The organism is Pseudoalteromonas pernae (assembly GCF_039831865.1).
In the GTDB taxonomy this organism is placed as follows: domain Bacteria; phylum Pseudomonadota; class Gammaproteobacteria; order Enterobacterales; family Alteromonadaceae; genus Pseudoalteromonas; species Pseudoalteromonas pernae.
This window is the reverse complement of record NZ_JBDODM010000004.1, coordinates 461,371-508,892: the sequence shown is the minus strand read 5'-3', so window position 1 is coordinate 508,892 and position 47,522 is coordinate 461,371. Positions and strand designations below refer to the sequence as shown.

Below are 47,522 nucleotides of genomic sequence, written 5' to 3'. Positions count from 1 at the left end.
ATTACTCACCCGTCCGCCGCTCGTCATCTTCTAGCAAGCTAGAAATGTTACCGCTCGACTTGCATGTGTTAGGCCTGCCGCCAGCGTTCAATCTGAGCCATGATCAAACTCTTCAATTAAAAGTTTTGTGAATCCGAAGATTCGGCGCTCATTGAATTCTGATTTTGATATCTTTCGATATCGAATTGACTGTGCTGAAACAAGTAAACTTGTTTCCGTTGGTCACTCAGTTCAATTGAGACTCTAAATTTGTTTGCGTCATCTAGCGAACTAGAATCTGCTGTTAGAACTCAACCTGTACGAGTGCCCACACAGATGATTGCTTCATATTTTTAAAGAACAGTCCGGTTTCCCGGTTTCGAGTTGCTTTCGCGTCTCGAGGGCTGTGCATTCTACTCAACCCCAGTTTGTTGTCAACACTTAATTTTGAGAAAGTTTTCATTTTTTTCAAAACTGAGTTTTACTTGACTCCCTGAGTTGCTAGCGCCTCGCTATGCGTTGCTGCCTGCCGTCTCAGTGGGGTCGCATTATAGGGAGATTCGATTTTGACGCAACCCCTTTTTTAAAGAAAATTGCTAAAAATGGATCGTTTGCGCAAATTACACACAAAAGGCATTAAAAAAGGCCATTTATTCGTCATAATATGGCCTTTATATGTGATTTAACTATTCGGTGGGTTATAAAATCACCACTGCATATTGGTAAATACTCACGCCCCAAACAATCGTAGCTATTAATAATGACAAAGTTACTGCTGCCGATGCCATGTCTTTTGCACGACCTGATAAAACGTGTAGTTCTGTTGATACCCTGTCTGTGAGTGCTTCTATCGCTGAATTCACTAACTCAACAATAAGGACCAATAGTAAGACACTCATTAATGCAGCCCAATGCAACATATCTTTGGCAATAATAAAGGATAAGGGAAATAAAATGATGGCCAATAGCAATTCTTGACGAAACGCGGCTTCTTCTTTAATCGCAGCTCTTAAGCCTTGAAATGTACAACGCAGCGCTTTGAACAAACGCCCCAATCCTTGGCCATTTGGTTTATTGGAAGTAGTTTGCATTGAAGACCTATTCATTTGACACAAAAAAGCCCCTATCGAAGGGGCTATTTATAAGATTACGCTACACCGTATTGGTCGCGATAAGCTTTAACCGCGTTTAAGTGTTCATCCATGTTGCCTTGCTGCTCTAGGTATGTGATTAGGTCAGCCAGCTTAACGATAGAAACAACCTGCGTATTGAAATCGCGCTCAACTTCTTGGATAGCAGAAAGCTCAGCCTTACCTTTCTCTTGGCGGTCCAGTGCTATTAGTACACCTGAAAGGTCTGCACCGTTAGCAGCGATGATTTCCATTGATTCACGAATCGCAGTACCAGCCGTGATTACGTCATCAACAAGCATCACTTTGCCTTTAAGTTCAGAGCCAACTAGGTTGCCACCTTCACCGTGTTCTTTCTTCTCTTTACGGTTGAAACAATAAGGCACATCTTTATCGTGATGATCCGCTAGCGCTACCGCTGTAGTCGTCGCAATTGGAATACCTTTATACGCTGGACCAAACAACAAATCATATTCAATGCCTGCATCTTCTAGTGCTGCTGCATAAAAACGGCCTAGCTTCGCTAAGTCTTTACCTGTATTGAACAGGCCGGCATTGAAGAAGTATGGACTTGTACGCCCAGACTTAAGAGTAAACTCTCCAAACTTTAAAACCTGTTTTGAGAGTGCGAATTCAATAAACTGCTTTTGATATTCTTTCATTACTTTGCTCGTCAACGTTAAAGATTAAGCCAGAGTCTGCTTTTGGATATCGATAATTTCGCGAATCGAGTGTTTTGCCAATGTTAGCATTTGCTCTAACTCGTCAAATGAGAACGGCTCGCCTTCAGCGGTACCCTGCACTTCAATGATTTTACCCGTTTCAGTTAAAATCACGTTCATATCCGTTTCTGCATCAGAATCTTCTAAGTACTCTAAATCTGTGATTGGCTCACCTTTATAGATACCTACAGAAATTGCCGCAATCATGTGCTTAAGAGGGTTGGTATTGATCATACCTTTGGCACGCATGTAAGTAAGTGCATCTACCAGCGCAACGCAGGCACCACTAATTGAAGCAGTACGCGTACCGCCATCAGCTTGGATAACGTCGCAATCAACTGTGATAGTGTTTTCACCCAACGCTTTTAGATCAACCGCAGCACGCAGAGCACGAGCGATCAGGCGTTGAATTTCCATGGTGCGTCCACCTTGCTTACCACGCGCAGCCTCACGGTCATTACGAGTGTGGGTCGAACGTGGCAACATGCCATATTCTGCGGTTACCCACCCCTTGCCTTGGCCCTTCATAAAGCGCGGCACACCTGAAACAACACTCGCCGTACATAAAACTTTGGTGTTTCCAAACTCAACTAACACCGAGCCTTCTGCATGCATGGTGTATTGGCGAGTAAAGGTCACTGGGCGAATCTGATTAGGTGTTCTTTCACTTGGACGCATTCACTATCCCCTTAAATAAAAAATTTTGTTCATTATATGTGTTCGCCCGCTGCTATGCCACGGCACTTTTGTTAAATTGCCCATTTTTGCTGGAAAATTCTGCTAGAGCTCACATTTTGTTAAGGTATAATCAAAGCGATACATCTATTAGACATTTAGGAAATCATTCATGATTCACAGCATGACCGCGTACGCTCGCCAAGAAATCAAAGGCGACTGGGGCACAGGAACTTGGGAGATCCGCTCTGTAAACCAACGTTATCTGGAAACTTTTATTCGCGCCCCTGAACAATTTCGTGGTTTGGAGCCTGTTATTCGTGATCGCCTGCGTAAGAACTTACAACGCGGTAAGGTTGAGGTATTTCTTAAGTTCGTTGCCAACCCAGCCCATGTTGGTGAGCTAAATATCAACGAGTCGTTAGCTTCACAGCTTGTAAAAAGCGCGCAATGGGTGCAAGCCCAGAGCCAAGGCGAGATCAACCCTGTTGATATCCTTCGCTGGCCAGGCGTAATGGAAGCCCAAGAAATGGATATGGATGCCGTTCAAGGTGAATTACTTTCTGGGTTGGATATGGCCATTGAAGAGTTCAAAGCAGCGCGAGCAAGTGAAGGTGAAAACCTAGAGCAAATGATTAGCTCTCGCTTGGATGCAATTATAGAACAAGTGTCTATTGTTGAGTCCCACATGCCTGAAGTAATTAAATGGCAACGTGAAAAGCTGCAACAGAAACTAGAAGAGCTGCAAGCTGAAATCGATGAGAATCGCCTTGAGCAAGAGCTGATTTATCTGGCGCAAAAACAAGACGTAGCGGAAGAGTTAGACCGCCTAAAATCGCATGTAAAAGAAACTCACAAAATTCTTAAAAAAGGTGGCGCATGCGGTCGACGCCTTGATTTCATGATGCAAGAGTTTAACCGCGAAGCGAATACGTTAGCATCAAAATCAATCAACACCGAAGTGACGAACGCTGCGGTTGAGTTAAAGGTGTTAATTGAGCAAATGCGTGAGCAAATTCAGAATATTGAATAAGCTTTCATTGATAATCAAGCCTTTTCAAATTGGGCTATCCAATTGATTTAAGTACAATAGTAATATTCATCTTTGTTCATGATATTTCAATTAACGTCATTTAAGTGGTGACAAAACTGGTGACAAGGTCTACGTTTAATAGACTAGGTCACTTACTTTGTCACCATTAATGAATGCACAACAGATAAAATCGTTAATACAAAAAGGCGAGCAAGGCCGGTTCCGCGTCGACAACAACCTTTATTTACGAATTTCCTCAACCAAAAAACCTAGCTGGGTATTCCGCTACACATGCGGTGACTCACGCAAAGAACTCACTCTTGGGGGCTATGGCACCTCAGCTGACAAACTAACCCTACGCCAAGCCAGTGACTTAGCAGCAGAAAAAAGACTGATGCTGCGAGAAGGAATAGATCCAAAACTAGGGAAAGAACGCGTCGCTTATTCTGAAAGCTACCGTACAGTGGAGCAAGTAGCGAGGGATTGGCTTGATGAATGCGAGCATCGACTCAAGCACCCTGGCATACCAAGACGTGTTTACACAAAAGAGATAGCTCCGGCTATTGGTGACCTACCAATAGACAAAGTTGCACCACTACAAATACGCGACATAATTAGGTCTATCCGCGACTCGGAAAGACCTACAATCGCGAACGATGCGCTAGGTTACTGTAAGCAACTCTTTAACCATGCCATGAAGCTTGGTCTAGTAACCCATAACCCCGCTTTAGCTTTTACTGTAAAAGATGCGGGCGGTTTAGAAAAGTCGCGAGAGCGAGTACTAAGCAAAAATGAATTACAGCTCGCATTCAGTGGCATGTGTCAATACCAAACACAGTTCGTTAGGGAAAACTATCTAGCCTGCATCCTGCTAGTTTGTTTGGGAGTAAGGAAGTTTGAGTTACTATCTGCACCTTGGAGTGAATTTGACCTTACTCTAGGTATATGGCGCTTACCTAAAGAACGCTCTAAGAATGGTATTCCTATCACCTACCCGCTGCATCCTAAACTGGTAGAAGTATTGTTCGAATTGAAGGTATTGGCATGTGGTGCCGATTATGTATTTCCAAACCGCCGCAACTCTCAGCGATTCCCGCATATATCACCAGATACGCTCAACGCGGCTCTCTCTAAGATGTTTAAGCAGGATAAAATATCGGTTGAACATTTTACACTACACGACCTGCGTCGAACCTTCAGAACTCATCTAGCCTCCTTAAAAATCGCACCCCACATAGCCGAACGGTGCTTAAACCATAAATTACCTGGCGTCATGGGCACGTACGATAAATTTGACTACTTTGAGGAAAGAAAGGCCGCTCATTCTAAACTTGTAGAGCACTTATGGTCAGCATTCTGTTTTAAAACCCCATTAGAAGAAAAACGATAGTAAGGAAATACAATGATCCAAGACGAAGAGCAAATCGCGATCGAGTATTTTAATGCCCTACATGAATATGAGGAAGCATGGGCTAAGTATGATACCGCGACCCAGCGTAATGATGTCAAAAGAGAAAAAAACCGACGTTATGATGAGTTTCTCTCAGCTAAGGAAGCGCTAACTAGGCTGGATGAAAAAATCAAAAGGAAAGAAGCGCCCCCCTCACCTCCCCGCCCTAGGAAGACAAGTTTGCCGGGTGCCTTAGCCTGTGTCGTCAGAGCTTTTTTACAACATAAGCCAAGGGCATTAAGAGCTACAATTACTCCAACTAGTGAATACCCTGATGATCACTTTTTCGCTTGGGTCAGGAGTAATGAGAGCGAAACCTTCGGCCGCGCCACCATTGAAGGGTATAGATGGCTGGAGTCAGTTACAATCTTCGACGAAAATGCAGGGGAAGTGAGAGTCTCGGGCCTACCCGCAATTCGGAAGGCTTTTACTCGTGAAAGGAAAAAGCTGCAAGCTATTTCCCAATAGGAAAAAGCCTAACAACTTGTAAGGCCTCGCCACAATGACCCCGATCGCGCAATATCTTAAGTGAATAAGTGTCATTTTGATCTGTCAGATTCAACTAATAAAACTCAATTGAACCTGACAGTCGCAGTTGCGCCAGAAGTGAACAGTGAACGCCGCATTAAGGTGTGCTCAACGCTGCCACAAAACTAAACCGTACCACCATAAACACAAAACCCAACGCGAAGCTAAAAATGCCAAGCGTTGGGAATCACTCTTAAATGCTTTGTTATATGCGTGCTTACGGATAGAGCTCATGCCCAGGGTCTAACCAGATAGCATAGAATACGTTTTCAATAAAGAAACCGTGGATACGACCATACTCATTAGCACTAAATTGAAACTGGTAAGGAGTTACCGACTGGAGCTGCTCGTTTAAATGAGAAAAGCCGTCTTTCTCGCTAGTTGAAGACCAGTCTATAGTATGAGCACGAAGAGATTTTCCACCAGATTGGCGCAATTCACTAGCTTTCTGTTGTGATACGTCTTTAAGCCTAGAGAGCACTTTAAAAATATAGTCGCCATCTTTCGCTTTGATGCAAAATTTGCCTTTAGGATGCTCTAGCTGAAGGTGCTTAAATGAAAAAATCATTGCACCTTCCTCATTTTTTAGTGGCGTAGCCTTTACGTTACCAGCTTTCGATTTGCTAGGCTGGCGAGCTTTAGGTTTATGCTTTTTATTCGCCAATATACTTAAGCCTCTTCAGCTACTTCCGTGTAAAACCGGTGCATAGTGTCTTTATTGATCACATTTTCACAAGCTTCGTCTGGCTCACAAGCACCTCGAGCTTCAACCCACGGCAGCTCATCATGCGTCATCTGTTCAAGTTCATAACCACTATACTTACCGAAAACGTCATAAATTTCAGTAAGATGCTCAGTATGCACATCTTCTAGATCGGGAAATTCAACGTCCTCGAGTATTGGATTCCAACGATAATCTTTAAAACGATGATATAAAGTTCGAACTACAGGACCATGAACCCACGCTTCAAAATCTTCAGAGATCAACGGGGAACCATTATTAACTAAGAACCACGCATCTGCGTAATAAACCATTTTTTGTAATTTTAATTGGCTGATGTAGTCGCCATGCTCTTTAGCAAAAGCAAGGAAAAAATCAGCCACTTGGTTCGCACTAATCATACAACCTCCAACTTTTAACCGAGCATTCTGCCTCAGTATAGATAAATTTTCACTATCTTTTTGTTACGCTAACGACGTTTACGCTCAAAGCATATGACGCCGCGAATATGGGCCGTATAAATGCTTGGCTAATCTTAGCGACGAAGGAGCGCAAGCCAAGCATTTTGCATCCATGCCAAAATGGCTTTGTTAGCCACTACTAGAGTGTAGCAGCAGCTCTATCCCACAGCTCGTTGGCATTGTGAACTCGAAAATGAACGTCTTCGATTCCACCACCCGAGCCATGAGCAATTTGCCATTGTGTTACGAGTGGCCCGATGCCAAATAGAGCACCGCCATCAGCTAAATATTTACCGTCTTTATTTGCTACACCATAAGAATGTGACAGACTTGGATGATCTTTTTGTGAGCTTAAATCTCGAGTAGGAAGTACTGATACTAATAAGGTATGACTACCCCCACACTCAGAGTGGCCACAAGGAAAAGTTACCTTGAAATCGGGCTTCCAATTTTCTACTTGGACAGGGTTGTACCACCACTGCCAACCAGCTAAATCAAAAAACGCTGCCCAAATAGCTTCTAACTCTGTTTTGAATTCTAATCCATTATATTCAGTACTCATCGGTGGCTCCGTAGATTCAAGTAGTGCTAACAATTTAATATCGAGCGATTGGGTCGTTTTTCTGCCGCAATCTGTCTTGTTTTTGTCGTATGACCATTGATAGCAAATTTAGGAAGTACTTACCAGTGTTGAAGTTTCGCTAAATTGCTCTAATAGTGGACACGACATAAACGACCCGTTGAGTCGTTTTCCTGACTGTGGGAGAAACTCTTCGATAATGGATGTATACACTGTGATTTCAGTGGAAGGATGAACGTCCGCTCATCGCTCATAGCTGCCTGTCAGATTAAATCTAAACCTATTCATCAGTACTGTAAGATCAGATATGAGCTACTACAACTTAGGCAGCGGCTAACTTCCCCATCATTTCAAAGCTAGCCAATCCAGCTGCTCATGCGTCAAAACTTACCTAAGACATTTTTATTTCCTAAGACACTTTAGCCTTAGATGTCCTACCCCGCGTCCATCATGACAGTGCATGCAAAGCCAACAGTGGCTGCGCATTAAAACTTATTGTTTAACTTTTTCCTTCCTGCGCATTTGCATTTCGCTGTCGCAGAAAGTTAATTATTTACGAGGTATAACATGATGTTACCACTTTTTCTAAGCGCATCAGAGGTGTGCAAACTTACAAACCTATCCCAATCCACCTTGTATCGACTCTGCTTAGACGGCGACTTTCCTGCTCCCAAAAAAATATCGGGGGGACGCAACGCTTGGGCATTTATGACTGTTATCAATTGGGCGAGCGAGGTAGCTGGCGTGGAAGCAAGCGAACTTATCGTCATGTACTCAAACCTCAACAAATTAGCAGAAGAGGTAGCGTTCGATGAAAAATAACACAGCAAATAACCAGTGTATCGCCGAAGCAGAGCAATTTTTTAAAAGTTTAGGTCCCGAGAATGATGCCCACTTTGCAATCCGTCTACTGAAGAAAGGAGCACCAGCTAAGTCCTATCACAAAATGGCTATCAATTCAGATTCACTTGCTTCGTTGATCTCCTTAAATGACAAAGGCTGGGAGGTTTTTGTAACCATCAACCAAACCGATGGGCAAGGGGTCAAAAAAGAAAACGTGACGCACGTTAGGGCCTTGTTTGCGGACTTCGATGATCCTGAACGCAACAATTGTGAAGTAATCGAGAGCCTACCCATTGCGCCCAATATGGTTATTGAAACCAGCCCTGGCAAATACCATATTTACTTTTTGGTCGAAGACTGCCCCCTAGAAGAGTTTTCAATAATACAACGGGCACTTGCGAACCACCTGGGTACCGACTTGTCGATTACCGATTTGCCACGCATTATGCGCGTCCCTGGGTTCTACCATCTAAAAAGTACCCCCTTCCTTAGCCACATAGTAGATCGCTGCGATACAAAATATACTACGCAGGAAATTAACGAAAAATTGGGGCTCACCAAATCCTCACCAGATTCGACCGTTACAATAGATAATAATTTAGTGACACGAGACCCACAGCAGTTTGAAAAAATTGAAAAGCTCAGCTCTGAAGGGGGCCTACATCTACTCAATGCACTCTTTGCTGAAGGTGGCCCAGTGGAGCACTTAAAGCAAATTGGTTACGGCGAGAGTTATGACGAGTTTATTTCCTTCAGTGCCAGCCTAGCCCCATACTTGCAAACTCCACACAAGCAAAAAATGCTAGGGCTATGGGAGGCATATCTTTCTGAAGTCGGTGGCAATTTTGACCCCAATGACAACATGAAGCACCTAGTCACACTGACAAACAGCCACCCGAATGCTCTATTTAAAATCGCTGATCTTAAAGGGTGGATAAACCCTGAAAAAGAATATTCTCCCGGGTTTCGCCTCGACGAAAATGGAGTATACAAGATCATTTACGCCAAAAATGGCGATGAGGTTGGTACTCGACGTGTAAGCAGTTTGATTAGAGTTAAAGCCCGCACTTCTGATCTCACAGGAAATAATCACGGATACCTATTAGAGTGGAAAGATAAGCTTGGTATGTGGCATACGAAAGCAGTGCCTGCCGCATCGTTTCACGATCATAAGCCTCTAATTGAGATGCTCTCCAACCAAGGACTAGCTGTCACCCCGAGAGCGGTTCATGACCTACTAGCTTACCTTACCACCTACAGTGATGTGCCTATCGCACATTCAACATTAAGCACAGGGTGGTATGAAGATGGAAGTTTTGTCTTACCCCATCGCTCTTATCGCCCGCTAGGTAACAGCACACCTTTATACCTTCAAACGGCTAGCGGTATTCAGGAGGTAGTCGCAACCAAGGGGACAATAACAAAATGGCGGCAGGAAATTGGCATATACTGCAATGACAACTCTCGGCTAATAACCGCTGTGAGTTGCGCTTTAGCGGCCCCCTTACTCAAGCTTTTAGGCTTAGAAAACATTGGATTTCACTTGGTTGGCGACTCCTCTCTCGGAAAGTCAACCGCACTAAAAGTGGCATCAAGTGTATACGGCCCATCCGAATACACCAAAACCTGGCGCACGACCGACAACGCTCTAGAGTACGTATCAAGCGCATATAACGACTTGCTATTGCCCTTAGATGAAATTAAACAAGCTAGCGCAGACACAATAGGCGCGGCCATATATATGCTGGCCCAGGGACAAGGTAAAGAGCGCGGTAAAGCAAGTGGTGGTCTTCGTACAGTACAAAAATGGCGGTCATTGATCCTATCCACAGGGGAGCGCACCCCGGCTGACATCCTGCAAGACAAAGGAGGTGCATATGCAGGGCAGGAAGTTCGCCTTCTAAATATCCCCGCAAATACCGGTAAACACGGGCTATTTGAAGAACTTCATGATTTTAAGTCAGGGGCATTATTCTCACAGCATTTAGTAGCCCAAACTACCCTGTGTTACGGCCATTTAGGCGAGGCTTGGCTCAAATACCTAGTTGAAAATACTGAATTAGTAAAAACTGAAGGAGAGGTGTTAATGCGCCAGTTCAAACAAAAGCACATGAAACCTGAGTACGATGGCCAAGTTCACCGAGCCATTGATAAATTTGCACTCTTGTTTGCTGCTGGTGAATTGGCGACTATTGCTGGATTAACGGGCTGGGCCACCGACAGTGTTGAAGCAGGTATAACCACCGCTTTCGCTGCTTATCTGCTTGCTCGCGGCACTTCAGGCAAAAGTGAAGATAAGACTATACTAGACAAAGTTCGTGCAAACTTAATGGCTTGGGGAAGTGCCCGCTTCGCGGATGCAGACGAAGTAGAATACTCTAGCGAAAAAATAGTAAACCAGCTTGGGTACAGAATATCCATAGGCGAGTCAGCAAGGCAGTATGATGACTTAAAGCCATTTGATCCAAAAAGTGAGCCGGCGGAAGGCGCACAAGAACCCCCACAAAGCGTCTACTACCTTCTTAGGGGCACTGAGCTTGAAAAGCTCGCTCCTGGCTTTTCAGCAACAAAGATAGCAAATGTGCTTAAGTCACAGGGCAGCCTTGTTCACGATAAAGACCGACTTCAAAAAAGCTGGAATAACAAAGAGCTACGCAGGCGTATCAATGGCAATCGATTCTATACTATCGACGCCAACGCACTTTTTGCATCGGAGGCATAATCCCACCAATGCCAGTGTGCGCTACACGCTGGCATTAAAAATACCCCTTATATTCAGATTCTTAAAAACAAAAAACCACTATCCCTTTAATCCCTGTCTAATTTATATAATCGACCTCACAGGCCTCTCCTACCTCTACGCCTACGCCAGCGTAATTACTTCCAAAAAGCTGGGATGTCTGGGATTGACGGGATTAATAGCCCTCTGTCCTTACCGCTATGTAACACGCTTTAAGTAGTGATATTTATAAGTGGAATCTTTACCCATCGTATACAGGTATAGCTCCATCAAGAAGGATCTGCTGCTAAAGCGGGTTTACAATAAGTTCATAATTTGGGCGCTAAGGAACTATTTTCTAGGTCATGCAATTTTTTCTCAACTCAAACCTTACCCCTTTGATAGCATTGAAAGCTATCTTCGCGAGCATAAGAGAGACTTAGATAACCATTTGTTTAGTGTTAACTTACTGGTTTGGCATGTTTTAACTGACAATAAAAGCTTATATTCTGTACGAAAGCAGTAGTGTTTAAAGGGAGTAATTATGGGTTTTAGAGCTAGAAAGATTAGAAATATAAATTTGTTTGATGGACCAGCCGACCACCATAACGCATTTACTATAGTCGTTGGCGATAATGGTAGCGGGAAGACAAACCTACTTATTGACACTACACAATACTATTTGACGCAATACGACGAGCTGCTTAACCCCAGAACTATAAAAGAACGAAGAGAGCTAAAGCATGCTCTCAGAGCCGGGGGATTCATAGCTGCCTTGAATCTACTACAAACAAAGCAACTGCCGAACAAATTAATTTGCGCGTCAACAAGCCAGTTTGAGCGCTTCCCTCATAAGTTCAACAAAAACCAGCGGTGGTATTCGCAACTATATTCGTACATAGGCTCTAAACCATACTATCCCGACGTAAGTCCCGCCTTTCGTATTGGGGCGACAGCCATATCGCAGCTGTTCGCCTATGATAGCTTAGATAACAGGAAAATTAGTGCTCTAGTGCGTTTTTTAGAAGAGTTTAACTTTGGAAGCACTTTAAAGCTGAAATTTAGACCGACGATTAAAGAAAAAGAACTTCAGCAGTTCCGTAAAACCAATCCTGAGTGGGTTTCTCTTTATAACCAAAGTAAATTACTAACTCACGACAAAAAAATCGGCCAGGTAAGTTCTGATGCAACACAAGAGGAGTCTAACGAACTATCTCTTGAATCTAAGCTGATACTAAAGAACGCTTCTGAAGATTTCGAGCATGATGAAATTCTGGATCTACTTTATAAGCTTGAGCACGTACATCACCAACCTGAGATACTGGTTGGATTGAACGACTCACAACTAATCACTTACAGTGCGGAGTCAGGCCATGCCGATTTAGGTTATACCAAACGCGATATTTCCCAATTATTGCTAGCCGGCTTGATCGTCATCGAAGATATAAAAACTGTAAAGAACCAACCCTCAAATTCGTACAAACTTTCCAAGGATGCCAAAGTACAATCCTTGTCATCCCGAAGTTCAGGAGAGCAGTGTTTATTTTTACTCTTTCTTGGGATTCTGTCTTCTATTGAAAACCAATCACTAATTTTAATAGATGAGCCAGAAATCAGCCTGCACCCATCTTGGCAGCAGAGGTTTGTGGAAATATTAAGGTCATCACTTAAAAACTTTACTGGCTGCCACTTTATAATAGCAACCCATTCGCCTTTGATAGTCTCAGATATCTCAAGTCAGTACTGCCAAATATTAGACATAAAAAACAACATACTTTTTGACGCCAAAGAGCAGTTTCATAGATCTTCAGACTATCAGTTAGCTACAATTTTCGGTAACCCTGGCCATTACAATGAGTATCTACTTAAGTCTGCCATGTACGTATTTTCAAAATACAGGACAAACCTATCCTTTGACGAAGGTGACTGCTTAATTTTGATAGAGTTGAACAAGCATTTGAACGACTTAGACGAAACTGATCCCGTTAAGGTGTTGGTATCTTTACTTAATGAGGTGAAAGCACGTCATGGCTAACCTTATCAATCCTTACACATTTTCTCAGCAAGAAAAGTCAACAATAACCCCAACCTCGCCCAACGGTGATTCAAATTCTGACTTTTGGAATGATGAACAATTTGCCTCCTTGAGGAGCAACATAAGAAAACACTATCGCGAGGAACAAAAAGGGGCATGCTGCTATTGCAAAAGTAATTTAAGCCACACAGGGCCTGGAAACTGTGAGATTGAGCACATAGCGCCACGCTCCCGATATAAGAATTTTATTTTTGAACCCAAGAACTTGGCTGTCAGTTGTCAAGACTGCAACAGAGCAAAAAGTGACGTTGATACTATTAAACCTAGCTCAAACAAAAAACCGCGGAAGCGCTATCCAATAGCTTCGAACTCATTTTACATAGTACACCCCCATATTGATCGCTATGCGGACCACATCAAGAATGATGGAGACTTTTACATACCAGAAACAGACAAAGGTAGATTTACGGTCAGCGCTTGTAAACTCGATTTAAGGTTGCATCAATACGGGTACACCGGTGACTCAAATTTTCTCGAACTTCTAGCTCTAACATCCGAACTAGCAAAGAAAATGAAAAACGGGGCAGAGATTAGTCCCTCTATAAAACAGTTTGAAAGGTTTCTAGATGGTTTAAAATAATGGTGATGGCTGCCAGCCCTGCTAAACAATTAGTAATATATTACAAGCTGTCCACCTCTTTGAATTAGTTTTACGACAAAGGTTTGGGGAAAGCTAAAGAGCATATTCAAGGTATCCATATTTCGTTCGTTTAGGGGGGCCCCTTCAATACCCCCACCCCCTATGTGTGACTTTACACCTAACAGAATGAAATTTTTCCCCAGAGCCTAGTGTAAGTCTTTTGGCAACATATGCCATGACACACCTTCACGACCCTCTCGGTAATGTTTAATGGTGATATACGTCTGCATCCTCCCAAGCCGCCAGAGCGCTGTTTCAACGAGACATGACAGCTGTAAAGGCAATACCTGGTTCCCGACCCGGTAACGGTTTAGCTTGCGCGTGAAACAACTGGAATGCGAATAGCCAAGCACACGGGCCATCTCAGACCAGCTCACTCCAGTCGCTTTGGCGAGAACTGCATCACTGAAATGACTTACATGCTGCTGTTTATAAGAAATGAGACGAGATTTTAAAGGCATAGAAGCCCCCAGATATTAGATGTATATAGCCAACTTAAAGCCATCAAAAAAAACAATGTAACACTATGATTTTAAGTAAATTATAGTTCATTTTCAATATTTATGGAGTGAACCCTCCGTATGCACTAGAGTTATTGCCACCTAGACTAGTAAAATTGGCAAAAACTCATCAATTTGACGACAAAACTAAGGATCATGTAGTTTCTTAGTACATGATCTGTATCCCAGTGCGCACTTCACAACGACTTTCCTATCTGCTAAAAGTCCTCAAGAGCTTGACATGTGGTGACAAACCGGTGACAAAAAATCTAATAACCAACAAGTTAAAAACTTAATACGCTGTTTTTAATGGGATTAAAATTATCAACACACATTCAAATTCAGAATATAGAATAAGCCATTTGCTCTGCAAATCATCACAACAAAGGCCTCGCACTAGCGAGGCTTTTTTAATTACGTCAACTCCCCACTACTACCTCTTACCTTTTATATCTAAATAAAAAACCATTTAAATTTATTATAGGACTTAAGACCCATATTAAATTAATAAAAAATGAATACCTGATGACCTAAAGCACATAATTAAAATTTAGAACACCAACTCTAAATTTCAAAAACCATGTAAACCACACCACCAAAATAAAATTAAAGCATTAAAAATCAGCAAGATGAAAGTAAACGAAAATAACCTTACACACAATCGCACACTTTCAACACAAAATGGTACATGTAATAAATTGACCTTTTACATTGGTTATTAAATAACTAATAGCCGCCGAAAATATAATTAAAAGATCGGCTTTATATAAAAATCATCAACGGAGAAGGTCTAATGAAAGCGACATCCATGCTTAAAAAAGCATCTATCGCGCTAACAGTTGCAGCTGGGTTATCCATTGCTACATCTGCCAATGCTATGAAGTTAAAACAACAAAACTTACAAGAACTGATTTCTGCTTCGCAAAACATCATTGCCGGTGAAGTTATCAAAGTCACCGATGGCTTCGATAACAAGCGCCCATACACTGAAATCACCATCAATGTCAGCAGTGATGCCAAAGGCAAATTAAAAGAAGAATCAACCTACACTTTCCGCCAATTTGGCCTACTTGAGCCGCTCTCTATGGGCAATGGCAAAGTGTATTTAGGTGTAACGCCTGACGGCTTTGCTAAATGGCATGAGGGCGAAAACGTCATTGCGTTTATGTACAAGCCTGCCTCTATCACTGGCTTCCAAACCACTGCGGGTATGGCCCAAGGTAAATTCGTAGTCCGTGATGGCAAGGTTATCAACCAATTCGCTAACTCTGGCCTGTTTGAAGGCATGGACACCGCCAGCTTCTCGGATGAAGAGCGCAACATGCTTACTAACCCAGAAGCGGTGAAGGTAGATGTATTTATGAACCTTGTCGGTAAACTAGCAGGAGCACAATAATAATGAAATTCTCTAAACTTGCTGCGGGTATCGCACTAGCCACTCTTTCTGCAGGCGCTTTGGCCGGCGGCCCATTGTATATTCACGAAAAAACCATGCAGCCCTACAAATGGGATACAAGCAAAGGCGCTATCCCTGTGTGGACGGATGGTGGTCAGATTATTAAAGACAAAGATGGTAACGACGTTCAATCTTTCACTGTGTTAGAGCAAGGCACCACTTTCATTGTTGATATCACCCTACCGGATGGCACTGTATTACCGAAAAATGTGCCATTAGACCGTGACTACACCTTCTTAACCATTGCACAAGCTAATGCCGTAACCGCTGATGCCGTTGCACAGTGGTCAAATGTAGAAACATCCACACTTGAAATGGCCATTGCTGGCACAATTGAGAGTCAAACAGGCATCATTGATGTGAACGCATCTAACGTAGACCAAATCTATAACGCTGAAAATGGCTACGGTTTTTGGGTTAACTACGACACTGACGGCGCTATCTTGGAGAATTACTTCGGTATTCCTCGTGACCAAGTTCTCGGTATCGCTTTCCCTGAATGGGCGGATGAAGAAACCGGTGAAATTACCGAAGCAACGGCGCTGATGAATGGCTGGTACATCGATATCAACGATACTGAAGGCAAGATGGTTCAAGGTGTATTTACCCACGAATTCGGTCACGCCATGAACATGTCACACTCGCAGGCTAACGGCCACTTCACCTACATTGCCACTCCTTGGTATGCAATGCATGATGGTGTTGAGGGTTGCGCAGGAACAAATGTATACACACGCCGTGGTCAAGCTCCTACAGACAGCATAGAAACCATGTTCCCATTCATCAACGCTCGCGGTGTTGAAGGCATCGAGCAAGGGACTGTAAACGTTCGCGACGACATCGTAAACATTTCAGATCTCTACCCAACCGCCGACTACAGTACAAAATACGGCACAATCAAAGGTAAACTGTACACTAAAGAGGGTGTTGAATATTCGGGCATGAATATGGTGGCTCGTAACCTAGACAACCCAATGTACGACGTGATCACCCAACAAAGCGGTAACATGACGCAAGGTCGTGTTGGCCCTGATGGCTCATTCACAATCAACGGTCTTACTCCAGGTGGGCGTTATGCTCTGTATATGGATCCAATCAGAGCTGGCGGCTATCCAACCACTCCAACCGACATTATTTCTGTCAATGAATATTGGAACGAAGGTGAAAACGCTTCTCCGGCTCTCGATAATGTCTGTGATATGACAGAAATTGTTGTAGCTGGAGGCGAGACCAAAGAAGTAGAGATGTACTTCAACGGCTATAAAAATGGTATTCAATACACGCCACTTGTAGCTGCATGGGTGAGCGATCACTCAAAAAATGGTAAAAAAGCGTTTGGTATGACTCAAGGTGGTACGCCATTCATTTACGATAGCACCCAAAATACCTTCGAAACTTTGGTTACTCCTGACGGCTTTGCAACACTTAAAGCGTCAAATATGGCAATGAACAAAACCGCGACAAAAGCAGCTGTCATCGCAGATTTAGACGGCGATGGAGTTGGCCAAGGTGCCGTATGGGATATCCGCTCTAACCACGTCTCTGTACTTGAGGACCCTAGCAACAACACGTGTTCGCTTGGCAGTCAATCTGGCGTGAGCTCTAACTCAATTTGGGATATCGATGCAGCTGGACACACTGTTGTCGGTAACTCGCGTAAACCAAATAATGGTGGCACTGAGTGTTTACCTGGTCAGGGAGCGTACTCATACGGTGTACCGACTGTATGGGATACAAAAACGGGTAAAGCCTCATTACTTACTGACGGTTTAGAGTGGGTAGAAAACTCTTGGGGCGGTATCCAAGTTCTGATTAATGGCGAACGCACAGAAGCTTGGGTGCGCGCAGACAGAATTTCAGGTAATGGTCGAACAGTGACAGGTTCAGGCAATAACAACAACACCCAATTAGCATGGGTGGATGGCAAATTACATGATATTTATAAAGATTATGGGGCGTTAAATTCTTCAGTCATTTCATATGACGGCGAACGCGTCGCATTTGGTGCACAACAGGGATTTGGGCGCCGCGCATTCGGTGAAGGCGTCAAAGTGTGGAATACACAGACAGACGAGATTACCAACCTTGGCGGCCTACGTTGGTGTGAAGACGTACCGTATTTCTATTTCAATAGAAACGTCTGTGCCTCACCGTTTAACATGACTCATGAAGAGATCGCTGAGACGGTTGGTTTACCTTTAAACATGGTACTTGATGCGAATGATGACCTGTCAGTAATCACAGGGCGCGTGCTAATCAATGGCATGCCTGCAGGCTCGTCTATTTACCTAGAAGGGATTGGCTGGATGACCGGTGAAGAGTTCTTTGGTAAACAAGGCGTTGTAGAAGCCACCAATTTAATGACGAATGGCATATTTGGTGTCAGTGCGAACGGCTCAGAAATGATGGCGGGTATCGTGGGACTCCCTACTCCGCTTACTATCGAAATCGATGCAAACAAAGCATTTGTGTGTCGTTACGGTATGAACCAAGAGTTGAGCTTCCCTAAACAAGTTATTGAGGCTGTGAAAGATGGCGCTGAGTTTGGTCGTTGTGAACACCTCGAAGACTATTAATTGAGTTAATAAAACCCACCAAAAATGGCCCTTAATAGGGCCATTTTTTTCAACTCATGCAGACCCACACTATTTTCTTAACCTTTCACTTTATCGATAGGGTTGCTAAATCTCATTTAGCAGTATCTACACCAAATAAAAACTTGCCGCTACTCAAAAATGAACAACTGATGAATTATAAAAAAATCATAAGTAAATGATTAAAAAGGATTAAAAATTAAGAACCCGGCACAAACTGGTACATATTTTAGATTGATATAACTTGCAAAATGTTAACTTAATGTAACTCCATAAAGTTAAAAGACAACTAACGCAATAACAATATATCAATGGAGAAAGTAAATGAGAGCGAAAACAATGCTCAAAAAAACGTCTTTAGCGCTGACCATTGCCACAGGGTTATTATCGGCTACTTCAGCCAACGCCATGAAGTTAAAACAGCAAAACTTACAAGAGCTGACTACTGCTTCGCAAAACATCATCGCCGGTGAAGTTATTAAAGTGACCGATGGCTTCGATAACAAGCGTCCATACACTGAAGTCACCATCAACGTCAGCAGTGACGCCAAAGGTAAATTAAAAGAAGAATCAACCTACACTTTCCGCCAATTCGGACTACTCGAGCCGCGATCTATGGGCAATGGCAAAGTGTATTTAGGTGTCACGCCTGACGGTTTCGCTAAATGGCATGAAGGCGAAAACGTGATTGCTTTCATGTACAAGCCTGCATCTATCACTGGGTTCCAAACCACTGCCGGCATGGCCCAAGGTAAATTCGTGGTCCGTGATGGCAAAGTTATGAACCAATTCGCTAACTCAGGCCTGTTTGAAGACATGGACACTGCGGGCTTCTCTGACGAAGAGCGCAACATGCTAACTAACCCTGAGACAGTGAAGATTGATGTGTTTATGAACCTTGTCGGTAAACTTGTGGGAGTACAACAATAATGAAATTCTCTAAACTTGCTGCGGGTATCGCACTAGCTACTCTTTCTGCTGGTACATTGGCGGCTGGCCCACTCTATATTCACGATAAAACCATGCAGCCCTACAAGTGGGATACAAGTAAAGGCGCTATCCCTGTTTGGACTGATGGCGGTATGCTGGTTCAAGATAAAGACGGTAAAGATGTTGAGTCGTTTACCGTGCTAAAAAAGGGCACCAAGTACAATATCAATATTACCCTAGCAGATGGCACGGTGCTCCCTAAAAACACCGTACTCGATCGCGACTACACCTTGTTAACGGTTGACCGAGCGAACGAAATCACAGCCCATGCCATTGCCCAGTGGTCAAATGTCGAAACGGCAACGCTAGAAATGGCCGTTGCGGGTACGATTGCGAGCAAAACAGGGATCTCAGATATCACTGCCGCAAACGCAAATGAAGTCTATGGTGCCGAAAATGGTTACGGTTTTTGGGTAATCTACGACACAGATGGCTCAGTTGTAGAGGACGTGTTTGGAGTACCGAAACAATCTGTTTTAGGGATGGCATTCCCTGAGTGGGCCGATGAAGAAACCGGTGAGATTCTCGAAGCGACAGCAATAATGAACGGTTGGGCAGTTGCGCCTAATGACGACGGCAGCAAAATTGCGGGCGTATTCACCCATGAGTTTGGTCATGCTATCAACCTGTCACACACTCAGGTAAATGGCCAACTAGCCTATCTAAGTTCAGCGGCAAACAAACTCTATCCGGGCGTTCCTGGTTGTGGTGTAAACCCTATTGCTGGCGGTAATCCAGCGATGATTGAAACCATGTACCCGTACATTGATCACTACAGTGCTGGCGCGGTTAATCAAAGTACCATCGAGCATCCTGATGATGTTGCGGCGATATCAAACCTGTATCCAAGCGCACACTATGCTAATTCTCGCGGAGCCATAACTGGGGTGTTGCGCCTTAAAGATGGCAGAACACAGTACAGCGGCATTAATGTGATTGCACGCAACGTCAACAACCCGCTATTCGATGCCGTATCTGATATGTCTGGCTCTGCCACACAGGGTAAAGTCGGTCCGGATGGACGATATACAATTCGTAATCTGACACCGGGTGAGCAATATGTCTTATATGTAGAGCCAATCGTTGCCGGTGGCTTTCCAACTACACCTCAGCCTTTACTTTCAACAGCGGAGTATTGGAATGAAAACGAAGGTAGCGATCCACTGATCGACGAAGTATGCGAACGAACAGCGATTATCGCCGAAGCAGGTGTTACCAAAGAAGCAGACTTTACTTTCAATGGATACATGAAAGGAGTGCAAGTAACTCCCCTATCGTCGGTGACTTTTAGCGATTTGTCGAAAAATGGCCGCAAGGCAGTTGGTACTGCTGGCCTCAGTGCGGTGATGTGGGATGCGAATAGCGGCTTTGAAATCTTACCTAGTCGTTATGTTGGTGCTGAATCATACCTAAGCCGCAACGGTAAGCATGTGTTGGTGCAGCACGATCAAGATGGGAACGGCATTATGGAGCCCACCGTTTGGTCTGGGAATGAAGCACGTTCGGTTGGCTATCTTGGACAGAACCAATGTAATGTTTCCACCAGCTTCGCAGGGGTTAAAATCAGCGCCCTTGGTTCAGCTATGGACGATTCAGGTTCCACGGTTGTCGGTATGGCATACCAAGACTTAAACGGCAATGGCAACTGCCAAGAGTACTTCTCCGGCGAAATGAAACCTTTTATCTGGGATGAAAAGCGCGGTATTCGTGAACTAGACACCAGCAATGTGAATTGGAATCGAACACTTTACGCATTTGCTCACGGCTTATCTGGTAACGGTAAAGTGGCGCTCGGTCAGGTGAACTACAATCAGGCTGTTGCTTGGGTTGATGACGGCCCAATGCTCGACCTCACCACTGCGTTCAAAGCAAAGCAAGCTAAGGTTTCGAACTTCGATGGAAGCCGCGTTGCATTGACCAGTAACTACGGCGTTCAATTATGGGATTCACGTAAAGGACTAAGCGAAGATGCGGTAACCAACATCGGCTCACTGCCTTGGTGTGAGGATATTCAATACATCTTCTACTCTTGGAATTTGTGTAAGGAGCTTTCACCAGATGAGATCACTGCCTCTTACGGTGCCGTGCCTATGACGGTTAGTGATTTAAGCGATGACGGCAGAGTTGCAATTGGCCGAGCCGGTGGTAGCCGCTTTGGTTATTATGGCGCACTGTGGGTGGAAGGCATTGGCTGGCTTGAGCTTAGCCGCTTTTTACGTGAACAAGGTGCCGCGGAACTCGGTAAATTGTCGATGAGTAATCCGATAGCCCTAAGTGGCGACGGAAGTAAAATGCTGGGTGTTGCCGGCGGGATGTCTTGGTATATGGATATGAGCCAAGTTTATGTGTGTGACAACGGTGATTCGGTATTAACCGGATTCCCCGGTGGACTGCGTGAATCGGTCGCCAATGGAGCCCAAATGGGTCGCTGCGAATACTTGGATGACACACTTTAATTAAGCAACGATAACTCTCTCTCACAAAAGGCCCTAAGTAGGGCCTTTTTTTCATTTAGGTAAAAATATCAGCCACTCATACATCGGTGATTTAATGGTATTTCTAATGCAAAAGCGTAAACAATACTTAGGTAAAAATGCAGTCCCTCACCGCAACCAAGATAAACAAAACATTAACAAATGAACATTAAACGTACTTAACCAGTGTGTAAGCGCAGGCAATACAAGATCCTGTTTTAGAAACCAATATACCCACAAAGCATATAAAAAACACAAAACCCAACATATGGAAATATAAAATCAACAAAAATGAATAAGAATTCAGTTTGAAAATTCTAATTTGTTTTACAATTTTTGAACAAAAACTCTAATTCACAATTGTGTCCAATCCCATTTTAACCTTCACAAATAAACACTAAAATATTGATTTTAATGCCATTTATAAAATTAAGTTAGAACTCACTATTTATTGATTCACTCACGAAAAAGCGCCCTCGTACAAAAGTGTACAATTTATAAATTGAATATTAATCCAATTTATAAAACCTTAGAGAGGCTGAATGTTAAGAATCAGTGAATAAAAATATAATCATCAACGGAGATTCTATAATGAGCGCAACATCTATGCTCAAAAAAGCTTCTATTGCTCTAACAGTGGCAGCAGGTCTATCGCTTGCTTCGCCCGCAAATGCAATGAAGCTGAAGCAACAAAACTTACAAGAACTCACAGCTGCTTCGCAGAATATTATTGCAGGTGAAGTTATTAAAGTGACCGATGGCTTTGATAACAAGCGCCCTTACACTGAAATCACTATTGATGTGAGCAGTGACGCCAAAGGTAAATTAAAAGAAGAATCAACCTACACTTTCCGCCAATTTGGCCTGCTTAAGCCTCGCTCGATGGGCAATGGCAAAGTGTATTTAGGTGTCACGCCTGACGGTTTCGCTAAATGGCATGAGGGCGAAAACGTCATTGCTTTCATGTACAAGCCTGCGTCTATCACTGGCTTCCAAACTACTGCTGGCATGGCACAAGGTAAATTCGTGGTTCGCGATGGCAAAGTACTAAACCAATTCGCTAACTCAGGTCTGTTTGAAGGCATGGATACGACTAACTTCTCTGACGAAGAGCGCAACATGCTCACTAACCCACAAGCCTTGAGCGTCGATGTATTTATGAATCTGGTAGGCAAACTAGCAGGAGGACAACAATAATGAAATTCTCTAAACTCGCTGCGGGTATTGCACTAGCGACCCTTTCTGCTGGCGCGCTAGCCGGTGGTCCTTTATATATTCACGAAAAAACAATGCAACCATACAAATGGGATACCTCTAAAGGTGCTATCCCTGTTTGGACTGATGGTGGTCAACTAATTAAAGATAAAGACGGAAATGATGTTCAGTCTTTCACGATTCTAGAGCAAGGCACTAAATTCAACGTCGACATCACCTTACCTGATGGCACTGTACTACCTAAAAACGTACCACTAGAACGCGACTACACGTTTCTAACTATCGCTCAGGCGAACGCTGTAACTGCTGATGCAGTTGCGCAATGGTCCAACGTTGAAACATCAACGCTGGAAATGGCGATTGCTGGTACTATCGAAAGCCAAACGGGCATTGTCGATGTGAATGCATCTAACGTAGATCAAATTTACAACGCTGAAAATGGCTACGGTTTTTGGGTTAACTACGACAGCGATGGTGCTATCTTAGAAAACTATTTTGGTATTCCACGCTCGCAAGTATTAGGTATTGCCTTCCCAGAATGGGCGGACGAAGAAACCGGTGAGATCACCGAAGCAACCGCGCTTATGAATGGTTGGTACATCGATATCAACGACACCGAAGGCAAAATGGTTCAGGGCGTATTTACCCACGAATTCGGCCACGCGATGAACATGTCTCACTCGCAAGCAAACGGCCACTTCACCTACATTTCACGACCTTGGAGCCCAACTTATGATGGTGTACCAGGTTGTGCCGATACCAACATGTACACAGGTCGTGGGCAAGCACCGATTGATGGCATTGAAACCATGTTCCCATTCATCAATGTGCGCGGTGCCGAAGGTGTGGAACAAGGTACAGTAAACGTTCGTGATGACATCGTGAATATTTCTGACCTATACCCAAGCGCTGATTACAAAACTAAGTACGGCACAATCAAAGGTAAGCTTTATACCAAAGAAGGTGTTGAGTATGCGGGCATGAACATGGTTGCTCGTAACTTGGATAACCCACATTATGATGTGATTACACAGCAATCAGGTAACATGACACAAGGGCGCATCGGTCCTGATGGTTCATTCACTATCAATGGTTTGACTCCTGGTGGTCGCTACGCACTGTACATGGAGCCAATTCGTGCCGGTGGGTACCCAACGACTCCTACAGCGCTGATGTCAGAAGCCGAATATTGGAACAGCAATGAAAGCTCATCTCCAGCAACAGACAATGCATGTGAACGCACGGAAATTATTGTCGCTGGCGGCGAGACGAAAGAAGTTGAGATGTACTTCAATGGTTACAAAAATGGTATCCAATACACTCCATTAGTTTCTGCATTTGTCACAGAGCATTCGAAGAACGGTAAAAAAGCGCTCGGCTCAACAGCTGGCGGTGTGCCGTTCCTATATGACAGTGTACAAAACACCTTCACTACGCTTGCAGGTCCAGATGGCTATGCGCTATTGAGCTCAACTACCGCAGCAATGAATAAAACAGCAACCAAAGCGGCTGTTATCGCTGATTTAGATAGTGATGGTGTCGGCCAAGGTGCGGTTTGGGATATTCGCTCTAACAAGCTTATGGAACTGGAAGACCCTTCAAATAACACCTGTACACTGGGCAGCCAGCAAGGTGTGAGCTCTCAGTCTATTTGGGATATAGACGATGAAGGTAAACTTGTTGTCGGTACTTACCGCAAACCAACATCTGGTGGCGAGGAATGTGCCGAAGGTGAAGGTGCTCGCTCATATGCTGTACCAACGGTATGGGACACTGCGACTGGCAAAGCGACTGAGCTAGGTGGTCTTGAATATGTGCCTTCGCTTTACGGATCTCGTATTGATGTACTCGTAAATGGTGAGCGTAGAGAAGTATGGATGCGTGCCGATCGTATGTCAGGTAATGGTAAAGTCATTACTGGTACCGGCAACAGCCAAGGTCTAGTGGCTTGGATTGATGGCGAACTTCATGACATCAACAGTAAGTTTGGCGCCCGTGATATTGCCGTAATTAGCCAAGATGGCGGAAAAATTGCGTTTAATACTCTCGTTGGTGAGGGCCGCGACCGCAAATATGACGGCATCAAAGTTTGGAATACTCAAACAGATGAGCTTGAAGCGCTAGGTAGCATGCGTTGGTGTGATGATATTCCGTACATCCAGCGATTTGTTAACTTCTGTGAGGCACCGTACAACTTGGATCATGAATACATATCGTCTGTTGTTGGTGTACCAAGCATGATCCCACTTGATGCAAATGAAGACTTGTCACTCATTACTGCTCGTTATAACGGCGGTAGTGCAATTTACATGGACGGTCTTGGCTGGATGACAGCTGCTGAGTTCTTCGGTCGTCAAGGCGTTGTTGAAGCTAAAAACCTGTTAACTGATAACTGGTTTGCCATGAGCGCCAATGGCTCAGAAATGATGGCTAACTTAGCTGGTGCAGCGATCAGTATTGAGATCGATGCAAACAAAGCTTTCGTCTGTAAAGACGGCGTAAACCAGGAGCTAAGCTTCCCGAAACAAGTTCTAGCCGCTGTTAAAGATGGCGCTGAGTTTGGTCGTTGTGAGCACTTAGAAGACAAGTACTAAACACTCTCCCAGGTAGTCAAAGATAAGGCCCAGCATTGGGCCTTTTTTAATTTCTTCTTATTATTATCAGCCCCTTAACATGGACGATTTACCCATCTAGACTACGCTTATAGCAATATAGAGCCTTGCACAAATGTGACTGAGTGCTTACTTGAAAATTGGTATCGGTTGAAGAAGTGATTGCCTATGAAAAATTGCAGTTTACACAGTGATGAACAAGCACGCTTGGAAGCTTTGCAGCTTCTCCAGCTTCTCGATACGCCTGCTGAAGAGCGTTTCGACAGAATCACCCGAATTGCAAAGCGAATGTTTGGTGTGCCTACTGTCCTTATCACACTCGTTGATTCGGATAGGCTCTGGTTTAAGTCAATCCAAGGATTGGACGTACATGAAGCGCCGCGCTCCCAGTCTCTGTGTGCGTGCGCAATTACAGAAGAGCTTCCCCTTATCGTTCCCAATACTTTGACTGACGAACGCTTTGCTAATACTCCTTTGGTGACTAACTATCCAAACATAAGATTTTATGCTGGTTGTGCGCTACACGCGCCCAGTAATCATCGCATCGGGACGCTGTGTTTAATTGATACTGAGCCTAGGGAAATCATTGATGAAGATATTGAGATACTGCAGGAGCTGGCTTCTTTAGTTGAGCAAGAATTTAAAGCCACCGCTTTGAGTACTATCGACGAGCTTACGAACATCAGCAATCGTCGCGGCTTTTTACAACTTGCTCAACAAGCTCTGTCTCATTGTCGCCGTGAAAAACAAAATGCATGCTTACTTTATTTTGACTTAGATGATTTCAAACAGATCAACGACAACTTGGGGCATTCTTTTGGGGATAAAGTCCTCAAAGCATTCGCACAGATACTGAGTCAGTCGTTTCGCACTTCAGACGTTTTTGCGCGCCTTGGTGGTGATGAGTTTGTGGTCCTGCTGACCAACACAACCCCCCAAGAAATGGACACTGTGATTGCACGCTTAAAACGCAACGTCGACGATTATAATTTGCAGCATGACCATTCGATCAAATACAGCTGCGGCTCGACCACCTACGCTGGGGAAGAATCAATCGAAGCTCTCTTGCACAAAGCCGACCAAGAAATGTATTCACACAAGGCGTCTAAGCATGAACGTGGCGCCCAAACGGATTGCTAATCTGTTCATTGATCACGGCATTGCTCATGAGGATACTCCACTTCCAGTGTCGTGTGGGTGATGTCAAACGCCGCCAAGCGCTGCGCTAATTTGGCTTTCAATGCCATGACTTCATCAGCATTGAGTTCGTCTAACAAGCATAAGTGTGCGCTCAGTACATGATGCTCACCATCCAATGACCAAAAGTGGACATGGTGCACACTGCTAATTTCCGCTGGCTCAAGCAACACAGATGTTAGCTTTTGTTGAGTGTGCTGATCAGGTGCGGCCTGTAAAAAGAGCCTGACTGTTTGCGTAAGGTTGCGCAGCACATTGACCAAAATAAACACGGTAAAAGCGATAGATAGAATGGGATCAAGGATGGGCCAATTTACAAACATCAGTACAATAGCCACAATCAGCACCGCTACCCAACCAAGCACATCTTCAAGCAAGTGCCAATTGAGCACCCGCTCATTCAAGGTCTTCCCTTTACTGAGTTTTAATGCTGCATAGCCGTTGACAATCACACCTAAAACCGCAAGAAAAATCATGCCCTCAACTACAGGCATAACAGGTGCAAACAACCTTGGAATGGAAATCACCAGCACCCACGCAGAACCCACCACCAGCACGATGGAATTAATCAAAGCCCCTAATAAACTCAAGCGCTTATAGCCGTACGTGAACTCCTGTGTGGCGCCTCGATTTCCTAGCCTGTTCAGCAACCAAGCACTGCCAATAGCGAGGCTATCCCCTAAATCATGCACAGCATCCGCCATAATCGCGGTGCTGTTCGTCAGCCAACCACCAATAAATTCAATAATGGTGAACCCAAGGTTGAGAAAGAATGCCCAACCGATGCGCTCGGAGGCTATATCATGATGATGGTGATGATTATGGTTATGCCCCACAATGCAATTCTCGTGTAGTTGTCCCTCTACTGAACTGTGAATAATTGCGTAATAAAATGCAAATTAAGTGGCCTCTTCCGACGCAATAATTGATCTTTTTTATCTATGTCGGTATGTTGGCAACAAATTCGCTGCGACTTGTTAGTACCAACACATTTTATGATTAGAGTTATTTTCAGTTTCATCTTGCTTAGCGTGATTGCGATTCAATCACTTACTAGCTCTGTGGCTGCACAACCTAATCATCAAGTGGATAGTCAGCACTTACTTTCTGAGCACTCACACCAACAGGATGCTCAGTTAGAATCAGATAATCTCACTGATGATGTCCACGATATTTCTGATTGCCATCATTGCGGCCACTGTGCCGGCTCGCATCTTACTTGGCTGATGAACCCAGTTACGGGTATCAACCTCGAGCAGGCAGCGAATAATCAATGGCAGGTCATGACACCGCCAGAGCAAAAACACCGTGAACCCAATTATCGCCCTCCGATAGCCTAACTTCACTTTCATTTCTACACAGCTACATCTGCATCACGCCTTCAATTAAGGCCGTGTGCGGTAGCTTCATACAAATTTGAAGTTAGGAACTAACCATGAATGTTCTACACCCAAATTCTGCGTCTCGAGCGCCGAAAGACTCGCCTATGGGCAACGCAAAAAATACAAAATTACAATGCATGACCTCTGTGTCACTACACCAAACATTATTGGCATGTGTACTGGCAATCGCGTCATTATCAAGTTTAGCGTCTGAGGAACATGACCACTCAGAAGAAACGGCTGTCACTGAACAGGCCAGCGTCCACCTAAGTGATACAAGCTTACAATTAGCGGGCGTGGAGGTGACACAACTGGTACCACAGCAACATAACTACGAGCTTGTTGCACCCGCGGAAATCAAAGCCAATGGCTACAACAGTTATGTTGTTTCTGTGCGCACTGAATCTGTGGTTATTGCTCGCCATGTGACACTCGGTGAGCATGTCAACGAGCAACAACCCTTAGTGACACTGTTTAGTGAGCAAATGGCACAAGCTCAAGGTGATTACCTTGTCGCTGCAAGCGAATGGCAACGACTAAGCAAACTGGACTCATCAAGTATTAGTGCTGCCAATCGCGTCAAAGCGCAGAGCAATTACAACGCAAGCTATGGTCGTTTGTTGGCTATGGGTTTAACGGATGCAGCCATCGCTCAAATTAGCCAAGAGAATCGCGCTCGCTTTGGTCAATATCAACTCGTGGCACAGATCTCCGGGAGTGTTTTAAGTGATGACTTCATTCAAGGACAGCGAGTCCAACCCGGAGATACATTACTCACCATCGCCGATGAGCAAACCTTATGGGTTGAAGCCAAGTTATCTCCACAGTTAAGTAGCGAAATAACCCAAACTACGCCCGTGCATGTAACCACCGCGAATGGCACTTTCCCTGCTCGGGTTATTCAAGAAGCACATGTAATAGACCCACAAACACGCACGCGCATCATTCGCTTAGAAGTGCAAAATATCGGCCACGTACTGCATGCGGGTATGTTCGTTAGCGCCCAATTTACGCAAACGAGCAAACAAAGTATGTATGCGGTTCCTCAAGAAGCACTGACGCGTAACGCACAGGGGCAGTGGCAAATCTTCGTACAAGCGAATAACAACAAGTTTTTATCACGCGAAGTGCAGCTAGGCGCTCAATTTGGGGAGTTGCAGCAAATCTTGGGGGTGCATGAAAGCCTTCCAGTAGTCACCAAAAATGCGTTCTTTGTCGCATCAGAACTCGCCAGAAGCGGTTTTGATCCACATAACCATTAAGGGGCATACACGATGTTTGATTTTTTAATCGGCTGGGCCCTGAAACAACGCTCGGTCATTATCCTCCTGTTTGTGTGTCTGGTTAGTGGCGCCGTTTTGATGACGAGTAAACTGAATCTTGATGCTTTCCCTGATGTCACCAATGTACAAGTCAGTATAAACACCCCCGCGCCTGGACTCGGCGCGCAAGAGGTTGAGCAGTTAATCACTTACCCTATCGAAGCGGTCATGTACGCCTTGCCCAATGTCACTCAAGTGCGCTCAATCTCAAAAACAGGGCTCTCTGGTGTCACCGTGGTATTCAAAGAAAACACTGACATCTATTTCGCCAGACAATTGGTGTTCGAGCGCTTACAAACAGCGAAAGAACTTATTCCTCAAAACGTTGGCACACCAGAAATGGGGCCGAATACGTCAGGGCTTGGACAGGTATACCAATACTTGCTATTGGCCGATGCCGATTCTGGTTACGACACCATGGCGCTGCGTTCACTGAATGATTGGCTTATCAAATTGCTGATTATGCCCATTGATGGTGTGACAGAAGTGCTCTCATTTGGTGGCTCAGTGAAACAATACCAAGTGGGCCTGAATCCCGACAAATTACTGGCTTATTCACTGTCTCAGCAAGACGTCATCAAAGCGTTAGAAGCCAGTAACGACAACGTAGGCGGTTGGTATTTAAACCGCGCCCAAGAACAACTGGTCGTAAGGGGCGTTGGTTGGTTTAGTGCTGGAACTGAAGGCATAAAGCAGCTTAAGCAAGTGGCCATTAAAACGGTTGCTGGCACTGTGGTGACCGTTGGCGATGTCGCCACTGTTCAATTAGGCAGCGAAATACGTCAAGGAGCCGTAACGTTTTCTCGCAAAGCGCATAACGGTGAAATAAAAACCCATGGTGAAGTGGTAACAGGTGTCGTGCTTAAACGCATGGGCGCAAATACGAAACAAACCATCGATGGTATCAAAGACCGCATAGCGCTCATCGAACAAGCGCTGCCTGATGGCATCACCTTTGAGCCATTTTATGATCAAGCTGACCTTATCACTCAAGCAGTGAACACGGTGGTTACTGCATTGGCGCTTGCCTTTATACTAATCATCGTCGTACTAGCGTTATTTTTAATGAATTTGCGCGCCACTGTTTTAGTGCTCATTTCCATTCCGATCGCCATCGTGATTGCTCTCGGTGCTATGGCTGGATTTGGCATGTCCGCAAATTTAATGTCCCTTGGCGGCATAGCCGTGGCAATAGGGATGTTGGTTGACGGTTCAGTGGTCATGGTAGAAAACATCGTGAAAAAGTTGCAACAGCACTGCAGTGCCCCCTCCTCTAACCTTGCGACGCTAGTTCAAAGCGCCGCTCAAGAAGTCGCTCGTCCTATCTTCTTTGCTACCTTAATGATTATTGTGGTGTTCGCGCCCTTGTTTAGCTTTGAAGGGGTCGAAGCAAAGCTCTTTGAACCCATGGCAATCAGCATTATATTAGCGCTGATCAGTGCCCTTTTTGTTGCCTTAATCTTGGTACCCGCGCTGGCGGTGATACTCTTTCGACAAGGGGTATCCACAGGGCGAAATCATATGTTAGAAGCGCTTAGTGGCCGCTACGCACAAGCCATTAGTACACTGATGCAGTTCAAAAAAACGGTGATTTTCTCAACCCTTAGTATGATTTTCCTAAGTGCGGGTATATTCACACAGCTTGGCAACGAGTTTGTACCGGAACTCGAAGAAGGCACCATTAATCTACGCGTGACGCTCGCTCCTTCAGCGAGTTTAGACACTGCACTCAGTGTCGCCCCCAAACTCGAGCAAACGTTACTCACCTTCCCTGAAGTAACTTATGCACTCAGCCGCATCGGTCGGGCAGAAATTGGCGGCGACCCAGAGCCGGTAAATAATATCGAAATCTACATTGGCCTAAAGCCCATTACTCAATGGCAAAGTGCCAATAATCGCCAAGAACTCCAACACTTAATGGAAGAGGAGCTAAGTCAATTTCCAGGCTTGCTGCTGAACTTCTCACAACCCATCGCTACGCGAGTAGACGAACTGCTTTCAGGCGTAAAAGCACAATTAGCTATAAAGTTATTTGGGCCCGATCTTGATGTTCTCGCACGCAAGGGCGAAGAAATTGAAGAGCTCGTAAAAACCATTTCAGGCACGCAAGATGTCGCACTTGAGCAAATAACCGGTGAAGCGCAACTCATAGTCACACCTAGGCGTCAAGCGTTAGCACGCTATGGGCTGAAAGTTGCAGATGTGATGGCGCTTGTCAGTCAGGGGATTGGTGGTATCGAAGCAGGACAAATCATTAACGGCAATGAGCGCTATGATATTTATGTTCGTTTACAACAGTCCTATCGGGATAACATGGCCGCCATTAAAAACCTGTTATTACGTTCTCAATCGGGTGCGTGGGTTCGTCTTGAGGACGTTGCAACTGTGGCGATAGACTCTGGCCCGCCACAAATACGCCGTGACGATGTACAACGGCGCGTTGTTATCCAAGCCAATATACAAGGCCAAGATATGGGCAGTGTGGTGGCGCAAATTCAGCAGCAAATTGCCCAACAAGTATCTCTACCCAGTGGCTACTCGGTGCAAATTGGCGGGCAATTTGAGAGCCAACAACGGGCGCAACAGCGCTTATCCTTGGTGATCCCACTGTCCTTGTGTGCTATCACCCTACTCCTTTATTTTACCTTTAATTCTCTGCGGCAAGCGGTGCTGATCCTCATCAATATTCCACTCGCCGTGGTCGGTGGGGTATGGGCGTTATACCTCAGTGATCAATATATTTCCGTCCCCGCATCAGTGGGCTTTATTACCCTATTTGGTGTTGCGGTACTCAATGGTGTGGTCATGGTTGAGCGCATTAATCAAAACCTCGCCTCGGGGATGGATTTAACGATGGCAATACATACGGGAGCCGTTTCGCGATTGCGACCGGTTTTGATGACGGCACTCACCTCCGCGCTTGGACTTATTCCTATGCTGCTCTCCTCTGGTGTCGGCAGTGAAATTCAACGCCCTTTGGCGACCGTGATAGTGGGTGGATTAGTCAGCTCTACTTTGTTAACACTGATTGTTATCCCCACACTTTACAGCCGTTTTACTAAGCTTAGGGTCTGTTGACCAAATAGTGTAATAGCAGCAAGTCATTACGGGGAAACGGCTAAGGTGTATCGTTTCCCTGTCATAAAACAGGCTGTTAACCCGGCTCAATAAATCCGCTATAATGGTTGGCTATTTTAAAAAGTCCCGTTTATTTTGTGAGGCAACATGAGCCAAGTTCGTGGTAATTTGTTTATTCTTTCTGCACCATCAGGTGCTGGAAAATCAAGCCTAATCAATGCATTGCTGCAAAAGCACGACAATATGCAAGTGTCGGTATCACACACCACGCGTGCGCCTCGTCCGGGTGAAGAAAATGGGGTGCATTATCACTTCGTTGATCAAGAGACCTTTAAAGAGTTAATCGCGAACGATGACTTCTTTGAATGGGCACAAGTGTTCGATAATTACTACGGCACCTCTAAAGCGGCAATTGAGCAGCAATTGGCAAACGGTATTGATGTGTTTCTAGATATCGATTGGCAAGGTGCGCGCCAAGTACGTGAACTGGCGCCTGAAGTCACCACCATTTTCATCTTGCCACCTTCAAAAGAAGAGCTGCAAAATCGCCTCACCAATCGCGGCCAAGATTCAGAAGAAGTGATTGCTTCTCGTATGGAAAAGGCGCAGTCGGAAAGCTCCCACTACGACGAATATGACTATGTGGTTGTTAACGATGACTTTGACACTGCGCTTGGCGAAATCGCCACGATTGTTGAAGCAACCCGTTTGAGCTTGCACACGCAAAAGCACAAGCACAACGAATTAATCACTGAACTATTGAAATAAACCCCTCTAGGCTATTGGCCTAGAGCTGGTGTTGAAGTAAACTACGCGTTTACAGAACTAAATTTTGGAGTGAAGCATGGCTCGCGTAACTGTTGAAGATGCAGTAGATAAAATTGGCAACCGTTTTGACCTGATCCTTGTCGCGGCACGTCGTGCACGCCAGATCGCAGTAGGCGGTAAAGACCCGATGGTTGAGGCGGAAAACGATAAGCCAACGGTTATCGCTTTACGTGAAATCGAGCAAGGCCACATCACCGTTGATACATTAGACGCAATTGAGCGCCAAGAGCAGCAAAACCAAGAAGCTGCTGAAATGGCTGCTGTTGCGGCTATTGTTGGCGGTAACCAATAAGCGTATTTTAACGCTCTCTAAACGGCTGCAATTTCTCTGCAGCCGTTGGCTTTCCTCTCTTTTCATCGTATATTCACTTTAATTATTAATATCGCCTCGTTGTGTTTGGAGCGTGAATGTACCTATTTGAAGGACTAAAGAAGAAAATCTCTGAATACCTAGCACCCGATGACGTGGCGCTGGTTCAAAAAGCCTATGTAGTGGCCAGAGAAGCCCATGAGGGGCAGTTTCGCTCAAGTGGCGAACCTTATATCACCCACCCTGTCGAAGTAACGCAAATTCTCGCGAACATGAAACTAGACCATGAAACCCTCATGGCCGCACTCATGCACGATGTTATTGAAGACACAGACTTTTCCCAACAAGACTTGGCGGAAATTTTCGGTGAAACTGTCGCTGACTTAGTTGAAGGTGTCAGTAAACTCGACAAGCTCAGCTTTAAAGATAAAAAAGAATTCCAAGCGGAAAACTACCGCAAAATGATCATGGCGATGACCCAAGATATTCGTGTCATCCTTATCAAGCTTGCCGACAGAACACATAACATGCGTACGTTGGGCTCACTTCGCCCTGAAAAACGCCGACGTATAGCCCGTGAAACTCTTGAGATCTTTGCCCCTATCGCCAACCGACTCGGTATTCATGACATCAAGAATGAGTTGGAAGATCTTGGTTTCCAAGCTCTTTACCCAATGCGTTATCGCGCGCTGAAATCAGAAGTAGCTAAAGCACGCGGTAACCGTAAAGAGGTGATCAGCAACATCCAAGGCGAAATTGAATCTCGCCTAAGAGAATCCGGTATTCAAGCGCAAGTGTCTGGTCGCGAAAAGCACTTGTACAGCATCTACCGTAAGATGCTAAATAAAGAGCTTATGTTCAATGAAGTGATGGACATCTACGCATTTCGCATTGTCGTCGACAGCATGGACACCTGCTACCGAGTACTCGGGGTGGCTCACAACCTCTACAAACCAATTGAAACGCGATTTAAAGATTACATAGCCGTACCAAAAACCAACGGCTATCAGTCGCTGCACACATCACTCGTTGGCCCGCACGGTATCCCAGTTGAGATTCAAATCCGAACCTTAGACATGGACCACATGGCAGACAAAGGGGTCGCGGCGCACTGGATGTATAAAAAAGCCGGAGAAAACTCAGGCCACACTGCTCAGCAGCGTGCGCGCCAGTGGATGCAATCTCTGCTTGAACTGCAACAAAGCGCAGGCTCGTCATTTGAATTCGTTGAAAACGTAAAGACTGACCTCTTCCCTGAAGAAATTTACGTATTCACGCCAGATGGGCGCATCATTGAATTGCCGATGGGAGCCACTGCTGTTGACTTCGCCTATGCCGTGCACACAGACGTTGGTAATACCTGCGTGGGCGCCAGAGTAAACCGCAAGCCACACCCACTGAGCAAAGCACTGGATACAGGTCAAACCGTTGAGGTTATTACCAGCTCTGGGGCACACCCAAATGCGACTTGGCTCAACTTTATTGTGACCGCAAAAGCACGTTTGTGCGTACGTAATTACCTCAAGAGCCAACGCCATGAGGAAGCTTTGCAACTGGGACGTCGTTTACTAGACTCGTCACTTGGTGAGCACAAGCTAGATGAGCTTAGTGAGGAGAGCATCAGCCGCGTACTTGAAGAGCATCAAGTTAATACTATGCTCGAATTACTTGTGGAAATTGGCTGTGGCAATATCATGAGTGTGCTTGTGGCTAAACGCCTACTGCAAGGTGATGCTGCCGATCTCGATAAGCTCGCACAATCGACCAAAGCCGCAATCATAGGTACCGAAGGCATGCTGGTAAATTACTCCAAGTGTTGCCGTCCTGTACCAGGTGATGACATCGTCGCCTATGTGAGCCAAGGTAAAGGCCTAACCGTGCACCGCCATGAATGTAAGAATATCCGTGGCTGGCAAAATGAGTCATCGAAATACTTTGTGGTGAAGTGGGAAGATAACTCAGAAAAAGAATACATAGCCGCACTGCGCGTGGAAATTATCAACCACCAAGGTGCACTGGCAAAACTAACGAGTTTAGTCGCCTCAACAGGGGCAAACATCGTTGAATTACAAACTGACGAAAAAGAAAGTAACCTTTACGTAATCGACCTAGGCATCACAGTGAAAGACAGAATTCACGTCGCCAACATTATGCGTCGCATCCGAGTCATGCAGGACGTACAAAAGGTCTATCGTAAGAAATAAAGGAAGATCATGAATAAAATTATTATCTCTACCGATGAAGCTCCTTCAGCTATCGGTACATATAACCAAGCGGTAAAAGTAGGCACTGCAGTCTACCTATCAGGTCAAATTCCATTGGTACCGAGTACTATGGAAATGGTTTCGGATGACTTTGCTGAGCAGACGCATCAAGTGTTTAAAAATCTAACTGCGGTGTGTAAAGCTGCGGGTGGCGAATTACAAGATATGGTAAAGGTGAATATTTTCCTTACTGACTTAAGCAATTTTGCCACTGTGAATGAAATTATGAGCCAATACTTTAAAACACCCTATCCAGCCCGCGCTGCAATCGGTGTAAAAGAGCTACCAAAAGGCTCTCAAGTTGAGATTGACGGCATTATGGAATTGCCTTCAACCAACTAATGTACCCAATAGGGGTAGTTTTGACTACCCCACCCCCAAACACTTCCAATCTCCTTACAAATCTCATACAGTATTGCAACGCATATCTAAGTCGTGTGCTTGCAAGGAATTATTAGTGTTTAGATTAGCCCATAACGGCAACATACTGTTCAATATCACTCAAGACTCACCCGCTCCCAAAACAAAGGCGTTACTCATTGAGGCTCTTCAAAACTCTGAGTTTGCGAGTTGCAAAGTCGATGACGAACAGATTGATAAATACTACAGTGGCAAGGAAACTGGCCCAACTATCGTTGTAGCTAAAAAAGTAGACGCAAGTCTTGAAGTAACAATTGCTGACGACAAGATGTCTGCTGTCGGGCGTTTAACCACGGCACAAGGCGGCAAAATGCTCAGCCTTCAAGATGGTAAAAAAGCCATCGTGGTTGCCGGCGTGCGTCGCGGCTACCAACAAGCTCTCTTAGAAAAATTACTGAAACAACAGTTAGAATTGCCACCAGGCAGCACGGTAAAAGGGACGCTCGCTAAAGGACGCTTGCCAGTAGACGGTAAACCGAGTGAACTTATTAAAGAAACCCAGACCTTGCGTGATCGCGTAAATAAGCCAACACGCCGCGAAGACGGCACCGTTGATATGCGCGATTTTGGTAAAATGGCCAGCGTAAAGCCTGGTGCACTGTTAATGTCGCAAAAACCAGCCACTCCGGGCGTAGAAGGCTTCACCGTAACCGGTGACGTATTGGAACCCAAAGCGGGTGAACAGATTACACTTACAGCTGGTGAAGGCACACAAATTAATCCTGAAAACCCACTACAACTCATCGCAACGGTTGTGGGTGTGCCAGTTGAAACCGGCAACGGCATGCGTGTTGACGACATATTTACCATCGCCGAAGTGACTGTTAAAAGTGGTCACATCGATTTCGATGGTTCGGTCCTCATCACCCAAGGTGTGGCACCAAACATGCGTGTGACAGCCAAAGGTGACATTAGCGTAATGGGCACGGTTGAATCAGCCATTTTGAACGCATCAGGGGATGTGGTCATTAAACAAGGGGCATTTGGTCACCCCAACCACCAAAATGAAAACCAAGATTTGACCTGTCAAATTACTGCTGGCGGGAACATTCATATTAGCCATGCGCAATACGCTTACCTTGAAGCGACCAATGTTTATGTTGACCGACAAGCAAGCCATTGCCAAATAAAAGCTATCGACAGCGTGATTGTCGGGCCTCCTGATAAGCCAAACGGCATTCTTTTCGGTGGAGAAATTGTCGATGCGCTGCGTTTAGAAGCTGGCGAAATTGGCAGTGAATCTGGTGCCAAAATGAAAGTAAATCTAGTTTCTCGCGGTGCGGATATTACTGCCGACAATGACGAATGCGTCGCGCAACTTTCGTATACCGACGAAAAACTACTGTCATTACAAGAAGCTCTCGAAAAAGCTGAAGCAGTCAAAGACGCTGAAAAGAAAAAACAGCTGATCGATAAAATCGGCCAAACACAATTAAGCCTTATACAGCAAGCCGATGAATTAGAAACCAAACTCAGTTCATTGGAAAACACACTGAATAACCTTCTCTCTGGTGCAAATTTAGTTGCCCATAAGAAACTGAATCCAGGTGTTGAAATCAAAATATTCGATAAGTTATTAAAAACTGCACGCCAATACCCTCCCTGCACAGTTAAGTTAGAAAAGAGCAAAATCGAAGTCGAATTTAAAACCAGTTAACACAACTGAAAGACATATAAAAAACGGCACCTCACTGGGTGCCGTTTGTGTTTAGGGAGTTTATAACAGAGCTTCTCGTTGTTTCACATCTTGAGGCCAAACACTCACTTGCACCTGACCAATATGCTTTTTCTGTAGTAGCAGCATTGCCAATCGCGATTGCCCGATACCACCACCTATGGTTTGTGGTAGCTCTTTGGCTAGCAACGCTTGATGCCAAGGCATCTGTGCTTTATGACTTTGACTGCTTAGCTCTAGCTGGGTCAAAAGAGACTCAGGGCAAACACGAATGCCCATTGATGAAATCTCAAACGCATCATCAAGTACAGTGTTCCACACTAAGATATCGCCGTTCAGTCCAGGCAGCCCGTCCTCACCGGTCGTTGACCAATCGTCATAGTCTGGTGCGCGTACATCGTGGCGTCGTCCATCTGCAAGTGCTCCACCTATGCCGATTAAGAACACAGCGCCATAGCGTTTACATACTTCGCGCTCGCGTTCTTTCGCACTTAAGTCTGGATACTCTTGGCGCAACTTCTCAGCATGAATAAAGTGGATCTCTGGTGCCAAAGCAGGTTCAATTCCAAATTGCTCACCGACATACGCTTCGGTGGCTTTAATTGCCCCATAAATTTTACGAACAGTGTCTTTGAGTGATGCTAAGCTTCGCTCGCTGCGTTCACAAATAACCTTTTCCCAATCCCATTGATCAACATACACAGAATGAATTGGGCTTAACCTGTCTTCATCTGGGCGCAATGCTTTCATATTAGTATATAAGCCACTGCCCACTTCAAACCCATATTGTGCCAGTGTTTTACGTTTCCACTTAGCTAATGAATGCACCACTTCATAGCGTTGTTCAGGGAGCGTTTTCACCCGCACCGACACAGCTTGCTCGTGGCCGCTCAGTTCGTCCTGAGTGCCATCTCCGACTTGTGCCAATATCGGTGCTTGCACTTCAATCAAGTTAAGTGCCTGTGCTAATTGCTGTGAAAAAACCTGTTTAACTGCGCTTATCTGTCGCTGACTCTCAATATATTCTTTGCTCATGGCCTCATTCCCATTGCTGCATTGGCTTCGTTGTTAAAACAATACCGCACAAGAGAAAACATTCAACACCATCTAACAAAAATAGCTTTACTTAAAAATAAAAATCAATTTAACATTGAAAAATTAAACGAAATTCAATAAATGAAGGTTTTTGCTATGACAAATTATCGATTTGATAATCTCGACAAATCCATACTCGGTGCATTAATGGCAAATGCCCGTACACCGTATGCAGAATTAGCAAAACAATTTTCAGTAAGTGCAGGAACGATTCATGTACGCATTGAAAAAATGCGTCAAGCGGGTGTAATTACTGGCACAAAAGTCAGCGTGGACGCGAAACGATTAGGGTATGACGTATGTTGCTTTATCGGTATAAACCTCAATAATGCACGCGATTACCCACAAACACTGGAGTTGCTGCGCGAGTTAGATGAAGTTGTAGAAGCCTACTACACTACGGGCAATTACAGTATATTTATCAAGGTAATGGCGCGTTCAATCGAACACCTTCAAGATGTGCTTATCAATAAAATTCAAGCAATTGAAGCGATTCAGTCAACAGAAACACTGATCTCCTTACAAAACCCAATTAATCGAAGTGTGACCACATAGCAACATTCGCGTATAATCGCGGCACTTTTTTATTGCAACATCCATGGCCATGACTCAGAAGCGTTATCACCGAGTAAAACAGGTATTAGACAGACGACAAACAGATCTCACTGTATGTCTTGATGAGGTGCACAAGCACCATAACCTTTCCGCCATTGTGCGCACTGCAGATGCGGTAGGCTGCCATCATGTTCATGCCGTGTGGCCTAAAGAGCAACGTCGTCTAACCAACAACACCTCAGGTGGCAGTAAAAACTGGGTCGATACGCATATGCATGATGATATTGATACAGCCGTTGCAAAAATAAGAGAGCAAATTCCCGGCGTACAACTGCTTGCAACGAACCTCTCTGACGAAGCCGTTGATTACCGTGAAATCGACTACACCTTGCCAACTGCCTTTATCGTTGGCCAAGAGCGTGAAGGGATCTCAGACAAAGCATTAGCTCATGCAGACAAACACATCGTTATCCCCATGCAAGGCATGGTGCAATCACTCAACGTATCTGTTGCTGCGGCGCTAATATTGTATGAAGCACAGCGCCAACGTGAAGCCCATGGCTTGTACGAACGCAATATGCTCGACGAGGACATCAAGCACACCTTACTTTTTGAGGGCTGCCACCCGATTATTGCCCATCAATGCAAGGAAAAAGGGCTGGCTTACCCTGCACTAGATGACGAAGGCGAAATCATCGCCGATGAAGTATTTTGGGACACCTTACGTTACAAACGTAAAAAGTAACGCCTGCCTAGCGTTGCAATAACAGCAAAGACAACCTAAACACTTGAAAGCAAACCCCTTCAATCAGTACACTTGAGTTAACACTGATTGAAGGATGCCGCAGTTGCCGAGCCTGAATACTTACCCTATCACTGACCTCAAAGGCGTTGGCCCGAAAATGGCTGAACGCTTGGCAAAGATTAGCGTGCACACCGTACAAGATATGTTGTTTCATCTGCCACTTCGTTATGAAGACAGAACGCGTATCGTCCCTATCAATGAATTGCTGCCCCATACCCACGTGTGTGTGCAGGCCACTATCGAAAATGCCTCTATCACCTTTGGCCGCAAGCGCATGCTGATTTGTCAGCTCAATGATGGCACAGGCCGAATCACCCTACGTTTTTTTAACTTCTCGGCAGCACAGAAAAATGCCATGCAGACGGGCAAGATAATGCGCTGCTTTGGTGAAGTTCGCCGCGGCAAGGTGGGGTATGAAATGGCACACCCTGAATACAGTATCAGTGATAGCTACGAAGAGCTGCCCGAACAAACCCATTTAAGCGCGATTTATCCAACGACCGAAGGGCTTAAGCAACTTTCTATTCGGAACTTAGTGACTCAAGCTTTAGCCATTCTCAATCGCGCCCCCATAGAGGAACTTGTGCCAGACAATTATCGTCCTGCTGGTTGGGCACTTAATGAAGCGATTCGGTTTATTCATGAGCCGCCTATTGATGCAGACATGACGGCCCTAGAATTGGGCGAGCACCCAGCACAACAACGTTTGGCCTTTGAAGAGCTGCTAGCGCATAACCTCAGCCTGTTAGCGCTGCGCCAGCGTGCCCAAGACCACAATGCTGTGGCACTTGCACCTACTCATGAGTTGGAAAACGTATTTTTGGATTCTTTGGGTTTTAGCCCTACAAATGCCCAGCAACGAGTGGTCGCTGAGATTAAAACTGATATGCAGCAGCCACTGCCTATGATGCGTTTGGTGCAAGGAGACGTTGGCTCGGGTAAAACACTGGTCGCGGCGCTAAGTGCGTTGTGCGGTATTTCTGCTGGATACCAAGTGGCATTGATGGCTCCCACTGAAATTCTCGCTGAACAACATGCGCTGAATTTCAGCCGTTGGTTTGAACCACTGGGAATTAATGTAGTAATGCTTGGAGGCAAAACCAAAGGCAAAGCGAGAGAACAAGCGCTTGAGTCCATCGCCTGTGGTCAGGCACAGATGATCATAGGCACCCATGCCCTATTCCAAGAACAAGTCGAATTTAAGAACCTTGTGCTTATCATCATTGATGAGCAGCACCGTTTTGGCGTGCACCAACGGCTGTCACTGCGAGAAAAAGGTCGCTTTGGCAATTGCTACCCGCATCAACTCGTGATGACGGCCACGCCGATACCCCGTACCTTGGCGATGACAGCCTATGCTGATTTGGAGACGTCAGTGATTGATGAACTCCCTCCAGGGCGAACGCCGGTAACGACGGTTGCCATTGCTGATACTCGCCGTGATGAAGTCATCCAAAGAGTGTTCAATGCAGTCAAAGAGCAAGGCAGGCAAGTTTACTGGGTTTGCACCTTGATTGATGAGTCCGATGCACTGCAATGCCAAGCGGCGCAACTCACATCTGAAGAACTGACCGAGCGTTTGCCCGAATTACGTGTGGGGCTAGTTCATGGTCGCCTGAAGGCGGATGAAAAACAGCATGTTATGGAGCAATTTAAACTGGGTAATATTGATGTTTTGGTAGCCACCACAGTGATAGAAGTCGGTGTTGATGTACCTAATGCCAGCCTGATCATCATTGAAAACCCAGAGCGCCTTGGTCTTGCGCAATTACATCAGCTGCGTGGTCGCGTTGGTCGTGGTGCCGCAGCCTCACACTGTGTATTGTTATATCACGCGCCATTGTCACACACAGCCCAGTTAAGACTGGGCGTATTGCGCGACAGCAATGATGGCTTTGTTATTGCCGAACGTGATTTACAAATTCGCGGCCCGGGGGAAGTATTAGGCACCAAGCAAACGGGGATGGCTGATTTCAAAGTGGCTGATTTAGAGAGAGATAAAGCGATTGTCAGCCAACTGCGCCCGATTGCTAAGCGCATCTTAGTTGAGCACCCCAACGAAGCAAAAGCCCTATGCATTCGCTGGTTGGGAGATCGTTCCACCTACGCTCAGGCATAAAAAAACCTGCCGAAGCAGGTTTTTATTCACTTTAATGAGCTTAGAATTTGTATTCTAAGCCAAGACCCACGTAGCTATTGTCTTCTTTTAGCTTGTAGTCGTAATCTGTGTAGAACGCGAATAAACGAGTGCTTTTGTGTAGGTTATAATCAGCACCGATGCTGTAACCTGATTTGTCAAAGCCGTCATCGCTATCAAGCGTTTGGTATTGTGCTTTCAAGGTGAACTTGTTGATGTCGTATGCTGCTGATACTAAGAAGCCATCGCCTTCAACATTGTCTTCAATACGCTCTTGTGTTTGGTACATTGCACCTAGCTTAACGCCTGCAAGTTTAGTAGCGAATGTAGCACGTAAGATGTCATAACCTTCCATCTCGTAGTCACCCGCGATTGCTGCGTAGAATTTGCTTTCTTTTAAGCTACGGTCACCGTAAGTAAGAGCTGCTGAGTAAGTGTTGTCGCCTTCAGCATTGTCTTCTACAACATACGTTGCATAAGCACGGAAGCCATTGAATGAGCTTGAGCTGTAGTGAATAGCGTTACCAGTACGTACTTCACCTTTGAATACGTTCTTGAAGTCACCTTCTAGGTCGTTGAATTGGTCAACTTTACCTTGAGACTTACGCAGTGCAGAGTAATCACGACCTAGCGCAATCAAACCATACTTACCTTTAAGACCTAAGAATTGGTTACGTGCAGTAATGTTGTCTTTACCATTTTTCGAGTCAGCATCTGACACATCTACCATGAATTCGAATTGATAAACGGCTTCCAAACCGTCAGTGATTTGCTCACCACCGCGGATACCGAAGCGTGATTCATTGCTTTTAAGCTCAGTGAATGAGCCTTCACCTTCATCCGTGCTTTGTACTGTTAGGTTAGCCTTACCATACAGTTTCACATCTGCCATTGCAGAAAAAGACATACCAGATGCTACTGCTAGCACTAATAAAGAAGGAGCAAATTTCATAGTTGTTTCCTCAAAAAAATATCGCAACACATTATTTCAATGCGGGCAGTCTGCCAGCGTTAAATTACAGAAATATGACAACTGAAACTTAATGTTCAATAAATCGTCATCCGGGTGACACCAAAGTGTCACAACAATGACTTATTTACCTTTATTTTCAGTCACTTCCTCGCCCAGCAATTGTAGCTGATGTTGCAATTTTTCTATCAAATCTTTTTGCTCATTATCTTTGTGGAAGGCAATAAATATGTCACGAGAGGTTTGGGGTACCCCTTCTACTAAGAATAATTCACCCGAATCTAGGTATTGTTGTGCCTGTACTCTTGGCACAAACGCACTACCGCCGCATCGCAAGATCAGTTCAAGTGCGATACGCCCAGTGCTGGTGCGAAAATACGGGGGGGCCGAGTTGGCAAAATTGCGCGCATGCCATAGCGAAAACGCAGTGCCCCAATCAACAAAGACATACTGATTATTAAAGAAGGTCTCGGCGGTTGCATCCGCATAACTAGATAAAGGAATGATATCTAGTGTGCAAATGGGCTCAACGCACAACTCATCTACTTTAGGTAAATCAAACAGTACGGCGAGATCTAAGGTGCGCTCCAGCAACAAGCGCGTGCTTTCTTGTTGGTTCTTCACCTCTGCAACTAACGAAATACCCGGCATGGCTGATACCACATGAGCAATACCAAACTGTAAAAAGGCATCCCAAATATTAGCGGTACCACTGAGCGCCAACTGACGGCGCATATTATCCGCCAATGCCACATCGAGCTTGGCACGTTGCACACCTGTCACTATCAGCTTAGCGTGAGGCAATAAACGCTCCCCAGGCGGTGTGAGCTGAATATTGTTGCGTTGACGTAGGAACAGATTTACGCCCAGGCTTTGCTCCAGTTGACGGATACGAAAGCTCACTGCGGATTGCGTAATATATAAGTTCTCCGCAGCACGGCCAAAATGGCGAGTGCGAGCCACTTCGATAAAGGTTTTAAGTAAATCTATATCCACTCGTCTTTATCCTCACGATAAAAATTTTTTGTTTAATAAAACCAAGTTTCTGTACCATACTCCAGCCGAAATCTCTTGTAAAAAGGAGTCTGCTATGACGGCCAATCAACTTGTCGAGTTACGCAAAGCGTTCCCGTGTGATCATAAGTTCTACAATGATGAAAAATTCCCTCGAGGCTTTAGCCGCAGTGGAAGTTTCACTCTCCAAGAGTCTGAAATCATCGAGAATCATGGTCGCTTACTCAAAGCGTTACAAGAACAAACAATCGAACCAAGTAACGATACTCAAGCACATTTTGTTGCCGCAACGAATGGGCAGTCTACACCGATTAACCCAATCGAAAAAGCGTGGATAAAGTACCTTAAATTAACAACGAGTAAAGCACGTTTCTTTACTTTATTCGGACGCAAGCGCAGTTATGATGCACCGGAAGTCGAAGTTGAGATTGATTCTGACGACCTAGATTGATAAATAGCCATCATTGACGACTTGCTAAAAAGTTGGATTAGGGGGTAATCTAAAACTAACTGTTGCTATGCGGCGCTAATTATATGCCACAGCGTTTACTGTTAGTTGAAGATACCCCTACGATTGCAAAACTACAGACCCTGATAGCGCAGCGCGCAGGGTACGAAGTAGACCTTGCCGTGTCCCTCGCACACGCAAAAACCCTTTGCCAAGAACACACCTATTACTGCGCCGTGGTTGATTACATTCTTCCAGACGCCGGCAACGGTGAAGCCATCGACTACATCATTTCACAACAGATACCCTGCATTGTTATGACGGCGCAGCTCAACGATGATGTACACAGTAGTATCAACGAAAAACCCATTGTTGAGTACATCACCAAAGAAAATAGGCAGTCTTATCATTACCTGGAGAAAAGACTGGCCAGCTTACCGCGTAACGAAAAAACGACTGTACTGGTTGTTGATGATTCGCGAACAACGCGAGAGTACCTTGCAAACTTACTAAAACGCCAACTCTACCAAGTCGAAATCGCCGAAGACGGATTGGACGCTTTGAAAAAGCTAGAGCTCAACAGCGATATCAAAATCATCGTCACCGACAGCGAAATGCCTAATATGAACGGCAATGAGTTATGCGCTAAAGTTCGTGAGCGTTACACCCCAGAAGAAAAGGTCATTATTGGTGTGTCCAGTACCGCAAACTCTCATTTAAGTAGCCGTTTTCTAAAAAATGGCGCCAACGATTACCTCACCAAGCCATTTAATGAAGAAGAGTTCTATTGCCGCATAAATCAGAACATGGATTTGGTTGAGCAGTTTGAAAAAGTCCGCCAGCAAGCAAATCATGATGATTTAACCAACCTTGCCAACCGAAGACACTTTTTCACAAGCGGACAAAAGTTTCTGAAGCATTGTGCAAAACATAAGCGCAGTATTTGCGTCGCCATGTTAGACATCGACCATTTTAAAGACATTAACGATAGTTATGGGCACGACGGCGGTGACGAGGCACTCAAGTATTTCGCCGCTTTATTCATCAAACACTTTAATGAGCATTTCACTGCCCGAATGGGAGGAGAAGAATTCGCACTGCTATTTAAACATGGGCGCTACCAAGAAGCATACAAGAGCTTGATGGCATTTCGCGATGAATTGCGCACCCGCTGTGTAACCTCTGCGACAAACACATTTTCGATCAGTGTGTCGGTTGGTTTGATCGAGGCCCACAGCTATGACCTCGACCGTCTACTCACCGCTGCAGATAAAGCCATGTATCAAGCTAAATCTCAAGGCCGCGACCAAATAGTTATGCGACAACTTGACGACGACTGAAGCGCCATGAATCCCAAGTGAAAATAACTAATGCAGTCCAGATACACGCGAACGTGACCACACGTTCCATATCAAAGGCTTCACCATACAGAAGCACTGCAAGTAGGAACATCAAGCTTGGGCCAATGTATTGGAAGATACCTATGGTGCTGTACTGCAAACGCTTAGCAGCGGCAGTAAAGCAAAGTAAAGGTAATGTGGTAACGATACCCGCACTAATAAGCAACAAATTTAATTGCCAATTATTATCGGCCATGTCCGAACTCATGGTTGGCGCTGAAAAGTACCAATACAACAAGGCCGCTGGCAATAGAATGAAGGCCTCAAGTAACAATCCCGGTAAAGACTCCACCGGCATTTTCTTACGAATTAAGCCATAAATCGCAAACGATCCCGCCAAAGCAAATGCCACTGTAGGGAAAGAGCCAAAGCTGATCACTTGAATCGCAACGCCAGTGGCCGCCAATGCAACAGCAATCATTTGCCATTTGCGTAAGCGCTCGTGTAAAAATGTCACCCCTAAGAGGACGTTGAGTAGCGGATTGATGTAATAACCAAGGCTAGCGTCGAGCATATGGTCATTGTTAACAGCCCAAATAAACAGGCCCCAATTAAAGCCAAGTATCGAAGCACTCAATACCAACAATACTAGGTATTTAGGTTTGCCAAGAATAAACTGCACCTTATGCCATTGCTTCAGAATACCCACGATCACAGCCAGAAATAGGACGGACCAAATCACTCGGTGAGTAAGAATCTCCAGCGCTGGTACATGTAAAAGTTGCTTGAAGTAAATGGGTGCGACACCCCACATAACAAAAGCCAGAGCAGCAAAGAGCATACCCTTCTTGGCTTGAGGATCAGACGACATAGAAACAATCACTTAGAAGTAAAAAGCTATTTTATACCCAAAGTGCATTAAGAAGCGAGGCGCAGTAACAGCGAAAAGTGGAGAATCTACCCCACCAAATAGGTTCCTGTTCCAAATGCGATTTGCACCCCTTGATCATTGTGCAATTCCATCCGACACACGCAAACCTTATTTCCCGAGCGTATTAATACCGCACTGGCACTAAATCGCTCCCCCTTACCCGGGCGCAAATAATCAGTACGTAAATCTATGGTTCCTAACGTGGCTAATCGAGACTGTAGAGTGTGCGCTGCATCGTCCGCGACTTTATCAACCACTGAGGCTGCGGCGAGCAGACCGCCAACAGTATCGAGTAACGTTGAGATCACGCCGCCATGTAAGATACGTTGTTGAG

At 45.0% G+C, this 47,522-nt stretch carries 39 protein-coding genes and 1 rRNA gene (1 of these 40 running past the window's edge); 27 read left to right on the top strand and 13 right to left on the bottom strand.

What is annotated here, in order from left to right; all coding sequences use genetic code 11:
• From V1358_RS12570 to rph, 4 genes are all read right to left on the bottom strand, one after another.
• Positions 1-119: ribosomal RNA gene (locus V1358_RS12570) — 16S ribosomal RNA — on the bottom strand; the annotation flags it as partial.
• 558 nt (positions 120-677) lie between these two features.
• Complete coding sequence (locus V1358_RS12565) at positions 678-1,070, bottom strand: diacylglycerol kinase (RefSeq protein WP_347393748.1); 393 nt, start codon at positions 1,068-1,070, stop codon at positions 678-680.
• Positions 1,071-1,126: 56 nt separating this feature from the next.
• Positions 1,127-1,771 carry an orotate phosphoribosyltransferase gene (pyrE, locus tag V1358_RS12560; RefSeq protein ID WP_347391986.1) on the bottom strand — a complete coding sequence of 215 codons (645 nt, stop codon included), beginning with the start codon at positions 1,769-1,771 and terminating at the stop codon, positions 1,127-1,129.
• 24 nt (positions 1,772-1,795) lie between these two features.
• Positions 1,796-2,509 carry a ribonuclease PH gene (gene rph, locus V1358_RS12555; protein ID WP_347391987.1) on the bottom strand — a complete coding sequence of 238 codons (714 nt, stop codon included), beginning with the start codon at positions 2,507-2,509 and terminating at the stop codon, positions 1,796-1,798.
• A gap of 169 nt (positions 2,510-2,678) precedes the next feature.
• On the opposite strand from rph, the gene V1358_RS12550 reads away from it, so the two are divergent.
• The 3 genes from V1358_RS12550 (at position 2,679) to V1358_RS12540 (ending at position 5,457) form a co-directional block, all read left to right on the top strand.
• Positions 2,679-3,539: a YicC/YloC family endoribonuclease gene (locus V1358_RS12550; RefSeq protein WP_347393747.1), complete on the top strand. Its 861-nt coding sequence runs from the start codon at positions 2,679-2,681 to the stop codon at positions 3,537-3,539.
• Between the two features lie 157 nt (positions 3,540-3,696).
• Complete coding sequence (locus tag V1358_RS12545; protein ID WP_347393746.1) at positions 3,697-4,929, top strand: tyrosine-type recombinase/integrase; 1,233 nt, start codon at positions 3,697-3,699, stop codon at positions 4,927-4,929.
• 12 nt (positions 4,930-4,941) lie between these two features.
• Positions 4,942-5,457: a hypothetical protein gene (locus V1358_RS12540; protein WP_347393745.1), complete on the top strand. Its 516-nt coding sequence runs from the start codon at positions 4,942-4,944 to the stop codon at positions 5,455-5,457.
• A gap of 277 nt (positions 5,458-5,734) precedes the next feature.
• Here V1358_RS12540 and V1358_RS12535 read toward each other — a convergent pair whose 3' ends face one another.
• The 3 genes from V1358_RS12535 to V1358_RS12525 all read right to left on the bottom strand — a co-directional run bounded on the left by V1358_RS12535 (position 5,735) and on the right by V1358_RS12525 (position 7,261).
• Positions 5,735-6,085, bottom strand: a complete 351-nt coding sequence (locus V1358_RS12535; RefSeq protein ID WP_347393744.1) for a hypothetical protein — start codon at positions 6,083-6,085, stop codon at positions 5,735-5,737.
• A gap of 101 nt (positions 6,086-6,186) precedes the next feature.
• Complete coding sequence (locus V1358_RS12530) at positions 6,187-6,639, bottom strand: Panacea domain-containing protein (protein ID WP_347393743.1); 453 nt, start codon at positions 6,637-6,639, stop codon at positions 6,187-6,189.
• Between the two features lie 199 nt (positions 6,640-6,838).
• A complete protein-coding gene (locus V1358_RS12525) occupies positions 6,839-7,261 on the bottom strand; it encodes a hypothetical protein (protein ID WP_347393742.1) in 423 nt (140 codons plus the stop codon).
• Positions 7,262-7,846: 585 nt separating this feature from the next.
• Here V1358_RS12525 and V1358_RS12520 point away from each other — a divergent pair.
• From V1358_RS12520 to V1358_RS12470, 11 genes are all read left to right on the top strand, one after another.
• Positions 7,847-8,101 carry a helix-turn-helix transcriptional regulator gene (locus tag V1358_RS12520; protein WP_105253842.1) on the top strand — a complete coding sequence of 85 codons (255 nt, stop codon included), beginning with the start codon at positions 7,847-7,849 and terminating at the stop codon, positions 8,099-8,101.
• Positions 8,091-10,844 (top strand): DUF927 domain-containing protein, encoded by a 2,754-nt coding sequence (locus V1358_RS12515; RefSeq protein WP_347393741.1) that lies wholly within the window; start codon positions 8,091-8,093, stop codon positions 10,842-10,844. Before V1358_RS12520 ends, V1358_RS12515 begins: the two co-directional genes overlap by 11 nt.
• 541 nt (positions 10,845-11,385) lie before the next feature.
• Entirely contained in the window at positions 11,386-12,876 is a 1,491-nt protein-coding gene (locus V1358_RS12510; RefSeq protein ID WP_347393740.1) for an AAA family ATPase, read from the top strand.
• Positions 12,869-13,516: an HNH endonuclease gene (locus V1358_RS12505; protein ID WP_347393739.1), complete on the top strand. Its 648-nt coding sequence runs from the start codon at positions 12,869-12,871 to the stop codon at positions 13,514-13,516. Before V1358_RS12510 ends, V1358_RS12505 begins: the two co-directional genes overlap by 8 nt.
• Before the next feature lie 1,353 nt (positions 13,517-14,869).
• The gene (locus tag V1358_RS12500; RefSeq protein ID WP_347393738.1) at positions 14,870-15,472 is read left to right on the top strand and encodes a hypothetical protein; all 603 of its coding nucleotides are present in this window, start codon (positions 14,870-14,872) and stop codon (positions 15,470-15,472) included.
• A gap of 2 nt (positions 15,473-15,474) precedes the next feature.
• Positions 15,475-18,108, top strand: coding sequence for a zinc metalloprotease (locus V1358_RS12495; protein WP_347393737.1), 2,634 nt, complete (start codon positions 15,475-15,477; stop codon positions 18,106-18,108).
• Positions 18,109-18,450: 342 nt separating this feature from the next.
• Positions 18,451-19,056: a hypothetical protein gene (locus V1358_RS12490; RefSeq protein ID WP_347393736.1), complete on the top strand. Its 606-nt coding sequence runs from the start codon at positions 18,451-18,453 to the stop codon at positions 19,054-19,056.
• Positions 19,056-21,572 (top strand): hypothetical protein, encoded by a 2,517-nt coding sequence (locus V1358_RS12485; RefSeq protein WP_347393735.1) that lies wholly within the window; start codon positions 19,056-19,058, stop codon positions 21,570-21,572. Before V1358_RS12490 ends, V1358_RS12485 begins: the two co-directional genes overlap by 1 nt.
• A gap of 609 nt (positions 21,573-22,181) precedes the next feature.
• Positions 22,182-22,787, top strand: coding sequence for a hypothetical protein (locus V1358_RS12480; RefSeq protein WP_347392016.1), 606 nt, complete (start codon positions 22,182-22,184; stop codon positions 22,785-22,787).
• A complete protein-coding gene (locus V1358_RS12475; RefSeq protein WP_347393734.1) occupies positions 22,787-25,399 on the top strand; it encodes a zinc metalloprotease in 2,613 nt (870 codons plus the stop codon). The genes V1358_RS12480 and V1358_RS12475 overlap by 1 nt, the downstream gene beginning before the upstream one ends.
• Positions 25,400-25,585: 186 nt before the next feature.
• On the top strand, positions 25,586-26,557 hold the full coding sequence (locus tag V1358_RS12470) for a sensor domain-containing diguanylate cyclase (protein WP_347393733.1): 972 nt from the start codon (positions 25,586-25,588) through the stop codon (positions 26,555-26,557).
• Positions 26,558-26,562: 5 nt separating this feature from the next.
• Here V1358_RS12470 and V1358_RS12465 read toward each other — a convergent pair whose 3' ends face one another.
• Positions 26,563-27,450: a cation diffusion facilitator family transporter gene (locus V1358_RS12465; protein WP_347392019.1), complete on the bottom strand. Its 888-nt coding sequence runs from the start codon at positions 27,448-27,450 to the stop codon at positions 26,563-26,565.
• Positions 27,451-27,609: 159 nt separating this feature from the next.
• On the opposite strand from V1358_RS12465, the gene V1358_RS12460 reads away from it, so the two are divergent.
• The 8 genes from V1358_RS12460 (at position 27,610) to V1358_RS12425 (ending at position 37,875) form a co-directional block, all read left to right on the top strand.
• Positions 27,610-27,954, top strand: coding sequence for a hypothetical protein (locus V1358_RS12460; protein WP_347393732.1), 345 nt, complete (start codon positions 27,610-27,612; stop codon positions 27,952-27,954).
• Between the two features lie 95 nt (positions 27,955-28,049).
• Positions 28,050-29,258 (top strand): efflux RND transporter periplasmic adaptor subunit, encoded by a 1,209-nt coding sequence (locus V1358_RS12455; protein WP_347393731.1) that lies wholly within the window; start codon positions 28,050-28,052, stop codon positions 29,256-29,258.
• Positions 29,259-29,270: 12 nt separating this feature from the next.
• Positions 29,271-32,396, top strand: coding sequence for an efflux RND transporter permease subunit (locus V1358_RS12450; RefSeq protein ID WP_347393730.1), 3,126 nt, complete (start codon positions 29,271-29,273; stop codon positions 32,394-32,396).
• Between the two features lie 147 nt (positions 32,397-32,543).
• On the top strand, positions 32,544-33,164 hold the full coding sequence (gmk, locus tag V1358_RS12445) for a guanylate kinase (protein WP_347392020.1): 621 nt from the start codon (positions 32,544-32,546) through the stop codon (positions 33,162-33,164).
• 76 nt (positions 33,165-33,240) lie between these two features.
• Entirely contained in the window at positions 33,241-33,516 is a 276-nt protein-coding gene (rpoZ, locus tag V1358_RS12440; protein ID WP_347392021.1) for a DNA-directed RNA polymerase subunit omega, read from the top strand.
• A gap of 116 nt (positions 33,517-33,632) precedes the next feature.
• Positions 33,633-35,738 carry a bifunctional GTP diphosphokinase/guanosine-3',5'-bis pyrophosphate 3'-pyrophosphohydrolase gene (gene spoT / locus V1358_RS12435; protein WP_347392022.1) on the top strand — a complete coding sequence of 702 codons (2,106 nt, stop codon included), beginning with the start codon at positions 33,633-33,635 and terminating at the stop codon, positions 35,736-35,738.
• Positions 35,739-35,747: 9 nt separating this feature from the next.
• Positions 35,748-36,140, top strand: a complete 393-nt coding sequence (ridA, locus tag V1358_RS12430) for a RidA family protein (protein WP_347393729.1) — start codon at positions 35,748-35,750, stop codon at positions 36,138-36,140.
• Between the two features lie 115 nt (positions 36,141-36,255).
• On the top strand, positions 36,256-37,875 hold the full coding sequence (locus V1358_RS12425; RefSeq protein WP_347392024.1) for a flagellar assembly protein A: 1,620 nt from the start codon (positions 36,256-36,258) through the stop codon (positions 37,873-37,875).
• Between the two features lie 60 nt (positions 37,876-37,935).
• Here V1358_RS12425 and asnA read toward each other — a convergent pair whose 3' ends face one another.
• Positions 37,936-38,928: an aspartate--ammonia ligase gene (gene asnA, locus V1358_RS12420; protein WP_347393728.1), complete on the bottom strand. Its 993-nt coding sequence runs from the start codon at positions 38,926-38,928 to the stop codon at positions 37,936-37,938.
• 156 nt (positions 38,929-39,084) lie between these two features.
• Between asnA and asnC the strand changes: the two genes are divergently transcribed.
• The 3 genes from asnC (at position 39,085) to recG (ending at position 42,467) form a co-directional block, all read left to right on the top strand.
• On the top strand, positions 39,085-39,543 hold the full coding sequence (asnC, locus tag V1358_RS12415; protein WP_347393727.1) for a transcriptional regulator AsnC: 459 nt from the start codon (positions 39,085-39,087) through the stop codon (positions 39,541-39,543).
• A gap of 49 nt (positions 39,544-39,592) precedes the next feature.
• Positions 39,593-40,288, top strand: coding sequence for a tRNA (guanosine(18)-2'-O)-methyltransferase TrmH (gene trmH / locus V1358_RS12410; protein WP_347392051.1), 696 nt, complete (start codon positions 39,593-39,595; stop codon positions 40,286-40,288).
• A gap of 94 nt (positions 40,289-40,382) precedes the next feature.
• Positions 40,383-42,467 (top strand): ATP-dependent DNA helicase RecG, encoded by a 2,085-nt coding sequence (gene recG / locus V1358_RS12405; RefSeq protein ID WP_347393726.1) that lies wholly within the window; start codon positions 40,383-40,385, stop codon positions 42,465-42,467.
• Between the two features lie 40 nt (positions 42,468-42,507).
• On the opposite strand, the gene V1358_RS12400 is transcribed toward recG, so the two are convergent.
• Both V1358_RS12400 and V1358_RS12395 read right to left on the bottom strand, forming a co-directional pair.
• Positions 42,508-43,437, bottom strand: a complete 930-nt coding sequence (locus V1358_RS12400) for a porin (protein ID WP_347392028.1) — start codon at positions 43,435-43,437, stop codon at positions 42,508-42,510.
• Between the two features lie 141 nt (positions 43,438-43,578).
• Entirely contained in the window at positions 43,579-44,451 is an 873-nt protein-coding gene (locus V1358_RS12395; protein WP_347392029.1) for a LysR family transcriptional regulator, read from the bottom strand.
• A 94-nt stretch (positions 44,452-44,545) separates the two neighbouring features.
• Between V1358_RS12395 and maoP the strand changes: the two genes are divergently transcribed.
• Together maoP and V1358_RS12385 are read left to right on the top strand one after the other, a co-directional pair.
• Positions 44,546-44,920: a DUF413 domain-containing protein gene (maoP, locus tag V1358_RS12390; RefSeq protein WP_347392030.1), complete on the top strand. Its 375-nt coding sequence runs from the start codon at positions 44,546-44,548 to the stop codon at positions 44,918-44,920.
• Between the two features lie 83 nt (positions 44,921-45,003).
• On the top strand, positions 45,004-46,257 hold the full coding sequence (locus V1358_RS12385; protein WP_347393725.1) for a GGDEF domain-containing response regulator: 1,254 nt from the start codon (positions 45,004-45,006) through the stop codon (positions 46,255-46,257).
• On the opposite strand, the gene rarD is transcribed toward V1358_RS12385, so the two are convergent.
• The gene (gene rarD, locus V1358_RS12380; RefSeq protein ID WP_347392032.1) at positions 46,232-47,128 is read right to left on the bottom strand and encodes an EamA family transporter RarD; all 897 of its coding nucleotides are present in this window, start codon (positions 47,126-47,128) and stop codon (positions 46,232-46,234) included. The genes V1358_RS12385 and rarD overlap by 26 nt on opposite strands.
• Positions 47,129-47,214: 86 nt before the next feature.
• Positions 47,215-47,522 carry the 3' portion of a thioesterase family protein gene (locus tag V1358_RS12375; protein WP_347392033.1) on the bottom strand. The gene runs 145 nt beyond the window's last position, so the window shows 308 of its 453 coding nt (coding positions 146-453); its start codon lies off the right edge, out of view — the gene reads right to left on this strand; its stop codon occupies positions 47,215-47,217.

Coding starts and splice junctions, on each gene's coding strand:
- V1358_RS12565 (WP_347393748.1), bottom strand. CDS start 1,070: ATGCAAACTACTTCCAATAAACCAAATGGCCAAGGATTGGGGCGTTTG.
- pyrE (WP_347391986.1), bottom strand. CDS start 1,771: ATGAAAGAATATCAAAAGCAGTTTATTGAATTCGCACTCTCAAAACAG.
- rph (WP_347391987.1), bottom strand. CDS start 2,509: ATGCGTCCAAGTGAAAGAACACCTAATCAGATTCGCCCAGTGACCTTT.
- V1358_RS12550 (WP_347393747.1), top strand. CDS start 2,679: ATGATTCACAGCATGACCGCGTACGCTCGCCAAGAAATCAAAGGCGAC.
- V1358_RS12540 (WP_347393745.1), top strand. CDS start 4,942: ATGATCCAAGACGAAGAGCAAATCGCGATCGAGTATTTTAATGCCCTA.
- V1358_RS12535 (WP_347393744.1), bottom strand. CDS start 6,085: ATGATTTTTTCATTTAAGCACCTTCAGCTAGAGCATCCTAAAGGCAAA.
- V1358_RS12530 (WP_347393743.1), bottom strand. CDS start 6,639: ATGATTAGTGCGAACCAAGTGGCTGATTTTTTCCTTGCTTTTGCTAAA.
- V1358_RS12525 (WP_347393742.1), bottom strand. CDS start 7,261: ATGAGTACTGAATATAATGGATTAGAATTCAAAACAGAGTTAGAAGCT.
- V1358_RS12520 (WP_105253842.1), top strand. CDS start 7,847: ATGATGTTACCACTTTTTCTAAGCGCATCAGAGGTGTGCAAACTTACA.
- V1358_RS12515 (WP_347393741.1), top strand. CDS start 8,091: ATGAAAAATAACACAGCAAATAACCAGTGTATCGCCGAAGCAGAGCAA.
- V1358_RS12510 (WP_347393740.1), top strand. CDS start 11,386: ATGGGTTTTAGAGCTAGAAAGATTAGAAATATAAATTTGTTTGATGGA.
- V1358_RS12505 (WP_347393739.1), top strand. CDS start 12,869: ATGGCTAACCTTATCAATCCTTACACATTTTCTCAGCAAGAAAAGTCA.
- V1358_RS12500 (WP_347393738.1), top strand. CDS start 14,870: ATGAAAGCGACATCCATGCTTAAAAAAGCATCTATCGCGCTAACAGTT.
- V1358_RS12495 (WP_347393737.1), top strand. CDS start 15,475: ATGAAATTCTCTAAACTTGCTGCGGGTATCGCACTAGCCACTCTTTCT.
- V1358_RS12490 (WP_347393736.1), top strand. CDS start 18,451: ATGAGAGCGAAAACAATGCTCAAAAAAACGTCTTTAGCGCTGACCATT.
- V1358_RS12485 (WP_347393735.1), top strand. CDS start 19,056: ATGAAATTCTCTAAACTTGCTGCGGGTATCGCACTAGCTACTCTTTCT.
- V1358_RS12480 (WP_347392016.1), top strand. CDS start 22,182: ATGAGCGCAACATCTATGCTCAAAAAAGCTTCTATTGCTCTAACAGTG.
- V1358_RS12475 (WP_347393734.1), top strand. CDS start 22,787: ATGAAATTCTCTAAACTCGCTGCGGGTATTGCACTAGCGACCCTTTCT.
- V1358_RS12470 (WP_347393733.1), top strand. CDS start 25,586: ATGAAAAATTGCAGTTTACACAGTGATGAACAAGCACGCTTGGAAGCT.
- V1358_RS12460 (WP_347393732.1), top strand. CDS start 27,610: ATGATTAGAGTTATTTTCAGTTTCATCTTGCTTAGCGTGATTGCGATT.
- V1358_RS12455 (WP_347393731.1), top strand. CDS start 28,050: ATGAATGTTCTACACCCAAATTCTGCGTCTCGAGCGCCGAAAGACTCG.
- V1358_RS12450 (WP_347393730.1), top strand. CDS start 29,271: ATGTTTGATTTTTTAATCGGCTGGGCCCTGAAACAACGCTCGGTCATT.
- gmk (WP_347392020.1), top strand. CDS start 32,544: ATGAGCCAAGTTCGTGGTAATTTGTTTATTCTTTCTGCACCATCAGGT.
- rpoZ (WP_347392021.1), top strand. CDS start 33,241: ATGGCTCGCGTAACTGTTGAAGATGCAGTAGATAAAATTGGCAACCGT.
- spoT (WP_347392022.1), top strand. CDS start 33,633: ATGTACCTATTTGAAGGACTAAAGAAGAAAATCTCTGAATACCTAGCA.
- ridA (WP_347393729.1), top strand. CDS start 35,748: ATGAATAAAATTATTATCTCTACCGATGAAGCTCCTTCAGCTATCGGT.
- asnA (WP_347393728.1), bottom strand. CDS start 38,928: ATGAGCAAAGAATATATTGAGAGTCAGCGACAGATAAGCGCAGTTAAA.
- asnC (WP_347393727.1), top strand. CDS start 39,085: ATGACAAATTATCGATTTGATAATCTCGACAAATCCATACTCGGTGCA.
- trmH (WP_347392051.1), top strand. CDS start 39,593: ATGACTCAGAAGCGTTATCACCGAGTAAAACAGGTATTAGACAGACGA.
- recG (WP_347393726.1), top strand. CDS start 40,383: ATGCCGCAGTTGCCGAGCCTGAATACTTACCCTATCACTGACCTCAAA.
- V1358_RS12400 (WP_347392028.1), bottom strand. CDS start 43,437: ATGAAATTTGCTCCTTCTTTATTAGTGCTAGCAGTAGCATCTGGTATG.
- maoP (WP_347392030.1), top strand. CDS start 44,546: ATGACGGCCAATCAACTTGTCGAGTTACGCAAAGCGTTCCCGTGTGAT.
- V1358_RS12385 (WP_347393725.1), top strand. CDS start 45,004: ATGCCACAGCGTTTACTGTTAGTTGAAGATACCCCTACGATTGCAAAA.
- rarD (WP_347392032.1), bottom strand. CDS start 47,128: ATGTCGTCTGATCCTCAAGCCAAGAAGGGTATGCTCTTTGCTGCTCTG.